Annotated in this window: 47 protein-coding genes and 3 pseudogenes (1 of these 50 running past the window's edge); 23 read left to right on the forward strand and 27 right to left on the reverse strand. The window is 68.0% G+C overall.

What is annotated here, in order from left to right:
- On the forward strand, positions 1-104 hold a 104-nt coding region (locus A5787_RS28430), incomplete at its 5' end, for a hypothetical protein (protein WP_231994161.1).
- A gap of 147 nt (positions 105-251) precedes the next feature.
- On the opposite strand, the gene A5787_RS25970 is transcribed toward A5787_RS28430, so the two are convergent.
- From A5787_RS25970 to A5787_RS25985, 4 genes are all read right to left on the reverse strand, one after another.
- Positions 252-1,454: a cytochrome P450 gene (locus tag A5787_RS25970; RefSeq protein WP_066972586.1), complete on the reverse strand. Its 1,203-nt coding sequence runs from the start codon at positions 1,452-1,454 to the stop codon at positions 252-254.
- A complete protein-coding gene (locus tag A5787_RS25975; protein WP_066972588.1) occupies positions 1,451-2,443 on the reverse strand; it encodes an LLM class flavin-dependent oxidoreductase in 993 nt (330 codons plus the stop codon). The genes A5787_RS25970 and A5787_RS25975 overlap by 4 nt, the downstream gene beginning before the upstream one ends.
- A gap of 68 nt (positions 2,444-2,511) precedes the next feature.
- Positions 2,512-3,576 carry a dihydrodipicolinate reductase gene (locus tag A5787_RS25980; RefSeq protein ID WP_066972591.1) on the reverse strand — a complete coding sequence of 355 codons (1,065 nt, stop codon included), beginning with the start codon at positions 3,574-3,576 and terminating at the stop codon, positions 2,512-2,514.
- Positions 3,577-3,587: 11 nt separating this feature from the next.
- Positions 3,588-4,562, reverse strand: coding sequence for an LLM class flavin-dependent oxidoreductase (locus A5787_RS25985; protein ID WP_066972740.1), 975 nt, complete (start codon positions 4,560-4,562; stop codon positions 3,588-3,590).
- A 146-nt stretch (positions 4,563-4,708) separates the two neighbouring features.
- On the opposite strand from A5787_RS25985, the gene A5787_RS25990 reads away from it, so the two are divergent.
- Both A5787_RS25990 and A5787_RS25995 read left to right on the forward strand, forming a co-directional pair.
- Positions 4,709-5,803: a dihydrodipicolinate reductase gene (locus A5787_RS25990; protein WP_066972593.1), complete on the forward strand. Its 1,095-nt coding sequence runs from the start codon at positions 4,709-4,711 to the stop codon at positions 5,801-5,803.
- Between the two features lie 66 nt (positions 5,804-5,869).
- Positions 5,870-7,012 (forward strand): MalY/PatB family protein, encoded by a 1,143-nt coding sequence (locus A5787_RS25995; RefSeq protein ID WP_369829164.1) that lies wholly within the window; start codon positions 5,870-5,872, stop codon positions 7,010-7,012.
- 31 nt (positions 7,013-7,043) lie between these two features.
- On the opposite strand, the gene A5787_RS26000 is transcribed toward A5787_RS25995, so the two are convergent.
- Positions 7,044-7,769: a DUF2652 domain-containing protein gene (locus A5787_RS26000; RefSeq protein ID WP_066972597.1), complete on the reverse strand. Its 726-nt coding sequence runs from the start codon at positions 7,767-7,769 to the stop codon at positions 7,044-7,046.
- 109 nt (positions 7,770-7,878) lie between these two features.
- On the opposite strand from A5787_RS26000, the gene A5787_RS26005 reads away from it, so the two are divergent.
- Positions 7,879-8,784 (forward strand): haloalkane dehalogenase, encoded by a 906-nt coding sequence (locus A5787_RS26005; protein ID WP_066972599.1) that lies wholly within the window; start codon positions 7,879-7,881, stop codon positions 8,782-8,784.
- 6 nt (positions 8,785-8,790) lie between these two features.
- Here A5787_RS26005 and A5787_RS26010 read toward each other — a convergent pair whose 3' ends face one another.
- Complete coding sequence (locus A5787_RS26010) at positions 8,791-9,822, reverse strand: amidohydrolase family protein (protein WP_066972604.1); 1,032 nt, start codon at positions 9,820-9,822, stop codon at positions 8,791-8,793.
- A 16-nt stretch (positions 9,823-9,838) separates the two neighbouring features.
- Positions 9,839-10,721, reverse strand: a pseudogene (locus A5787_RS26015) (VOC family protein).
- Between the two features lie 46 nt (positions 10,722-10,767).
- On the opposite strand from A5787_RS26015, the pseudogene A5787_RS26020 reads away from it, so the two are divergent.
- Both A5787_RS26020 and A5787_RS26025 read left to right on the forward strand, forming a co-directional pair.
- Positions 10,768-11,055, forward strand: a pseudogene (locus tag A5787_RS26020) (4-hydroxy-2-oxovalerate aldolase); the annotation flags it as partial.
- 48 nt (positions 11,056-11,103) lie between these two features.
- Complete coding sequence (locus tag A5787_RS26025; protein WP_066972610.1) at positions 11,104-11,550, forward strand: hypothetical protein; 447 nt, start codon at positions 11,104-11,106, stop codon at positions 11,548-11,550.
- 43 nt (positions 11,551-11,593) lie between these two features.
- Here A5787_RS26025 and A5787_RS26030 read toward each other — a convergent pair whose 3' ends face one another.
- Complete coding sequence (locus A5787_RS26030; RefSeq protein WP_066972612.1) at positions 11,594-12,337, reverse strand: 3'(2'),5'-bisphosphate nucleotidase CysQ; 744 nt, start codon at positions 12,335-12,337, stop codon at positions 11,594-11,596.
- Between the two features lie 179 nt (positions 12,338-12,516).
- Here A5787_RS26030 and A5787_RS26035 point away from each other — a divergent pair, with 179 nt between their 5' ends.
- Positions 12,517-13,071 carry a hypothetical protein gene (locus A5787_RS26035; RefSeq protein ID WP_066972615.1) on the forward strand — a complete coding sequence of 185 codons (555 nt, stop codon included), beginning with the start codon at positions 12,517-12,519 and terminating at the stop codon, positions 13,069-13,071.
- Between the two features lie 6 nt (positions 13,072-13,077).
- Here A5787_RS26035 and A5787_RS26040 read toward each other — a convergent pair whose 3' ends face one another.
- Entirely contained in the window at positions 13,078-14,253 is a 1,176-nt protein-coding gene (locus A5787_RS26040; protein ID WP_066972617.1) for a thiolase family protein, read from the reverse strand.
- A gap of 99 nt (positions 14,254-14,352) precedes the next feature.
- Here A5787_RS26040 and A5787_RS26045 point away from each other — a divergent pair, with 99 nt between their 5' ends.
- Both A5787_RS26045 and A5787_RS26050 read left to right on the forward strand, forming a co-directional pair.
- Positions 14,353-14,745 carry a DoxX-like family protein gene (locus A5787_RS26045; RefSeq protein WP_066972619.1) on the forward strand — a complete coding sequence of 131 codons (393 nt, stop codon included), beginning with the start codon at positions 14,353-14,355 and terminating at the stop codon, positions 14,743-14,745.
- A gap of 110 nt (positions 14,746-14,855) precedes the next feature.
- Positions 14,856-15,743: a DMT family transporter gene (locus A5787_RS26050; protein WP_197507416.1), complete on the forward strand. Its 888-nt coding sequence runs from the start codon at positions 14,856-14,858 to the stop codon at positions 15,741-15,743.
- Here A5787_RS26050 and A5787_RS26055 read toward each other — a convergent pair.
- Positions 15,714-16,073, reverse strand: a complete 360-nt coding sequence (locus tag A5787_RS26055) for a VOC family protein (RefSeq protein ID WP_082977460.1) — start codon at positions 16,071-16,073, stop codon at positions 15,714-15,716. The genes A5787_RS26050 and A5787_RS26055 overlap by 30 nt on opposite strands.
- Before the next feature lie 129 nt (positions 16,074-16,202).
- On the opposite strand from A5787_RS26055, the gene A5787_RS26060 reads away from it, so the two are divergent.
- From A5787_RS26060 to A5787_RS27120, 4 genes and pseudogenes are all read left to right on the forward strand, one after another.
- Positions 16,203-16,952: a sensor domain-containing protein gene (locus tag A5787_RS26060; RefSeq protein WP_066972625.1), complete on the forward strand. Its 750-nt coding sequence runs from the start codon at positions 16,203-16,205 to the stop codon at positions 16,950-16,952.
- A 215-nt stretch (positions 16,953-17,167) separates the two neighbouring features.
- The gene (locus tag A5787_RS26065; protein ID WP_066972633.1) at positions 17,168-18,499 is read left to right on the forward strand and encodes a magnesium transporter MgtE N-terminal domain-containing protein; all 1,332 of its coding nucleotides are present in this window, start codon (positions 17,168-17,170) and stop codon (positions 18,497-18,499) included.
- A 47-nt stretch (positions 18,500-18,546) separates the two neighbouring features.
- Positions 18,547-20,142 carry an NRAMP family divalent metal transporter gene (locus tag A5787_RS26070; protein WP_197507419.1) on the forward strand — a complete coding sequence of 532 codons (1,596 nt, stop codon included), beginning with the start codon at positions 18,547-18,549 and terminating at the stop codon, positions 20,140-20,142.
- A gap of 143 nt (positions 20,143-20,285) precedes the next feature.
- Positions 20,286-20,438 (forward strand): annotated as a pseudogene (locus tag A5787_RS27120) (excalibur calcium-binding domain-containing protein); the annotation flags it as partial.
- Positions 20,439-20,572: 134 nt separating this feature from the next.
- On the opposite strand, the gene A5787_RS26075 reads toward A5787_RS27120, so the two are convergent.
- Positions 20,573-20,800: a hypothetical protein gene (locus A5787_RS26075; protein WP_066972645.1), complete on the reverse strand. Its 228-nt coding sequence runs from the start codon at positions 20,798-20,800 to the stop codon at positions 20,573-20,575.
- 88 nt (positions 20,801-20,888) lie between these two features.
- Positions 20,889-22,832 carry a molecular chaperone HtpG gene (htpG, locus tag A5787_RS26080; RefSeq protein WP_066972648.1) on the reverse strand — a complete coding sequence of 648 codons (1,944 nt, stop codon included), beginning with the start codon at positions 22,830-22,832 and terminating at the stop codon, positions 20,889-20,891.
- A gap of 92 nt (positions 22,833-22,924) precedes the next feature.
- Here htpG and A5787_RS26085 point away from each other — a divergent pair, with 92 nt between their 5' ends.
- Complete coding sequence (locus A5787_RS26085) at positions 22,925-23,557, forward strand: TIGR03085 family metal-binding protein (RefSeq protein ID WP_066972651.1); 633 nt, start codon at positions 22,925-22,927, stop codon at positions 23,555-23,557.
- A gap of 177 nt (positions 23,558-23,734) precedes the next feature.
- Positions 23,735-24,646 (forward strand): NAD(P)H-binding protein, encoded by a 912-nt coding sequence (locus A5787_RS26090; RefSeq protein WP_066972652.1) that lies wholly within the window; start codon positions 23,735-23,737, stop codon positions 24,644-24,646.
- A gap of 16 nt (positions 24,647-24,662) precedes the next feature.
- Here the strand turns inward: A5787_RS26090 and A5787_RS26095 are convergent, their stop codons facing one another.
- The 3 genes from A5787_RS26095 to A5787_RS26105 all read right to left on the reverse strand — a co-directional run bounded on the left by A5787_RS26095 (position 24,663) and on the right by A5787_RS26105 (position 27,853).
- Entirely contained in the window at positions 24,663-26,213 is a 1,551-nt protein-coding gene (locus A5787_RS26095) for a class I adenylate-forming enzyme family protein (RefSeq protein ID WP_066972655.1), read from the reverse strand.
- On the reverse strand, positions 26,210-27,004 hold the full coding sequence (locus A5787_RS26100) for an acyl-CoA thioesterase domain-containing protein (RefSeq protein WP_066972744.1): 795 nt from the start codon (positions 27,002-27,004) through the stop codon (positions 26,210-26,212). Before A5787_RS26100 ends, A5787_RS26095 begins: the two co-directional genes overlap by 4 nt.
- A gap of 135 nt (positions 27,005-27,139) precedes the next feature.
- Positions 27,140-27,853: a VIT family protein gene (locus A5787_RS26105; protein ID WP_066972657.1), complete on the reverse strand. Its 714-nt coding sequence runs from the start codon at positions 27,851-27,853 to the stop codon at positions 27,140-27,142.
- Positions 27,854-28,062: 209 nt separating this feature from the next.
- Between A5787_RS26105 and A5787_RS26110 the strand changes: the two genes are divergently transcribed.
- The gene (locus A5787_RS26110) at positions 28,063-28,674 is read left to right on the forward strand and encodes a chitin-binding protein (RefSeq protein WP_066972660.1); all 612 of its coding nucleotides are present in this window, start codon (positions 28,063-28,065) and stop codon (positions 28,672-28,674) included.
- Positions 28,675-28,740: 66 nt separating this feature from the next.
- Here the strand turns inward: A5787_RS26110 and A5787_RS26115 are convergent, their stop codons facing one another.
- The 4 genes from A5787_RS26115 to A5787_RS26130 all read right to left on the reverse strand — a co-directional run bounded on the left by A5787_RS26115 (position 28,741) and on the right by A5787_RS26130 (position 32,570).
- A complete protein-coding gene (locus A5787_RS26115) occupies positions 28,741-29,661 on the reverse strand; it encodes a TIGR03619 family F420-dependent LLM class oxidoreductase (RefSeq protein WP_066972662.1) in 921 nt (306 codons plus the stop codon).
- A 27-nt stretch (positions 29,662-29,688) separates the two neighbouring features.
- Positions 29,689-30,324 carry a class I SAM-dependent methyltransferase gene (locus tag A5787_RS26120; protein ID WP_066972664.1) on the reverse strand — a complete coding sequence of 212 codons (636 nt, stop codon included), beginning with the start codon at positions 30,322-30,324 and terminating at the stop codon, positions 29,689-29,691.
- Positions 30,321-31,253, reverse strand: coding sequence for an SAM-dependent methyltransferase (locus A5787_RS26125; RefSeq protein ID WP_066972668.1), 933 nt, complete (start codon positions 31,251-31,253; stop codon positions 30,321-30,323). Before A5787_RS26125 ends, A5787_RS26120 begins: the two co-directional genes overlap by 4 nt.
- 624 nt (positions 31,254-31,877) lie before the next feature.
- Positions 31,878-32,570 carry a type 1 glutamine amidotransferase domain-containing protein gene (locus tag A5787_RS26130; protein ID WP_066972671.1) on the reverse strand — a complete coding sequence of 231 codons (693 nt, stop codon included), beginning with the start codon at positions 32,568-32,570 and terminating at the stop codon, positions 31,878-31,880.
- Between the two features lie 172 nt (positions 32,571-32,742).
- On the opposite strand from A5787_RS26130, the gene A5787_RS26135 reads away from it, so the two are divergent.
- A complete protein-coding gene (locus A5787_RS26135; RefSeq protein ID WP_066972674.1) occupies positions 32,743-33,747 on the forward strand; it encodes a YihY/virulence factor BrkB family protein in 1,005 nt (334 codons plus the stop codon).
- On the opposite strand, the gene A5787_RS26140 is transcribed toward A5787_RS26135, so the two are convergent.
- The 5 genes from A5787_RS26140 to A5787_RS26160 are packed head-to-tail and all read right to left on the reverse strand — an operon-like array spanning position 33,744 to position 40,187.
- Positions 33,744-33,959, reverse strand: a complete 216-nt coding sequence (locus A5787_RS26140) for a DUF3072 domain-containing protein (RefSeq protein ID WP_066972677.1) — start codon at positions 33,957-33,959, stop codon at positions 33,744-33,746. The two genes, A5787_RS26135 and A5787_RS26140, sit on opposite strands and share 4 nt — an antisense overlap.
- Positions 33,960-34,010: 51 nt before the next feature.
- Positions 34,011-35,087, reverse strand: a complete 1,077-nt coding sequence (locus tag A5787_RS26145; RefSeq protein ID WP_066972680.1) for a PDR/VanB family oxidoreductase — start codon at positions 35,085-35,087, stop codon at positions 34,011-34,013.
- Positions 35,084-36,001 carry an alpha/beta fold hydrolase gene (locus A5787_RS26150; RefSeq protein ID WP_066972683.1) on the reverse strand — a complete coding sequence of 306 codons (918 nt, stop codon included), beginning with the start codon at positions 35,999-36,001 and terminating at the stop codon, positions 35,084-35,086. The genes A5787_RS26145 and A5787_RS26150 overlap by 4 nt, the downstream gene beginning before the upstream one ends.
- 9 nt (positions 36,002-36,010) lie before the next feature.
- A complete protein-coding gene (locus A5787_RS26155; RefSeq protein ID WP_066972685.1) occupies positions 36,011-36,919 on the reverse strand; it encodes a metal-dependent hydrolase in 909 nt (302 codons plus the stop codon).
- A 19-nt stretch (positions 36,920-36,938) separates the two neighbouring features.
- Positions 36,939-40,187: a thioester reductase domain-containing protein gene (locus A5787_RS26160; RefSeq protein WP_066972686.1), complete on the reverse strand. Its 3,249-nt coding sequence runs from the start codon at positions 40,185-40,187 to the stop codon at positions 36,939-36,941.
- A gap of 591 nt (positions 40,188-40,778) precedes the next feature.
- On the opposite strand from A5787_RS26160, the gene A5787_RS26165 reads away from it, so the two are divergent.
- The gene (locus A5787_RS26165) at positions 40,779-41,072 is read left to right on the forward strand and encodes a hypothetical protein (protein ID WP_066972690.1); all 294 of its coding nucleotides are present in this window, start codon (positions 40,779-40,781) and stop codon (positions 41,070-41,072) included.
- A 10-nt stretch (positions 41,073-41,082) separates the two neighbouring features.
- Here A5787_RS26165 and A5787_RS26170 read toward each other — a convergent pair whose 3' ends face one another.
- On the reverse strand, positions 41,083-42,078 hold the full coding sequence (locus tag A5787_RS26170) for a diacylglycerol kinase family protein (RefSeq protein ID WP_066972693.1): 996 nt from the start codon (positions 42,076-42,078) through the stop codon (positions 41,083-41,085).
- Between the two features lie 133 nt (positions 42,079-42,211).
- Between A5787_RS26170 and A5787_RS26175 the strand changes: the two genes are divergently transcribed.
- The 3 genes from A5787_RS26175 to A5787_RS26185 all read left to right on the forward strand — a co-directional run bounded on the left by A5787_RS26175 (position 42,212) and on the right by A5787_RS26185 (position 45,337).
- Positions 42,212-43,081, forward strand: coding sequence for an oxidoreductase (locus A5787_RS26175; RefSeq protein WP_066972697.1), 870 nt, complete (start codon positions 42,212-42,214; stop codon positions 43,079-43,081).
- A gap of 135 nt (positions 43,082-43,216) precedes the next feature.
- Positions 43,217-44,134 carry a DMT family transporter gene (locus A5787_RS26180; RefSeq protein WP_066972700.1) on the forward strand — a complete coding sequence of 306 codons (918 nt, stop codon included), beginning with the start codon at positions 43,217-43,219 and terminating at the stop codon, positions 44,132-44,134.
- 438 nt (positions 44,135-44,572) lie between these two features.
- On the forward strand, positions 44,573-45,337 hold the full coding sequence (locus A5787_RS26185; RefSeq protein ID WP_197507417.1) for a sensor domain-containing protein: 765 nt from the start codon (positions 44,573-44,575) through the stop codon (positions 45,335-45,337).
- A gap of 2 nt (positions 45,338-45,339) precedes the next feature.
- Here A5787_RS26185 and A5787_RS26190 read toward each other — a convergent pair whose 3' ends face one another.
- Complete coding sequence (locus A5787_RS26190; RefSeq protein WP_066972706.1) at positions 45,340-48,201, reverse strand: DUF4349 domain-containing protein; 2,862 nt, start codon at positions 48,199-48,201, stop codon at positions 45,340-45,342.
- On the reverse strand, positions 48,198-48,818 hold the full coding sequence (locus A5787_RS26195) for a helix-turn-helix domain-containing protein (RefSeq protein WP_066972709.1): 621 nt from the start codon (positions 48,816-48,818) through the stop codon (positions 48,198-48,200). The genes A5787_RS26190 and A5787_RS26195 overlap by 4 nt, the downstream gene beginning before the upstream one ends.
- 103 nt (positions 48,819-48,921) lie before the next feature.
- On the opposite strand from A5787_RS26195, the gene A5787_RS27920 reads away from it, so the two are divergent.
- Positions 48,922-49,932 carry a PE family protein gene (locus tag A5787_RS27920; protein ID WP_066972713.1) on the forward strand — a complete coding sequence of 337 codons (1,011 nt, stop codon included), beginning with the start codon at positions 48,922-48,924 and terminating at the stop codon, positions 49,930-49,932.
- A gap of 148 nt (positions 49,933-50,080) precedes the next feature.
- Positions 50,081-57,671 carry the 5' portion of a BTAD domain-containing putative transcriptional regulator gene (locus A5787_RS26205; RefSeq protein WP_066972719.1) on the forward strand. It continues 2,765 nt past the right edge of the window, so the window shows 7,591 of its 10,356 coding nt (coding positions 1-7,591); the start codon lies at positions 50,081-50,083; the stop codon falls past the right edge of the window.

The following is a 57,671-nucleotide window of genomic DNA, read 5'->3' on the forward strand; positions in this document are numbered from 1 at the left end:
ACCCCGGACCGATCGGCGAACGCGCCGACTGGTGGTGGTACGACCCCTTCCAACCCCAGCCACCGCCCACCAAACTAGGCTGGCCCAAACAGGTTGGGGCATAGCCAATTTCGTTGGCGCCACCCGCTGCTAGGTTGACACGCGGCCATCATGTCTTCGGGGGGGCACGGCGAACGGCTGTGACGCACGATGGTCAAAGCGTTCATCGCGATGTTCACCTGGTGGATGGCGCCGAAGCCGCGTGAACCGTCCTACCGAGAATCGGTGAAGACGGGCAGCTTCGACCAGCCCCGCACGCTGGACGTGTGCGCCTTGGTCGCGTTGGCATAGTCGACTTCCCAGTCCGGCCAGCGCTTGATGACTTCCTCGAGCGCCACCCGCGCCTGCATGCGCGCCAACGCCGAGCCCATGCAGAAGTGCAGCCCGTGACCGAAACTCAGATGGGTGGCGCCGCGGTGGATGTCGAATTCTTCGGCATCGGGGAACCGGCGTTCGTCGCGGTTGGCGGATCCGTTGATCAGCAACATGATCGATCCCTCGGGGACCGTCGTGCCACGCAGTTCGACGTCGCGGGCGACGTAGCGCGCCTGCACCGGCGAGGGCGCCTCGAAGCGCAAGACCTCCTCGATGGCCATGGGAATCAGCGACGGGTCGGCCACGATCTGCCGACGCTGATCGGGGTGCTCGGCCAGCAGCTGGCCGATGAAACCGATGAGGCGCGTGGTTGTTTCGTTGCCCGCGCCGGCGATCATGCTGGTGTACAGCAGCACCTCGGACCGCGTCAGCCGCCGGGTGCCGTCGTCGTCCTCGACCTCGGCGTTGATCAACTGCGTCATCAGGTCGTCGGAGGGGTGGTCCACCCGCCAGTCGATGTAGTTCGCGAACATCTCGTGGCTGTGCTCGAGGAAGTCCTGCGGAACCGCCCTAAACGTGCCCTTTTTCAGGGTGAGCTGGCTGCCGCCCTTGTCGCGGATGGACTCCTGATCGGCTTCGGGGATGCCCAGCAGGTAGCCGATCGTGCGCATTGGAACCATCGCGCCCAGATTCTCGACGAAGTCGAACCTGCCCGAGCCCACCAGCGGGTCGAGCGCGCGCTCGCAGAACGCCCGCGTGAGCGGCTCGATCGCCTCCATCCGGCGCGGCGTGAAAACCTTTGAGAGCACATGGCGATGGACGTCGTGAATCGGCGGATCCTCGAAGAGGATGACACCCGGCGGCAGCTCGATGCCGCTCATGATGATGTCCATCGTGGTGCCGCGACCCGATCGGAAGACGTCGAAGTTCATCAGCTCGCGGGAGACGTCGTCGTAGCGGCTCAGCGCGTAGAAGTTGTACTTCTCGTTGCGATACAGCGGGGCCTCGTCGCGCAGCCTCTTCCAGATCGGGTACGGATCGTCGTCGATGTCGAAATCGAACGGGTCGTAATAAACCTCGGCGGTGCCTGCTCCGGTCATGGTGCAGTCGTTCTCTCGGCCAGCGCCTCCGGCAGCACGAGCTCCCCCACCCGCTTGAGATACGGCCACGCGACCTCCGGCGGCAGCCCGCCGCACAGCGGCGACAGGTTGAGTATCTGGCCGGCGCGTACCCGCGAAATCGCTTCCGGCACCGAGATAATCACGTGCGATCCCGGCGCGGCGCGAAGCTCGTCGACGGTGTCCACATGCGAGAAGCCGGCGGTCGTCTCGTCGCCGGGGTTCCACGCGGCATAGGTTCGCACGTCATGCAACATGTGCTCGCCGAGTTCCTCCCACGCCTGGTCCACGTCGTCGGCGACGAACACGACTGACGGGGTGTCGCGGCTGGGAAACATCGTCGGGCCGGGCGTATGACCGTGCTCCCGGCAGGCTTCCTCGTAGGCCTCCCGCATGCCGGGCACATTGGCGTTGCCCAGCATGCCCAGGCCATACCTGCCGGCCCGGCGGGCCGCCGCCACGCTGCCGCCGCCCCACATCAGGCCCGGACCGCCGGCGGTCTCCGGGCGCGGCGTCACCATGATCCGTCGTCCGTCCCGGCTGACCTTTTCGTCGGAGAGCAGCGAACGCAGCAGCTCGAGCTTCTCGTCGGCGAGGCACCCGCGGCCCTTCAGCGCCACACCGAAGTGCTCGAACTCCTCGGGTCGATACCCCAGGGCCAAGATGTACGACGCCCGCCCGTTGCTGATGATGTCGAGCACCGCCATGTCCTCGGCGAGGCGGACGGGATCGTAGAACGGGAGAATCAGGATCAGGCTCAGCGCCAGGCGCTGCGTTCTCCCGGCCACGGACGATGCCAACAACAGGGGGGACGGCAGATAGCCGTCCTCGGATCCGTGATGCTCACAGAACACCGCGGCCAGGCCGCCATGATCCTCGGCCCACGCGCACATTTCGGGCACGGCGGCATACAGCGCCACTCGCGGCGCTCCCCACGATGGGGCGCGCATGTCGAAGCGCAGTGTGAACACACCCAACTCCTAGACAACCTAATATTTGTCCACGTACGCTACGGTGCCGCCGAGAGCCGCGTCAACGCCTAGGCAAACACGTGCCGCGGCAAAGTCGTCGGGATATCCAGCGAGCTGAGCAGCCCGGGCGGCGCGTCGACCACGTACGGAATCGCGTTGACCACCCGCATGGCCGTCGCCGCCATGGCGGCGCGCCCGGCGCCGTGACCCTCGGCCGCCCCGAGCGTCAGCACGCAATGAATATCCGGATCGCCTTCGATGTCGACGCGGTAGGTCGCGTCGCAGTCCGAAATCGGCCACCCGGGCGCGACGTCGCGGGCCATCCGGATGATGTGCTCGATCACGATCGCCTCCCGGCCGTTGACCACCCCCGCGGCCCGGGTGCGCACCGCGCCGCAGGTGCCCGCCTTGACGGTGCCGAACGCCACCTCGATGTCGCGATCGGTCAGCTGCCGGTCGAGGGAACCGTTGATGCGCTCGACCTCAACCCCCAGCCCCCCGGCGATCAGGGATATCGGTGCCTTCCAAGCCATTTCGATGAAGCCCGGTGTGGACAGCATGGGTTCGAAATCCAGCGGGCGGCCAAAACCCATCCCGTCCATCATCACGTCGGCCACCGGGTAATGGTCGTTGAGAGCGACCTCGCTGGCCGTGATGGTGCGGATGTTCTTCGACTGCGTCGTCATGAGCAACGCCAGCTGATCGGAGGCGAAACCGGGAAAGATGCCCGAGGCGTAGAACGAGACGCCGCCCGACTTGGCCGCCGCCTCGAGCTGATCGCGCCAGTCCGGGGCGAAGTACGACGGCGGGTAGACCAGACTCGTCGATGACGTCGACACGACGTTGATGCCCGCCTCCAGCAGCCGAAGGTAGTCCGGCACGGCGGCGCCGTCGCGGTCGGGGCCGCTCGCGGCGTACACCACGGCGTCGGGCGCCAGGGCGATCAGCGCGTCGGCGTCGTGGGTGGCCGTCACCCCCAGCGGCTCGATGCCGGCCAGCTCGCCGGCATCCTTGCCGACCTTGTCGGGCGAATGCACCCATACCCCAACGAGTTCCAGATCCGGCCGGCGGCGGACCGCGTCGATCGCGATCGACCCCACCCCGCCGGTGGACCACACCACGACTCGTGTCACGCGCGCTCTCCTTACTCGTGGGCCCGGGCGGCCGCGGTCGCGGCGCGTTCGAGGTAGGGCCACGCCGCCTCGGGTAGCACGCCGCCGCACAGCGGGTGCAGCGGCAGGGGCCGCCCGCTGCGCACGTACTCGGTCGCCTCGTCGGGCGTGAAGATGCGGTAGGGGCCGCGCTCCGCACGAAGTGCGGCCACGCTGTCGGCGCGGGTGATGCTGGCCACCGAGTCGTCGTGGGGCCGGTACGACGCCGCCATTGCCGCGTCGTGCAACAGATACGGGCCCAGCGTGTCCCAGGCCTCGTCGACGTCGTCGGCGACGAAAACCGCTGTGGGAGCGCCCCGGACGGGAAATTGAATCATTCCGGGCTCGTGTCCGTGGGCGCGGCACTGTTCTTCGTAGAACTCCTTGAGGCCCGGCAGGTCGGTCTGGGAGACGAATCCGAGGCCCAGACTGCCGGCGCGCCGGGCCGCGGCCTTGCTGCCGCCGGCGATCAACATCATCGGCCCATCGGGGGACCCGCACCGCGGCGTGACGCGGACCGTGCGCCCCCGGTATCCGACGGGCTCGCCCCGCACCAGCGGGCCCAGCACCGCCAAGATCTCGTCGGCCACCCGGCCGCGGGTGGCCATGCCGATGCCGAAGTGGTCGTAGTCCGCACTCCGGTGCCCGACACCGAACGCGTAGGACACCCTGCCCCGGCTGATCAGGTCGAGCACGCTCATCTCTTCGGCAAGCCGGACGGGGTCCCACAGCGGAATCGGCACCGCGGCAAGCAGGATCGCCAACGTGTGCGTCCGTGCCGCAATCGCCGAAGCCAACGTGAGGGGCGCGGGCAGGTGACCGTCGTCGGCCCCGTGATGCTCGGAGAGAACCGCCAGGAGGGCGCCGCGGGTTTCCGCCCACGCGCACATGTCGATCGCCGCGGCGTAGAGGTCGGCGGCAGGCGCGGCCCAGCCGGGGGCGCGCATGTCGAACCTGAGCGTGAACACTAGCAGCACCATAACCTAACATTTGTTCGTTAAGATAGTGCCTGCTTTCTTAAATCCTTGACCCCGCGGACCCGCGGCTGTAGCTTGCGACGTAAGAGCAACGGCCGCCTCGGCTTTCATCGCGTCCGCACCTGAGGAGAAACAAGATGACGGCTCATCGCGTGGTGGTGTGGGCGACCGGCGGCATCGGATCGATCGCCATTCGCGCTATTCAGCGTCGCCCGAACCTGGACCTGGTCGGGGTATGGGTGCACTCGCCGGACAAGGACGGCAGGGACGCCGGCGAACTCGCCAACGGCGAACCGATCGGCCTGGCCGCCACCACCGACGCGGACGCGCTGATCGCGCTCAAGCCCGACTGCGTGATCTACGCGGCCAGCGGTCCCGAGCGCGACGCGCTGGCCATCCCCGATTACGTCAGGCTGCTCGAGGCCGGCATCAACGTCGTCACGACCAGCACCACACGCCTGGTCAACCCGCACGCCTACGAGCCCGCGGAGTGGCGCGACCAGGTGGCCGCCGCGGCCAAGCGGGGCCAGGTGTCGCTGTACGCGTCGGGAATCGAACCGGGCTTCGCGGCCGACTACCTGCCGTTGGTGCTGTCCACCCAGTCGTCGTCGATCGAAAAGATCCATGCGTTCGAGATCGGCCTGTACGACGATTACGGCGTCCCCGACATCATGAGCGACGTGCTGGGTTTCGGCCGGCCGCTCGACTACCAGCCCTGGATCGGGTTCCCGGGGGCGATCGCCGGCGAATGGCAGGGCCAGATCCGGTTGGTCGCCGACGCGCTGGGCGTCGAAGTGCAGGAAGTCCGCGAATATTTCGACCGCGCGGTCACCAACCGGACGCTGGAAGTCGCGATGGGCACCGTCGAGGCCGGGACGTGCGGCGCGCTGCGCATGCGGGCGATCGGCGTGGTGGACGGCCGCGAGGCCATCGTCATCGAGCACGTCACCCGGCTCGCCCACGACGTCGCCCCGGACTGGCCGACCGGGATCGGCGATTTGTCCTACCGCATCACGATCTCCGGTGACCCCGACATCGACTGCACGCTGGCCGCCACGCTGAAGGACCCCCGCAAGGCCGGAGTCGCGGGCATGACCTCCGGGGCGGGCGCGATGGTCGCCACCGCGATGCGCGTCGTCAACGCGGTCCCGTATGTGGTTGCCGCGGAACCGGGGCTGCTGAGTTCGGTCGACCTGCCGCTGACGATTCCAAAGCACGCATTCCCCACCTAGTCTGCCGGGGTGAGCTTTAACCCGCTCGAGGAAGTTACGCTGGCCCAACTGCGGCTGCGCACCAGCATGAAGTGGCGCGCGTACCCCGGCGACGTGTTGCCGCTGTGGGTCGCGGAGATGGACGTCAACCTGGCGCCGGCGGTGGCCGACGCGCTGCGCCACGCCATCGACATCGGCGACACCGGATACCCTTGCGGCACCGCGTTTGCCGAGGCCGTCAGCGAATTCGCCTCGCGGCGTTGGCAATGGCACGACCTGGAGGTCGGGCGCACCGCGATCGTTCCCGACGTCATGCTCGGCGTCGTCGAATTACTGCGATTGGTCACCGACCGCGGTGACGCCGTCGTCGTCAACCCGCCGGTCTACGCCCCGTTCTACGCGTTCGTCGCGCACGACGGCCGCCGCGTGATCGAGGCGCCGCTGGACGTCGACGGCCGAATCGACTTGGGCTCCTTGGCGGACGCGTTCGCGCGCGCCGGCGCTTCGGGCGGCAGGGTCGCGTATTTGTTGTGCAACCCGCACAACCCGACCGGGTCGGTGCACACCGCCGAGGAGCTGCGCCAGGTCGCCGAGCTTGCCCGCCACTTCGGTGTCCGGGTCGTGTCCGACGAGATCCACGCGCCGGTCATCTTGCCGGGAGCGCGCTTCGTTCCGTATCTGACCGTGCCCGGGGCGGAGGACGCCCTGGCCGTGACGTCCGCCTCCAAGGCGTGGAACCTGTCCGGCCTGAAGGCCGCGTTGGCCATCGCCGGGCCGGAGGCCGCCGCGGACCTGCGCCGCATGCCGGAGGAGGTCAGCCACGGCCCGAGCCACTTCGGGATCATCGCCCACGCGGAAGCGTTCCGCAGCGGCGGCGATTGGCTCGACGCGCTGCTGGCCGGCCTCGACGCGAACCGGACGTTGCTGGGCGAGCTGGTCGCCGAACACCTTCCCGGCGTGAAATATCAATGGCCGCAAGGCACTTACCTCGCCTGGCTCGATTGCCGCGAGCTCGGGTTTGCCGAGGAGGCCGCCGACGGGCTGGCGGTGGTCGCCGATCTGGCCGGGCCGGCCCGCTGGTTCCTCGACCACGCCCGCGTCGCGCTCAGCTCCGGCCACGTCTTCGGAACCGGTGGCGCCGGGCACGTGCGGCTGAACTTCGCCACCTCGAAAGCCATTCTCGGCGAGGCACTCTCGCGAATGGGCCGGGCGCTTGAGCAGGCGCGGTAGCTCAACGACGCCCTAATGCTTAGCCTTTCGGCTATGCGGGAATGTCCTCGGCGCGGTCGAGGTTGCGGAAGCCTTCGGCGGGCTTCTTGATGCCCAGCAAAAACGGCAGCGAGATCAACTCGAACTTGGCCGTCTTCCCGAACCGGCCGAGACGTCCGGGCCGGGGCGGTGCGTCCGGCACTTCGGACGTGGCGAGGTCGATGTAATGCGTGGAGGTGTCGCCGATGCCTTCGAAGTGGTGAACCAGCGGCTTGCACAGCCCGCGCATGGGGTCGTCGAGGCACGCGGCAACTGGATCGGTCATCAGCACGTATTCGACCACTGGCACCGAGTTTTTCAGCATCCGGTGTACCAGGATGACGTCGACGCCGGCGAGTTCGACGTGGCGCTTCACCTTTTGCTCCGCGACCTCGCCCTGATGCACGACGAACTTCAGCGACAGGTTGTCCAGCTGCCCACAGCTCGCGCACTCGCAGGCGATGTCCGCCTTGAACCGTTCGCGCTGAGCGAGGAATGCCTGGCGCATCCGTGACAGCCGCTCGCACACGAGCATTTTGGCGTTGCCGTCCGGCGCCCAGAAGAAGGCCGCGTCGCCCTCCAGCTTCGCGAGCTTCAGACCCTTGCCTGCGTCGATCACGGCTTCCAACAACCCGGCCACCGTTAGCTGAGCGTGCGCCAGGTGTGTCCGGTTCCAACTCATGTAATGCGTGTACCCGCCGATGTCGGCAATGAGGAGGACAGCGCGCCGGATGGCCATGATGTGCGCAGTTTAGTGGTTGCCGGCCGGTGGCTCAATGAATCTGGCACTGGACGAAATCGCCCCGCCGCGAGAGGCTTGCAGGGGTCCCACCCCGGAGGAGCCGAGTATGCGAGTGCTGCGAACCCCAGACTCCCGATTCGAAAACCTGGAGGGCTATCCGTTCGTAGCGAACTACCTCGACGTGGCGGCGAGCGACACCCAGCCGCTGCGCATGCACTTCCTCGATGAGGGGCCGGCCGATGGCCCGCCGATCGTGCTGCTGCACGGCGAGCCCACGTGGAGCTACCTGTACCGCACGATGATTCCGCCGCTGGCCGACGCCGGGAACCGCGTGCTGGCGCCCGACCTGATCGGCTTCGGCCGCTCCGACAAGCCCAGCCAACCGGAGGATTACACCTACCAGCGGCACGTCGAGTGGGTGACCGCCTGGTTCGAACGCCTCAACCTGAAGGACGTCACGCTGTTCGTCCAGGACTGGGGTTCGCTCATCGGCCTGCGCATCGCCGCCGAGCAGGGCGACCGGATCGCGCGGCTGGTGGTGGCGAACGGCTTCCTGCCCACCGCGGAGCGACCCACGCCGCCGGCCTTCTACCTGTGGCGGGCCTTCGCGCGCTACTCCCCCGTGCTCCCCGCCGGTCGCATCGTCGCCGTCGGAACCGTCCGGCACGTGCCCTCCAAGGTGCGGGCCGGCTACAACGCCCCGTTTCCGGACAAGACGTACCAGGCGGGGGCGCGCGCGTTCCCTCAGCTCGTGCCGACCTCGCCGTATGACCCGGCGATCCCGGCCAACCGGGCGGCGTGGAAGGCCCTGAGCCGCTGGGAAAAGCCGTGCCTGGCCATCTTCGGCTCCCGCGACCCCATCCTCGGGCACGCGGACCGGCCCCTGATCAAGCACATCCCCGGCGCGGCGGGCCAGCCGCACGCGCGCATCAACGCCAGCCACTTCATCCAGGAAGACGCCGGACCGGAACTGGCCGACCGCATCGTGTCCTGGCAGCAGGCCCTGCGCTGAGCGCCCTTACGGGGTGCTGATCAGTCGCGAGACGCCGCGCATCACCGCCCGGCCGGCCGCGTGGCGCACCCGATCGAGCGCGGTGCCCGCATCCGGCGGGCGCGCGGACCCCAGGCGCGGGAACAGCGCCAGCGCGTTGGTGCGCTCGATCGCCGCCCGGGCCCCGGCGTCGAGCCCGCGGTAGGTTTCCAGGCCGGCGGCGAACAGCTTGCCGGCCGCGACGGGCGCGAAGGGCCAGTCGGAGCCGAAGGTGACGTGCCCGGGCTTGGCGAAGGCGAGCAGGCTCGGCAGCGCCGCCGCGCTCGACGACAGCGCGGTGTCGAAGTAGAAGCTCGCGAAGTCATCCAGGCTATCGGCCGGGCTGCGTCCCGTGTCGCCCGTGATGGCGACCGCCATGCGGTGCGAGGCGTAGGGGACGAACCCGCCGGCGTGGCTGAGGATGAACGTGATGTTGGGGTAGCTGCGGCGGATGCCGTTGCGGACGAGCAGATAGGCCGCGCGGGTGGTGTCGAGCAGGAAGTCGGCGGCGAACGGCGCCACGCCGTCAACCGCGGGACCAGGCAGGTTGGCGGGATGGATGAACACCACCGCGGACCGCGCGTTCAGCGCGGCGAACAGCTCGTCCTGGCCGGGCTGGCCGAGGTAGGTGCCCGCGTTGTTGGCAAGCAGCACCACGCCGTCCGCGCCCAGTTCGTCGAGCGATCGGGTCACCTCGGCGACAGATTCGCGCAGGTGCGGCATCGGGATGGTCGCGAAGAAGCCGAACCGGTCGGGCTGTGCCCGGGCGAGTTCGGCGAGGTAATCGTTGATGTCGCGGGCGAGCGCGGCGGCGTCGGTGGCGGCGGGCAGGAACGCGGTGCCCGGGGTCGACACGGACAGGATCGCGGTGGCGACGTTCAGCTCGCCCATGGTGTGCAGCGATCCCTCGGGGCTCCACTGCGGCAACTCGCGACCGCTCGCCTCGTCGATCCCCGCCTTGCGCAACAGGTCTCGATAGAACGACGGGATGGCGTGGTGGTGGGTGTCGATCCGCAACATCGCTGCTCCCTGTCGATCAGTGGTCTGGAATGCCCGCGCCCGTCAGTGCGGGCACCACGTCCTCGTTGTGTAGCAGCGACGCGGCTGAGGCTTTTAAGGTCCTGAACTGGCCCAGTTTCTCGATGATCGTCTGTCCCTCTGGAGTGTGGCCCCAGATGCTGATGCCCGGTAGGTGGTGGTCTCCCAGGTGGCCTCGTGCTGGCCCACGCCGAGCGCCATCCGGAAGCCGAGTTGCTTGACGCGCTGGTAGGCGGCCGTCATGTCATCGAGGTCGGCAACCTGGACGTTGACGTGCTGGACCCGGGTGCGGATCGGGTTGAGCCTCAGCCGGTTGCCCGCCGCGATCGCCACGGTGTGGTGCCGCTCGTTGACCCGCAAAAAGCGGATCTTGAACTTCAGGAGGCTGATCGTCTCGTCGATGTAATCGGACAGCCGAGCGTCCAACACCGCGGCATAGTAGCCGTGCAGCTGATCGGGTTTGGTGGTGGTGACGGCTACGTGCCCCAAACCCGCTGCGCCGGTGACGAACCCGCCGACCGCGGCGAGGCGTAGCGGGTCCGCGGCGGGCCGGGCGCGCGTGAAGACCTCCTGGGTCAGCCCGTTGGGCCCGGGGAAGCGGACCAGCCGTTCCACCCCGCGCAACGCGGCCTGTTCGTCGGTGCCATCGGTCACCGGCACCCCATGACGCTTGACGCGGGCGAGGACCGTGTCGAACGCGTCGTGGTCGTCAGCAGGAAACGGCATTCGTTGTCGTCGAGGCGAAACCGCATCGCGTCGCTCGCCGCGTCGTCGAGGTGCATGCCGATGGCGTCGCGGCCGAATCGCCGCCAGTCGCCCAACTTTTCGGTCTCGATCACCACGTAACCGAGCTGGGCCCTGCCGAACACCGAGGCGGTCATCACCAGATCCGCGCTCGGCAGCAGGTTCAGCAGCATCGGGCCGCCCGCCTCCCGGCTTGGCTGGGCCCACGGCTGCGACCTGCACCGGCTGCAGGACGCCGCCGACGACCTGGTCCGGCCGCTGCAGGACCGGCCGGTGCGGGTCGACCGCGAAACGCTGACGCTTGGCTATGCGGGCGTGTACTCCAGCTTTTTGCGGCACGCGGAGGCCGCCGCGGCCCAATTCGACATCGACGCGCGCACGCTGCTGGAAGAGGCCGGTCGGCGCGGCATGGTGGGCGGCCAGGAGGACATGCTCGTCGACATCGCCCTCGACCTGACCGGATCGCGCTGAATCCGTCGTCCCCTGGTCGCCGCCGCCCAGGGATGCAACGATCAGCGCATGGACATGATGACGATGGGCCTCGTCGGGACTGTCGTGGGCGCGTCGGCCATGGGCATCGCGGGAGTCGCGAGGTCCGCGGCCGATAACTTGCTCCCCGGGATGGTGGGGAACCACAACAACAAGCATCAGATGAACATGCACCTGCACGGGCAGCGCTGTGACGCGGTCCGACGCTGGCGGAGCGGTTTGGCGGATGCGCGGGACGCCTATCGGCAGTGGGCCTGCGGCCCGCGCGATGGCGATCCGCCCAACGTCGTCGGCGACGAGTGGTTCGAGGGCCTGCGGCCGTACCTGCCGACCACAGGCGAAGCGGCGGAATTCCGCACCGCGCACGAAGTCCATTGCGACAACCCAACTCTCACGCTGCTCTCGCTCGAGATCGGCCGGATCGAGAAGGAGTGGACCGAGGAGGCGAAGGGGCGCCGGCGCCGCCATCGCATTTAGCCGAGCGTCGAGTTATGGCGTGTTTGGGGCCGGATCGGCGCAACTACTCGACGTTCGGCGCCGTTACGGCGAGGACCGCTGCGGCGAGTTCGGGACGGCACACCACCACGTCCGGCAGTTTGGGGTCGGGTTGGTTGTAGATCAGCGGTGACCCGTCGATGCGCGACGTGTGCAGGCCGGCGGCCCGCGCCACCGCGACGGGGGCGGCCGAGTCCCATTCGAACTGGCCGCCGGCGTGCACGTACACGTCGGACAGGCCCTGGACGATCGACGCCACTTTGGCTCCGGCGGAACCCATTTCCACCAGGACGCCGCCCAGCGCGTCGCGCACGGAGAGCGCGATAGCGGGCGGCCGGGTGCGGGAGACGACGATGCGTGGCTGGTCGGGCGCGACGGGCGGCGCGTCGACGTACGGGGTCGCGAGCGTGATGCCCTGGGCGGGCAGCGCCACCGCACCGGCGACGAGCTCGCCGGCCTGCCAGAGCGCGACGTGCACCGCCCAGTCGTCGCGCCCGAGCTCGGAGAATTCCCGTGTCCCGTCGAGCGGATCGACGATCCATACCCGCTCCGAACGCAATCGCACCGGGTCGTCGGCGCCCTCCTCCGACAGCACCGCGTCGTCGGGCCGCTCGCCGGAGAGCGCCTCCATCAGGAAGTCGTGGGATCGCTTGTCCCCCGCCGCTTTCCGTTCGCCGGCGGCGGCGTCGGCGAACTCCTCCCGAACCGAAAGCAGCAGCCGCCCCGCCTCGGTGGCCAGCCGCGCGGCCAGCGCGTGATCGTCGTTCATCCGTTCTCCAAAATCGGCGGTAACCTGAATAAGTTGGTAGTGTTGACCAACTTTACCGTGCCATGAAATCTTTGCCGCAGTCGCCACGCAAGCCCGCATTTCTGCCATAACCTGGAGGGGTGAGCGGGGGCAACGTCTCATCATCGAACAGGGTGCGGTTTCCGGGGGGACACCTGGGGATGGCTGGTGTCGTGCTGGCTGTTGTGCTGATCGGTGTGCTGGGCTTCGGCGCGGTGAAGCTGATCGGCGGCCACCAAAGCGCGTCGCCGCAGCCCACCACCCCACCGTCGCCGACGTACTTCGCCATCCCGGGCTGCTACAACCCGTCGGTTCCGCCGGTTGAGCGACCGCGGAAGCTCAACGTCCTGGGATGCGCGAGCGTAGCCGTTGCGCTGCAAGACATGTCGTGGACCTCCTGGGGCCCGCAGGGTGCCGACGGGACCGGTACCGCCGTCTTCAAGATCTGCGACCCGAACTGTGCGTCCGGGTATCAGCTCACCGACCCGGTCGTCGTGCATGCGTGGAACGCCCAGCCGCCGCGGTCCGATGCGATCTGCCAGGCCGGTCTGAAAATCTTTTCCGACCTGGTGCTGGCCTTCCCCAAGGCGACCCCGCCGCCCACCGCGCAGAAAATGAACACGCAGTACAACGGGATGCCCGCCGTGCATTTCGCCAACTATTCGGCCACCAGCAACCGCGACGCCCAATTCATCGGCTACACGTTCTGCAACTAGCGCTGGCTAGACCTCGATGACGACCGCGCCGCCCTGCCCGCCGCCCGCGCACATCGCCGCGACGCCGATGCCGCCGCCACGGCGGGCCAGCTCATAGGTCAGGGTGGTGATCATGCGCGCGCCCGAGGCCGCGATGGGGTGGCCGAGGCTGCAGCCGCTACCGGAGAAATTCACCTTCTCTTCGTCGATGCCGTACTGGCGGCACGCCGCGATCGGCACGGAGGCGAACGCCTCGTTGATCTCCCACAGCGCCACGTCGTCGACCGAGATCCCGGCCCGCTGCAGCACCTTGCCGATCACCTTGACCGCGCCCAGACCGCAGTCCCGCGGTGGCACGCCCACGGCAGCCCACGCCCGGACCGTGCCCATCACGTTCAGCTTCTCCGCGAGGGCGTAGTCGCGGTCGACCAGCGCGACCGCGGCCGCGGCGTCGTTGGTGCCGCTGCTGTTGCCCGCGGTGATCGAGAAGCCCTCGATCTCCGGGTGCAGCACCTTGAGCGCGGCGAGCTTCTCGATGGTGGTGTCACGCCGGGGATGCTCGTCGACCGAGAAGTCGGTCACCGAACCGTCGATCTGGGTGATCTTCAGCGGAACGATCTCGTCGAGGAACTTCCCCGCGTCCATGGCGGCGATGGCACGCTCATGCGACCGGGCCGCCCAGGCGTCCATCTCCTCGCGGGTGATGCCGACCGTCTGCGCGGTGTTCCACCCGACCGTGATCGACATGTCCTTGGTCGGCGCGTCCGGCGTCTCGACGTGGGTGGGCGGCAGCCAGCGCTCCTCGAACTTCAGCTCGGGGCCGGGAATCCGCTGATTCATCAACGGCGTCATCGACAGCGACTGCACGCCGCCGGCGATGAGCACCCGCTCCATCCCCGAGCCGATCTGCGCCGCGGCGTTGCCGATGGCGGTGAGGCTGCCCGCGCAGTGCCGGTTCACGGCCTGGCCGGGGATGTCCTCCATGCCCGTCGCGGCGGCCGCATAACGCGCCAAATCCCCACCGCCGTAGTGCGATTCGGCGAAGATGATGTCGTCGATGACCGACGGGTCGATGCCGGACCTGCGCACCACCTCGGGCAGCACCGTGGTGATCAGGGTCTCGGGCGGCGTGTTGACGAGCGCGCCCTTGAAGGAGCGGCCGATCGCCGTCCTGGTGGCTCCGACGATCACGGGTGTGGCCATGTTTTACCTCGAACTGTTGGGTGCCAAGTTTACGGGAATCGCCTCAAGTGTAACGCCACGGCCTGACCCGGAATCCCCCGGTGCCGCTAGGCTCGCGCAATGACCACCACCCCCCTCATTGAAGGTGACACCACCCGCACGGCCGCATACCGCGTTGCGGCCATGCTGATGGGCATCGGCACCGTCCACTTCCTGGCGCCGAAGCCATTCGACGACATCGTTCCCGCCGAGCTGCCCGGGGACGCGCGGTTCTATACCTACGCATCGGGCGTCGCCGAGATCGCCGTCGGCGCGCTGCTGGTGCCGCGCCGCACCCGGCGGTTGGCTGCGCTGGCGGCCGTCCTGCTGTTCGTCGGCGTGTTCCCGGCCAACGTCAACATGTGCCGGTTGTGGTGGGACAAGCCGTGGCCGATGCGCATCGCCGCGCTGGCCCGGCTGCCGCTGCAGATCCCGATGATCACCACCGCGCTCAAAATCCGGCGCAACAGCTGACGCACCGGTTGTCTGGCCCGATTCACCGAGCGTGAACTCACGGCCGATTTCCCGCTGATTTCTCGCCGTGGCTACACGCTCGGCGCGAGCGATGCCACAGGAGGTTCCCCTTGAGCACGACGGGCATCGCGGTTGCGCTCGCGATCGCAGCCGCGTTCATGATCGGCATCGGGGACGTCCTCGAACAGCGATCCGCCCAGCAGGTGACCGACAAGCCGGTCGGTACCTTCACCCTGTTCCGGCGGCTCCTGCGCGATCGGCGCTGGTGGACCGGCAGCCTGGTGGCCGCCGCCGGATTCGGTCTGCAGGCCGCGGCTCTCGGCCTGGGTTCGGTGGTGCTCGTGCAGGCGCTCTCGGTCACCTCCTTGCTGTTCGCGTTGCTCATCAGCGCGAGGGTCAACCACCGCAAGATCACGCGCCGGCAAGGGATTTGGGCCATGCTGCTCGTCGCGGCCGTTGCGGTGGTGGTCACGGTCGGCGACCCGCAAGCGGGAACGCCGCGGGGATCGGTTGAGACGTGGATCGTGGTGGGCCTGATCATGGGGCCGGCGCTGATCCTGTGCGTGATCGGCTCTCGCGTGTTCTCCGCGTCGGTCGGCGCGCTGTTGCTTGGCCTGATGTCCGGCTCGCTGTGGGGCCTGTTCTCGGTGCTGACGAAGGGTGTGGTCGACCAACTCGACCGTGGCATCCCGGCCTTGCTGCGCCTCCCCGAGCTGTACGTGTGGGCGGTGCTGGCCATCGTCGCCACGGCCTGGGAGCAGTCGGCGTTTCGGGCCGGGCCGCTGACCGCGTCGCTGCCCGCGGTGACCGTCGCCGAGCCCGTCGTGGGATCGGTGCTCGGCGTCATCGTGCTGGGTGAGACGCTCAGCACCGCCCGCACCAGCCTGATCGCGCTCGGACTGTCGGTCGCGGTCATGGCCGCCGCGACGGTCGCGCTGGCGCACAGCCAGGCCGCCGGGGCGCCGCAGTCAGACCATTCGCGAGCCGACGCGGTGTAGCGTTCCGTCCGGATCGACATAGGCGAATTCCCTTAAACCGTAGGGCGTCTCGTGCGGGTCGATCAGGCGACCGGCGAGATTTTCCAGCGCCGCCCATTCCGCGTGGAGGGCGTCGGCGTCACTCACATAGAGGTACACACTGGCGGCCGTGCGCAGCGGATCGTGTTCGGCCCATTCGGTGAGGTGAATCGACACGTCCCCGCGGTCGACGAACCCGTAGCGTTCGGGACCCTGGTAGGCGCGGGCGTCGAATCCGAGTTTGCGGTAGCGGTCGAGGGCGATGTCGAGGTCTCGGACCGGCACGATCGGCGACACGGAGTGGAACACGATTTCGGGCACACCACAGGGTGTCACGCGGCGCTGCCGTATGCTCCATCCGCAAACCACCTCCGAACAGCTGACGCGTGGGGGTACGCGGACCGCCTGACGAGCCAACTCAAGCACGAAGGGCACTCACCCATGCGCAAGCTGACAGCCGCGGTCGCCGTTGCCGCTATCGGGATACTGGTCGCGGGCTGCGACAGTGGCAACGGGGGCGGCACCGCCTCGTCGTCGACGACCACCACGACCCCCTCGAAGCCGCCGCTGGCACAGGCCGCGTTGGTGACTCTGATGCTCACTCCGCCCGAGATCGACGGCGCGGTGGGCGGCACCGGAACGACGGTCGCCGACAAGTCCGACACGCTGCCGGACGACAGCAACTCGCCCTATCCCCAGGGGTACAAGTTTCCGGCCGAATGCCTTTACATCCAGCACCCCGGGGAGGCCACCGTCTACGCCGGCAGCGGGAACACCGCGGCTCACGGGGAACGCAGCAACACGCCCCTGCCGGCCAACTCGAACGACTCGGACCCGGAGGTGACCCAGGTGGTGGTGTTGTTCCCCTCCGCCAAGGAGGCGAGCGCCTTCTACGCCACCTCCGCGCAGCGCTGGCCCGCCTGCGCCAACCGCCAGGGCACCATCCCCGGCGACGCGGACGCCCCTGAAATTCAGTGGAAATCGGGAGCGGTCACCAACGCCAACGGCGTGTTGAGCACCACTGCCGCCGTGACCGCGACGAGGAACGGCGCCACCCTTTCCCAGAACTGCCAGCGGGCGCTGACCGTGCGCAACAACGTGGTCATCGACGTCGACGCGTGCCGCGCGGACCCCGCGGGCCTTGCCGTCACCATCGCCAATCAGATCGCCGGCAAGGTGGACAAGCAATAACCTGTCGCGCAAGCGATTTAGGTAGCCGTCGCCGTATGCCCGATGGCCACCCGACGTTTACCCGTCCGGTGTGGTCATCGGCCGCGGCGCACGCGTACGCTCTGGCGGCCGAGCCAGTCAAGCCACCATACTTGCGCCATCACCGAACCTGGTTGTAAGCCGTACCCGCACATGGCATCCTGCGGGCGACTGACGCACAGCGTTGAGGAGGACAAGTGAGCACATCCGAGACCGCGGAGCCCCGCGGTGCGCTGCCCGTAATCCATCTCTCCGAGCTGCTGCGCGCCCCGGTCCTGGCCCGCTCCGGCGAGGCCGTGGGCCGCGTCGAGGACGTCATCGTGCGGCTGCGGGACGCCGACGACTATCCGCCCATCACCGGGATCGTCGCCGGGGTCGGCGGGCGGCGGGTGTTCGTCGGCACCAAATCCATCGACGAGTTCGGGCCGGAACGAATCGTCTTGACGAAGAACAAGGTTGACCTCCGCGGCTTCGAACGCCGCGACGGGGAGGTACTGCTGCGCGCCGACGTGTTGGGCCACCGGCTGATCGATGTGGCCGCGGTGGATCTGGTGCGCGCCTACGACGTCGAGCTCGAAGACACCGGCTCCGGATGGGTGCTCGCGCGCCTGGACACCCGACGCCCGCCCCGGTTGTTCGGCCTGATCAAGCAGTCCGGCGGGCACGCCGCCCGGGATTGGAAGGCGTTCGAGCCGCTCATCGGCCACGCCCGCTCGGATGCCGTGCGGCGCCTGTCGGACCGGTTTGGAGAGTTCAAAGCCGCCGAGATCGCCGATCTCCTCGAGGAAGCGGACAAGGCCGAAGGCGGCGAAATTCTCGACCGCGTGCACGACGACCCCGAATTGGAAGCCGACGTGTTCGAGGAGCTGGACCCCGACAAGGCCAGCCGCCTGCTTGACGGCATGCCCGACGATGAGGTCGCGGCCCTGCTGGGCCGGATGCGCGCCGACGATGCCGCCGACGCGATCGCCGACCTGCGCCAGTCACGCCGCCGGCGCGTGCTCGACCTGATGCCGGCCCCCCAGCGCACCAAGGTGATCACGCTGATGGGGTTCAACCCCGAAAGCGCCGGCGGATTGATGAACGTCGACTTCGTCTCGTGTGCCGCCACCGCGACGGTGGGCTCGGCGCTGGCGCTCATCGCCGCCGCTCGCACCATCCAGCCGGAGGCGTTGGTCAAGGTGCACATACTCGGTGAGGGCGACCGCCTCGCCGGTGTGGTGTCGGTGATCACCCTGCTGCAGGCCGATCCCGGCGAAAGCGTTGGGGCACTAATGGATTCCGATCCCGTGTGCGTCAGCGCCGATGCGGACCTGACCGACATCGCGCTGTTGATGGCGGACTTCAACCTCTACTCCATCCCTGTCGTGGACGAGCAGGACCGCGTGCTCGGGGTGGTCACCGTCGACGACGTCCTCGAAGCGACCATCCCCGAGGACTGGCGCCGGCGCGAACCCGCCCCCCGCCCGTTCCGCGAAATCACCCACGCCGACGGCCACGGCCCCGTATCCGGAGGCGAGGGACCGTGACCTCGAGCCCCGACAAGCCCACCCCACCCGCGACCGCGGCCAGCGCCGTGCTCGACTCCGCGCACCTGGGTGACATCGAGGGCGCGTTCGGGCGCATCAAGCTCAGCGAGGTCGACCACCCGCGGACGTGGAAGACCCGGCTGCTGACACTGCTGGCCATCGTGGGCCCGGGCATCATCGTGATGGTCGGTGACAACGACGCGGGCGGGGTGGCCACCTACGCCCAGGCCGGCCAGAACTACGGCTACTCGCTGCTGTGGGTGCTGCTGCTGCTGATCCCGGTGCTCATCGTCAACCAGGAGATGGTGGTCCGGCTCGGCGCCGTCACCGGCGTCGGGCACGCCCGGTTGATCAACGAACGCTTCGGCCGCGGCTGGGGCTGGTTTTCGGTCGGTGACCTGTTTCTGCTCAATTTCTTGACGATCGTCACCGAGTTCATCGGCATCAGCCTGGCGGCCGCCTACATCGGCGTCTCCAAGTACGTCGTGGTGCCGATCTCGGCGGTCGCACTGGTCGCCATCATGGCGAGTGGCAGCTTCCGGCGTTGGGAGCGGGCCATGTTCGTCTTCATCGCCGTCACCCTGCTGCAGATCCCGATGCTGCTGATGTCGCATCCGCAATGGGCTAACGCGGCGAAATCGTTTGTAGTGCCCAGCATCTCGGGCGGCATGAGCTCGGACGCGGTGCTGCTGATCATCGCCATCGTGGGCACCACCGTGGCGCCCTGGCAGCTGTTCTTCCAGCAGTCCAACGTCGTCGACAAACGCATCACGCCGCGATTCATGGCATACGAGCGCGCCGACACCGTCATCGGGGCCTTCGTCGTGATCGTCGGCGCGGCCGCGCTGGTGATCACCGGCGAATGGGCGGGGCGCTCCACCGACACCGTGGGCGGCTTCACCGACGCCGGCGCCGTCGCCCACCTGCTCGGCCGGCACAGCGACGTGCTCGGATCGATTTTCGCCATCGTGCTGATGGACGCGTCGATCATCGGCGCGGCGGCGGTGACGCTGGCCACCAGCTACGCCTTCGGCGACGTGTTCGGACTCAAGCACTCGCTGCACCGCGGTTTCGCCGACGCCAAGCAGTTCTACCTGTCCTACACCGCGATGGTGGTGCTGGCCGCGGCCATCGTGCTGATCCCCGGCGCCCCCCTCGGCTTGATCACCACCGCGGTGCAGGCCCTGGCGGGCCTGCTGTTGCCCAGCGCCAGCGTGTTCCTCCTGCTGTTGTGCAACGACCGGGAAGTTTTGGGGCCCTGGATCAATCGGGCCTGGCTCAACTGGATCGCCGGCCTGATCGTCGGCACCCTGCTGCTGCTGTCGGGGATCCTGATGGCCACCACGTTGTTCCCCCACATCGACGTCGTCGCCGTCGCCGGTTACCTGACGCTGGCGCTGATTGCGCTCGCGGCGGCCGCGGTCCCGGCGCTGCGCTGGATGGCCCGCCGCCAGCCCGCGCCGCCGGCCGCGCCACCGCCGGCGCGTCCCGTCGACCGCGATACCTGGCGGATGCCGCCCCTGACGCTGCTGGAGCCGGTGACCTGGTCCCCCGGCACCCGGCTCGGCATGATCGCGCTGCGCAGCTACCTGGTCGTCGGCGCGCTGTTGCTGGTGGTCAAGGCCGTCCAGCTGGGCCGCTAACCTCCGCCAGTATTTGCCTCGCGACCGCAGCGGCGTGTTAGCTGAGTACTCATCAGCAAAGCGACGTGTGCGGCAAGTAGGAGGTTCGCAACGTGCTACGAGGAGTGCTCATCGCGGGAGCAATGGTTATCGGGGTAGCCGTCGCGCCCGTCGCCACGGCCGGCTCAAGCGTCTACTACCCGAATTGCCGGGCGGCGTGCGCCGCCGGTGTGGCTCCGATCTACGCAGGGCAGCCGGGTTACCGGGCCGGTCTGGACCGCAACGGCGACGGCATCGCCTGCGAAGTGTGCCACTGACTGCCCGACGCGACGTGGCACGGGCGCAATCGCTGGTCAGCAGGCACCTACTCGATACCGGAGAGTCGCTCTATCGCGTTCTTAACGAGGATGCGAATATTCATGTGCCATAAGGCTTTTAGCGCGTCGGTCGCTTAACGCGGATTTCGCGGCCGGACAACCGCAGGGCGGCTCGCCACGGCGGTAAACCCCTCGGTGTCGTCGAAGAACGCCCATTGGCCGTCGTCGTCGACCTCCATGCGCCAGCCCAGCTCGGAACTGCCGATGGAGCCGGTGAACCACGCGTGGGCGTCCTCCGCGCGGTCGAAATTCTTTGTCGCCACGACCTCGCCATGTGGATCGACAATTCGAAACGTGGCCATGAGAGGTGATTATCCCTCGCGCCGCGTTTTCAATCACGTGTGCGTTTGCTGTGACCCTTGTGCAATTTTGGACGACGCAGATCAGGACTCACATCGTGCGGGCCAGGCGGTCGGCGAGCAGCTCGGCGAAGCGCGCCGGATCCTCCAGCGCGCCGCCTTCCGCGAGAAGCGCCGTGCCGTAGAGCAGCTCGGCGGTCTCGGCGGCCACCGTGCGGGCCGCGTCGTCGTCCGCCTTCCGATGGGCGTCCCGCAGCCCGGTGACCAGCGGATGGTTCGGGTTGAGTTCGAGGGTCCGCTTGCCGATCGGAACATCCTGCCCGGTGGCGCGGTAGAGGCGCGCGAGTGTCGGGGTGATCCCGAAGGCGTCGGTGATCAGGCAGGCCGGCGACTCGGTCAGGCGGGTCGACAGCCGCACGTCCTTGACGTGATCGCTCAACGTCTCCTTCAGCCAGGCCAGCAGGTCGGCGAACTCCTTCTCCTGCTCCTCACGCTCGGCCTCGCTCTTGCCCTCCTCCGAGTCAAGGTCCACCTCGCCCCTGGCCACCGACTGCAGCGGTTTGCCGTCGAACTCGTCGACCACTCCGACCCATACCTCGTCGACCGGGTCGGTGAGCAGCAGCACCTCATAGCCCTTGGCCTTGAACGCCTCCAGATGCGGTGACTTCGTCAGCTGCTGGCGTGACTCGCCGGTGGCATAGAAGATCTGCTGCTGACCTTCCTTCATGCGCTCCACGTACTCGGCCAGTGTGGTGGGCTCCTCCTCGTTGTGGGTGGAGGCGAACGAGGAGATCTGCAGCAACATCTCCTTGTTGTCGGCGTCGGACAGCAGGCCCTCCTTGATGGCCCTGCCGAACTGGATCCACACGGTGCGGTAGTCGTCCGGCCGCTCGGACTGCAGCTCCTTGATCGTGGCGAGCACCTTCTTGGTCAGCCGGCGGCGGATCGCCTTGATCTGCCGGTCCTGCTGCAGGATTTCGCGAGACACGTTGAGCGACAGGTCCTGTGCGTCGACGACACCCTTGACGAAGCGCAGGTATTTCGGCAGCAGCTGGTCGCAATCGCCCATGATGAATACGCGCTTGACGTACAACTGGATCCCAACGTGGGAGTCCCGGTCGAACAGGTCGAACGGCGCGTGCGACGGGATAAACAGCAACGCCTGGTACTCGAAGGTGCCCTCGGCTTTCATGGCGATCACTTCGAGCGGGTCGTCCCACGCGTGCGCGATGTGCTTGTAGAACTCCTTGTACTCCTCGTCGGAGACCTCGTCCTTTGGCCTGGCCCACAGCGCCTTCATCGAGTTGAGGGTCTCGGTCTCGACGGTGACGGTCTCCTCGCCACCGGCCCCTTCTTCTTCCAAGGCGGGGGTACGTGTCTCGACCTCCATCCGGATGGGCCAGGCGATGAAGTCGGAGTACCTCTTGACCAGGTGCCTGATCTTCCACTCCGCGGTGTAGTCGTGCAGGTCGTCCTCGGCGTCTTCGGGCTTGAGGTGCAGGGTGACAGCGGTGCCCTGGGGGGCGCCCTCGACCGATTCGATGGTGTAGGTGCCCTCGCCGCTCGACTCCCATCGGGTGGCTTCGCTCTCGCCGGCCTTCTTCGTCAGCAGCTCGACCTTGTCGGCGACCATGAAGCTCGAGTAGAAGCCGATGCCGAACTGGCCGATCAGTTCCTCGGAGGCCGCCGCGTTCTTGGCCTCCCGGAGCTGCTGGCGCAGCTCGGCGGTGCCGGACTTGGCCAGCGTGCCGATCAGGTCCACCACCTCGTCGCGCGTCATCCCGATGCCGTTGTCGCGAATGGTCAGCGTCCGGGCGCTCTTGTCGACGTCGATCTCGATGTGCAGGTCGGAGGTGTCGACGTCGAGGTCCTTGTTGCGAAACGCTTCCAGCCGCAGCTTGTCCAGCGCGTCGGAGGCGTTCGAGATCAACTCCCGCAGAAACGAATCCTTATTGGAGTAGACCGAGTGAACCATCAGATCCAGCAGCTGGCGGGCCTCGGCCTGAAACTCCAACTGCTCGACACGTGCGCTCATGACATTCCCTACATTCCCGTCCCAGCAATGACGTTTCAAACTTACCGAGATGCGCATGGCCGACGCACAGGGGCTGGCCCTACCCTGAACCCATGACCGTTGCTCAACGCGAACGTGCCGCCCTCGTGGACACCATGCGCGCCGTCGGGCCGGATGCCCCCACCCTGTGCGAAGGCTGGACGACCCGAGACCTGGCCGCGCACCTGGTGATTCGGGAGTACCGTCCCGACGCCGCACCGGGGATCATGATCCCGTTCTTCGCCGCCCATACCGCCAAGGTGCAGGACGAGGTGGCCGGGAAGAACGATTGGGACGAGCTGTTGGGCAAGGTCGCGTCCGGTCCGCCGGTCTACTCGCCGTTCAAGCTGGTCGACCCGGTGGCCAACGTCGCCGAGATGTTCATCCACCACGAGGACGTGCGCCGCGCGCAGCCGGACTGGGAGCCGCGGGTGCTCGAACAAGGGCTGTGCCGGTCGCTGCGCCGCACGCTGTCGCTGATGGCCCGGCTGACGCTGGCGAAGGTACCCGGGCGGGTGGCACTGCGCATCCCGGAGGGCAAGACGGTGCTGACCGCCGGCTCCGGCAAGTTTCATGGCACCACGGTCGTGGTGACCGGTGCGCCCGAGGAGCTGCTGCTGTTCTCCGTCGGGCGGCAGGCGCGCGTCGAGTTCGACGGCGATGCCGCCGCGGTGCAGGCGGTGCGCGATGCACCGAAGGGGTTGTAGGCGCCGGTCTCAGCCCCCGCAGCCCCATCTAGCAGGTGCCACCCGAATCGAAAACTTGATAGCGCATGCGGTATCAAATCTGTCGCTGACATCCCCGGCGCCTACACTGTGCGCACTGGGCAGGCGGGAGCCGCGGATGAATCGCTGGGGTGATCAACTCATCGTTGCTGGTCAGTCATGAGCGGGGCGCTGTATCTGATCACTGGCGCCGGTGGCGGCACCGGTGGGGTGAGCCGGCTGGTGATCGAGCAGCTGCGTGGGCAGGGCGAACGGGTGCGCGCACTGGTTCACCGCGACGATGCGCGGGCCGACCCCTTGCGCGACCTCGGCGCCGAGGTGGTGGTCGGCGATCTGACCGATCCGCAGAACGTCGTCGACGCCATGAGCGGAGTCGACCGGATGTTCTTCTCCATGAGCGTCTCTCCGGACTACCTGCAGGCCACCGTGGTGGTGTGCGATGCGGCATTGGATTCGGGTCGGCTTGAGGTCCTCGTGAATATGTCGCAGATGACGGTTTCGCAGATGACACTGACCAGCACCGGGGAATCGCGTCAGCACCGGTTGCACTACCTCGCCGAGCACGTCCTGAACTGGTCGGCGGTCCCGGTCGTTCATGTCAGACCGACTGCGTTCCTTGACAATCCGATCTTCACGCTGTTAGCGGTTCCGTCGTTGCGAGAGCGAAACGTTTTGACGCTGCCTTTTGGCCGTGGCCGGACGTCGCCGATCGCCGCCACTGACGTAGCGCGCGTCGTCGCAACCGTACTGGCGGATCCGGCGGAGCGCATCGGCCACGTCTACGAATTGACTGGGCCGGAAAGCCTGGACATCGCGGGACTCGCCGCGCAGTATGCCCGCGGACTGTGCCGACCCATCACCGGAACTGATGTCGCGCATGACGTGTGGGTCGAGGACGTCCTCAAGCCGCTGGGCTTACCCGCCCACCTCCAGCAGCACCTCGCCACGATGGCGCAACTGCATCGCGCGGGCCGGTATGACCGCGCGACCGACGATGTGGAGAAGATAACGGGGACGCCGGCTTTGACTGTCGGGCAATATATCGCCGAGAACCCGCAGCTCTTTTCGTGAGGCGGCGTGCCGATGTTCAGCCGAAGGTCGCGCGCAGGTCCTTCTTGATCACCTTCCCGAATTGGTTGCGCGGCAGCGCACCGACGATCACCAGGCGCTCGGGGTGTTTGTAGCGGCTCATTCCCTGCGAACGGCAGTGCTGCACTAGGGCTTCCAGCGAGACATTCGCACCCGGCGCGGGCACCACTACCGCGCACACCCGCTCGCCGGTGCGCGGGTCGGGTACTCCGATGACCGCGACGTCGGCGACACCGGGATGGGTGGCCAGGGCGTTCTCCACTTCGAGGGCCGAGACGTTTTCGGCGTTGCGGATGATGGCGTCCTTGATCCGGCCCGTGACGCGGACGTTGCCGTCGGCGTCGATCGTTCCGAGATCGCCGGTGCGCAGCCAGCCGTCCGCGTCGAACGCGGCGGCGTCGAGGGCGGGGTCGGCGTACCCGAGGAAGCATTGCGGTCCCTTGAGCCGCAGCTCGCCCTCCTGCCCCGCCGGCAGTTCCCTTTCCCCGTTGCCGACCACTCGGACGCTGACGCCGGGTCCCGGCGTGCCCACGGTGTGATCGAGCACCTCCGGCGCGGCGGTGAGCGACGGCGAGGTGGCCACCGGGAATTCGGTGAGTCCCCACGCGTTGGCGATCCCGGGTACGCCGAAGGTTTCGCGAACCTGATGTCCCAATTCGGCGGTGATCGGTGCCCCGCCGGCCAGGCCGCCCCGCACGGACGGGAACAGCGACTCATCCCCGTGGCGCCGTTGGGCCTCGAGGAACGCCAGGAAGAAGGGCGTCGCCATGCCCAGGAAGGTCGGGTTGTGCGCCGCGATCGACAGCGGCGTGGTGGCCGGGTCGAATACCTCGAACAGCGCCAACCGCATCCCGGTCAACAGGGCCGCGGCCAGCATCACCGCGCCACCGATGTGGGCGATGGGAAAGGCGACGGGATCCACATCGCTGCCGGCGATTCCCATCTTGTCCACCAGGCCGGCCGCGGGGGCCATCACCGACGCGTCGGTATGGCGAATCCCTTTGGGAGACGCGGTGGTCCCCGACGAGTAGTAGATCCACCGCGTGTCCCTGGTGGGCCCCGGCGCCGCCCCGAGGGCATCGGCACCGGCGCGCGGTAGCCGAATCTCACCGCCCGCCGGCGGCGTCGCCAGGTCGACGGCGATGACCTCGAAGCCCCGCTGCGCGGCCAGCGCGCGCGCCAGCCCACCGTAATCGAATCCGTGCCAAAACTCAGGCACCACAAGGAATTCCGACGACAGCTGGGCGGTGATGAACCCTACCTCGTGCTCGCGCAGTATCGGGATGATCGGGTTTTGGACCGCGCCGAGTCGCGCCAGCGCCGCCATGACGACAGCGGCTTCGATCGTGGTCGGCAGCTGCCACGACACGAGGGTTCCGGCGCCTATCCCCCGCTGGGCGAACGCTGCGGCCGTCGCGCACGCCGCGTCGTGAAATTGGCGCGCCGTCAGGCTGCGTCCATGCTCGTCGGCGAGCAGCGGCTGGTCCGACCCGCGCTGCGCCGCTTCGACAATCAGACCCCAATAGGCGGCGTCGCCCCCAACCGTCATCCGGCCGGCGGCTTGGAGATCGGACGGAATCCGGAGTGCGCGATCGCGACGGACACGGAGCTGCCGATGGGGCCCGTCCGGTCGACCAGAACGGCCGAGCCCGTGGCCACCCCGTCGTGGCTGTAATGGGTGAGCGAGGACAGCCCGATGTATGGCCCGTGCGGCAACCGGGTCAGCGTGAGGGTGTAGTCGACATTGATGAACTGCAAACCGTTTGTGCCCCAATTGGCGAGCGAGGCCGTGATGTCGGCACCCATCGCCGCGCGGGTGAACGCGCTGAGCGGTTCGCCGTCGATCAGCGAGCGCGTCTCATACAACCAGGTGTGTTTCGGCCCGAAGGTACCCGCCCAGTCGGGGTCGGGATTCTGAATGTCGGTGCCCCAGCCGTAGGTCCGCATGAAAAGCGACGGTTGGGCCTCGTCGTCGATGGGAAGCGGCGGCATCTGGACCGCCGGCGACCACACGTCCCCCTCGGGTTGCGGCCCGCGCCGCAGAAACAGCGCGCTGCCCCGTGCGACGGGGGCGCCGCGCTGGGTGAGAACGGCCTCGACGAGCCGCAATCGCCGGCGGTCGTGGTGCACCTGCGTGTGCACCTCGATCGGTTCCAGCGCGGTGGGTGCGGGCAGGTCAACGGTCAGGCGTGCGGGTTGCAGTTCCGGGTCGTCGACGGCGCGTTCGACCGCCCAACCCAGCAGGCCGCCCACCACGTGCCCGCTGAGCGACGGGCCCCAGCCGCCGCGCGCGATTTCGTTTGGCACGAAACGGCTTTCGTCGCGCAGAAAGTAGGGCATCTGCGCGGCCGCAGCCACGGCATCCGGCACGGTCTTTGTCTCGGTCAATGCACGACTCTTTCGGGTGGGGATGGCAACGGTAGATATTACAGTTTCCGTTCCAGTCCCGGTTCCCGGCGGCGGTCGCCGAGACGATCAGGCGATCGCCGCGCCCACCAGATGACCGATCGCGTAGGTCACCGCCAACGCGAGCACGCCGCCGATGACATTGCGAAGCACCGCCCGGCCTGGCGGTGCACCACCCAATCCCGCCGACACGGCCCCGGTGAGCACCAGGGCCAGGAGGACGGCCACGACGGTGGCCGGGATCCGCCACGCCACAGGCGGCGCCAGGATCACGATCAACGGCAACAACGCGCCGACCGTGAACGACAGCGCCGAGGATATCGCCGCCTGCCACGGATTGGTCAGCTCGTCGGGATCGATACCCAGCTCGACCTCGGCATGGGCGAGGAAGGGATTGTGGTCGGTGAGCTCTTCGGCCACGGTGCGCGCGGTCGCCGGCGACAGGCCCTTGCCTTCGTACAGCGTGGCGAGCTCGTCCAATTCCGCGGCCGGGTCGTCGCGCAACTCCTGAAGTTCCTTGGTCAACAGCGCCTGCTCGGTGTCGCGCTGGGTGCTGACCGAGACGTATTCGCCCAGGGCCATCGACACGGCGCCGGCCGCCAGCCCGGCGATTCCGGCGGTCAGGATCGGTCCCCGGGCCACCGTCGCCGCCGCGACACCCACGACGATGCCCGCCGTCGAGACGATGCCGTCGTTGGCACCGAGCACTCCAGCGCGCAGCCAGTTGAGCTTCGAGGAGACCGATCCCACATGGGGTTCGGCCGGATGGGAGGTTTCGGCCACGACCGCCAGGATATACGGTGAAATGGCTTCCGACCAGCAAATATAGGCTTGCCAAAGCGAGAGCAGGCTTGCCTTATCCAGGGTGTTCGGTGGCCTGCCGCCGGCCAAAAGTTGCGCATGGGCCTGTCACAGCTGCTCCATAGACGCGCTATCTAGCGTGAGGGTTGTTGGGGGGTTCTAGGAACTCACTTATGGACAGGTGAAGGACTATGAAATTAAAGCAATTGATCGCGGGGGGAACCATCGCCGGCGCCCTGGGTGCCGCGGCATTGGGCATGGGCGCCGGTTCGGCGTTCGCCGCTCCAGGACCGCCACCGGCTCCCGGTAACCACGGCGCCCCGGCGCCCGGGGATCACCACCCGGCCGGGCCGAATGACCCGGGCGGACCGGGCGGCCCAGGCGGCCCGGGCAATCCTGGTGGGCCTCCGGGTGGCCCCGGCGGACCCGGTCATCCCGGTGGACAGGACGGTCCCGGCGGGCCCGGCGGCCCGGGTGGACCCCCGCCCGACCATCCCGGCGGTCCCGGTGGCCCCGGCGGTCCCGATCATCCCGGCGGTCCTGGTGGCCCCGGCGGACCGGGCGGGCCATGGCACGGCGATCCGCAGCGCGGCTACTTCCACGGCGCCCCGTGGGGCGACGGGCCCGGCCCGTGGGGCTACGGTGCACCGCCGCGGCCGGCGTGGGATCGGCCACTTCCCCCGCCCGGCGTGCCGTGGGGGTATGGCCCCATCAACTACTACGGATACAACGAGACCCCCGTGTGGGATCCCGGATTCAACCAGTGGGGCTTCTGGTTCTTCGGGGTCTGGATCCCGCTGTAAGAAGCCAACCCGCTCGATGCCCGCCTCACCGGCAGGTGAGGCGGGTGTCGGCGGGATCGGGTGTGCCTAGGCCACTTTGGGCTTGATCTCCTCGATCACCCACTGGGCGTAGTCGAGATATTCGTCGACGCCGCGCACGGCGGGAACCGGCACCGCACTGAAGGTCACCCCCTGCTCGGCGAGCCCATTCAGGCGATCGATGATCTCCTGGGCGCTCATGCCGGGGCGTGCGTGCGGATCCTTGACCACGCGATGCCCCTCGCCGACACGGTTGGTGCCCAGCCCGTGCATGACCTCGAATGGGCGCCCGTCGTAGGTGGGTTGGCTCTTGATGAACTCGACACGCTCGGCGATCTTGTCCGGCGGGGTCAAAAGCGGCCACCAGCCCGAGGCGAATCGCGCCGCGCGCCGGAGGGCGGCGTCGGCGTCGCCTCCGACCCAGACCGGCAGATGGGGCTTCTGAATGGGTTTGGGCTCGAAGACCATGTCGCGGAACGAGACGTAGCGGCCCTCGAAACGAGGTGATTCGCTGGTCCACAGTTCGATGATCGCCTCGAGATACTCGTCGGCGATGCCACCGCGCTCGCGGAACGGCACGCCGAGGAAGTCGAATTCGCGTTCCAGCCAACCGACTCCGAAGGTGACCATCATGCGCCCGCCGCTCATCCAGTCGGCCGTCGCCAGCGCCTTGGCGAGCACGATCGGATGCTGCAGCGGCAGCACCGTGACACACGAATTCAGCCGGATCTTCTCGGTGGCGCCGGCGATGTAGGCCTGCGCAACGGTCGACTGTAGGTAATGCGGACCGGACAGTTCCACGTGGTCGGTGGGGATGACGAAATGCTCGGGGATCGCGATCATGTCGTAGCCCATCGCGTCGGCGCGCTTGACCATTCGGGTTTGGTCAGCGCCGGTGACGCCCGCTTCCCAGGGCTGAGTGATTGCCTTGAGACGCAGCATGTGCGGTAGGGGGAAGGCGAATTTCACGTGGTTTCCTCGCCTCCTCAGGACGGGCTAGCTTTTGGTGCCGACGGTGATCAGGTCCGACACGATCCGGGTCCAGATCGGCCGCGGAATGCGGTGCTGATCGCTGACCGTGAACCCGGCGCCTTCGAACAGGCTCCGCATCTCGGCCGGCGACGCGTTGTGCTGCGGCTTCCACCGGTTGCTCGCGGGCGCCTGCAGCATCGATTGCCGGGTGCTCAGAGCGGCGACGGCGGCCAGCCCGCCCGGCGCCAGCACGCGGTGAAACTCCCGCAAGGCCGCTGGCTGGTCGAAGAAATGGAAGGCCGAGGTCGTCACGACGGCGTCGAGCGCCCCGTCGTCGAACGGCAGCTGCTCGGCCGGGCCGCGCAACCACTGCACCCGGTCGGACCTGGCACGAGCCTGGGCGAGCATGCCGTCGGACATGTCGACGCCGCAGATCTCGTCGGGATCCAGTTCGCGCTCGATCCGATCGCTGAGAATTCCGGTGCCGCAAGCGATGTCAGCGATCTTGCGTGCGCCGTGGGCGCGCAGCTGCGCGATCACCTCGTCGTGCGGCGGGCGGTACACCCACTGCTGAAGAAACGGGAGGTCATAGGCCGGTGCGAGGAAGCTCCACATCCGGGTGACCGCGTCGTTGAGACCGCGGCGTTGCGCTGCCGTCATCCGCCCAGTATGGACGCGTAATAGATCGTGTCCGCCACCGACACCGAGTCGTTGGTCTGTGGGATCGCCGCGAGACCGATCTCGACCAGCAACTGGCTCATCGGGGTGCCGGTGGTGCGCCACCCCAGACCTTGCAGGTAGACCTCAACGTCGTTGCGCTCGCCCTCAAAGCCCAGATCTGCAAACTCCATGTCGAGCCCGTGCTCGCGCCATTTGGCGGCGGCAATGCGCATCATCTCTCGCGCGCGTTCGCGGTCCCGATCCGGCGTTTCCGGGACAGCCTCACAGGCCAGTCGGCTGCCGGCGGCGCTGAGCGCGGTGACGTTGTCGAGCAACCGGTCTTGAGCTTCCGGCGGCAGGTAGCCGAAGAGTCCCTCCGCGATCCACGCTGTGGGCCGGCTCGGGTCAAAACCGGCTTCCTGCAATGCCTTCGGCCAATCGTTGCGCAAATCTATTGCGACGGTCCGTAAGTCGGCCCTCGGGGTTACGCCCAGCCCGGCCAGGGTCGCGGCCTTGAACTCGATGACCTCCGGTTGGTCGATTTCGAAGAGGGTCAGGTCCGCCGGCCACGCCAGCCGGTAGGCACGCGCGTCGAGGCCCGACGCCAGGATCACGGCCTGGCGGATTCCGGCGTCAATTGAGTCCCGGAAGAACGAGTCGAAGAAGCGGGTGCGTGCGGCCATCGCGTCGGGCATGTGCTCGAGCTTCCAGGTCGACTCCTCATGATCGACATCGGCGGCGTTCAGGTCGCCGTTGACCCATCGCGTGAAGAACTCCACGCCGACCGCGCGGACCAGCGGTTCGGCGAACCGATCCTCGATCGGCGGGTTGTCGGCGTTGGTGGCGATCGCCCGGGCCGCCGCGACCATCGTGGCCGTCACTCCCACGCTGGTGGCCAGGTCCCAGGTGTCGTTTTCTGTGCGTGGCATGCGCCTGCTCTCCATGTCGAAATCAGCTTTATTTAGCTAGTATAACGACTGCTGGGTGGCGGCGCCGTTGCGCGCGTTCCGGGCACGTCAGAGTGCGCTGACGGCTTCGAGTGTGAGCCCGGGGCGCAATTTCGGCGGTCTATCCGCCCAGGCCTCACACGGGAAGCCCGGGACGCACACTCGTCAGGCGATTAGTGACGGCCGGGGCCGCCCGGGCCACCAGGTCCCCCCGGGCCGCCCGGCCCGGCGGGGCCTCCAGGGCCCCCCGGTCCCCCGGGGCCGCCGGGCCCATTTGCGGCGGGAAGCACGAACACGCATTGATTCAAGTCGACGCTCCACGCCCAACCGGGGGCGCACGGCGGAGGATCGTCCGCCCCGCTGACAGCTGGTTCGGCGATGGCGATGGCCGGCAATCCCGCCAACGCGAGCGCGAAAGCCCCTACCGCGCAACGTGTTCGACTACGCCTCGATCGGCTCGGTCTCGTTTTGTCCGCGCCCGCCGCGACTGCCTCGGTCATGTCGGTCCTCCTGCCGTACGCCTCGATGCCCGCTTAGTACTGATTTAAGCGCTGCGAGGGCCCGTTGACCGGCGTTTTTCCGATTTCGCCATCCAGCGGCGGTCCGTTACATGAGTACTTTGAGCAACTCCTGGGCGAGCGGGGCGGCCGAGGCGGGATTCTGGCCGGTGTAGAGGTTTCGGTCCACGACCGTGAACGGCTTCCAGATTTCGCCGCGAACGAAGTCGACGCCCAGCTTGACCAATTCGTCCTCGGCGGTCCATGGGGCCTTCTCGCGCAGGCCGACCGCGTCCTCCTCGTCGTTGGTGTAGGCGGTGACCCGATAGCCGGCGAAGGGTGAGACGCCGTTGCGCCGGGTGGCCAGCATGGCGACCGGCGCATGGCACACGATGGCCAGCGGCTTGCCGGACGCGAGCGCGACGGTGAGCAGTCGACCCGAGTCGGCGTCCTGCCACAGGTCCTCCATGGGGCCGTGCCCGCCGGGGTAATAGACGGCGTCGTAATCGTCCAGGCGCGCGGCGGCCAGTTCGATTGGCCTGCGCAACTCTTCGGCGGATCGCAGGGTCTCCTCGAGCTGCCGGGCGATCTCTTCGCTGCCGGCCATCGAGGGACGCAGGCTCATCACGTCCACGTAGGGCACCACACCGCCCGGAGTTGCCACGACGACCTCGTGGCCGGCTCCGCTCAGCGCGCCGTACGGGGCGGCGAACTCTTCGGCCCAATATCCGGTCGGATGCCTGGTCCCGTCCTTGAGCGTCCAGTAACTCGTTGCGGTCATGACGAACAGGACTTTGGCCATCGACCAAGGCTATGTGGGTGCGCGGCCGTCGGCAATCGGTCGCGACACGCGCCTAACAGCGCAGGGCCGGGCGAAGCGAATCAAACCAGCGCGGTTGACCATTCACAAATCTGGGTATGACCTGGTCATTGCATCGGTTGGGTGTCGGCTTTGAGAAATGAAGTGAGCACGGATGGTCGGCTGGCTGGACAGGCTGCAGAGACGGAACCGCCCCGTCGGCGTGGTGATCGCCGTCATCTACAAATACCTCGACGATCAAGGCGGCTATCTGTCCGCCTTGATCACCTACTACGGGTTCGTGTCGCTGTTCCCGCTGCTGCTCCTGATGACGACCGGGCTGGGGGTGATCCTGGCCGGACGACCCGACCTGCAAGAGCAGGTGCTGCACAGCACCCTGAGCCAATTCCCCGTCATCGGAAGCCAATTGCATCAGCCCGAGGGCCTCAGCGGCGGGACCGTCGCCGTGGTCGTCGGCATCGTGGGAGCACTCTACGGCGGCCTGGGCGTCGGCCAGGCGGTGCAGAACGCGATGGACTCGGTGTGGGCCGTGCCAAGAAACAAGCGCCCCAACCCAATATGGTCACGCGTGCGCAGCGCGCTGTTGTTGTTGATCCTCGGGTCGGCCGCCGTGGCTTCCACTGTCCTGTCCGCGATCGGCCAGGCCACCGGCTCCCTGGGCGTCGTCGGGAAGTTCGGCCTCACGCTCGCCGCCATCGCCATCAACGGGCTGATCTGCTTGGTGGCGTTTCGCGTGACCACCGCGCGTCAACTCAGCTACCGTCAGGTGTGGCCGGGAGCGCTTGCGGCGGCGATCATTTGGCAGATCCTGCAGCGGTTCGGCGCCGGTTACGTTGCGCACACGGTCAAGACGGCCAGCGCGACGAACAGCGTCTTCGCTCTGGTGCTGGGGCTGCTCGCCTTTCTTTACCTCCTGTCGACGACGCTGGTCCTGTGCGCCGAGATCAACGTGATTCTTGTGGAGCACCTTTACCCGCGCGCATTGCTCACCCCCTTCGTCGACGATGCGGATCTCACCGAGGCCGACCGCAAGACCTATGCCAAGAGAGCAAAAGCCGAGCGCGTCAAGGGATTCCAGCGTGTCAGCGTGAGGTTCCGCGACCTCACCCCCAAGCCCGATCCGCAGACGCCGACGGTCCGCAGCGGGCCCGCCGGCTAATGGGCGCCACGTCCCGTTTGTTGTTGTAACTCATCGATGAGCGCCGACGCTTGCGCCTTCGTCAGACCCTCGGGTAGGTCGCGTCCGGCTTCCAGCGCCAGCGTATTCAGGTAGCTGCGCTGCGGTCCGGTCATCGGCTCATCACCGGTCACCCAGTCGGACCGGTCCTTCTCGGGATTTTCGCGCGGCGCCTGTTCCGTGTCGTCAGTCATGTCTTGGGGGATAACCATCGCACACCCGTTCGAAACCTGCCGCCTCCGGTATCAGGCGTCGATGACTACGCGATCACTTTTCGCCCGCGAGACGCAGACCAGCATTTCGTCGTCGCCCTCCACGGTGCGTCCCCGCCGATCGACCTCGCCGGCCAGCACCTTGACCTTGCACGTCCCGCAGAACCCTTGCTGGCAGGAGTACGCGGTCGCCGGTTCGCGGTCGAGCATGACGGCCAGCGCCGACCGGTTGGCCGGCACGCTGAGCACCCGCTGCGAACGCGCGAGTTCCAGCTCGAAGGGGATGCCATCGACGACCGGCGGCGGGCTGAACCGCTCGTAATGCAGTGGCGCATCGACGTGTTGGTCGCGAGCCGTGCGGACCGCCTCCAGCATGGCGGTCGGCGCGCACACGTAGACGGCAGTCTTCGTACCCGCGCCGGCCAGCAGCTCCTCGGTGGTGGGGAAGCGGCCCCGCTCGTCGTCGGCCCACACGGTGACCCGCTCGGCGTCCACCGCCAGCACCTCGTCCAGCAGCGGCATGTAATCGCGGGAGCGGCCCGCATAGATTGCCCGCCAATTGATTCCGTGCTGTTGGGCCACCCGGATCATCGGCAGGATGGGCGTCACCCCGATGCCGCCGATGACAAACAACACCTCCTGCTCGTCGGTCACGAGGTAGAAGGCGTTGCGGGGGCCTTCGAACACGAGGGTGTCTCCCACGTCGAAGGCGTCATGCATTTCCTTCGAACCGCCGCCGCCGTCGGCGATCCGGCGCACGGCGATGCGGTAGTCGGTGCGCCGCCCGGGCGGCCCGCACAGCGAATACTGCCGGCGGCGGCCCGAGGCCAACCGGACGTCGATGTGCGCCCCGGGGGTCCACGACGGCAGCAATCCGCCGTCGGGATCGGCCAGCGTCAATGCCACCACGTCGGGCGTGAGTAGTTCGCGCTTGGTGATCACCGCGGTGGTGGTCCGCTGCACCGGCAGGACCCGCGACGGCGTCCACCGCGACGCCGTCGCGAAGGCGCCGAACACCGTGCCCACACCCCACAACGCGGTGTAAAGTCGGTCGCGCTTGCGGCGGCCGTAGAGGTCGGCGGGTCTGGATCTCCAAATGGCATGTGTCACAGCGAGTTCCTAGGACTGTCGAATGCGACCACCGAGTTGACCCAGTCGCTGGTGAGCTCCGCGATGACGTCGGGATGTGAGGCCACCACCCAGTGTCCGCCCTCGATCGGGACGATCCTGCTGTCGGGCGGTATGGAACCGGTGAACCGCTGCAGGGCGGGCGACACGAAGTAGTCCTGGCGGGCCACCAGCACCTGCACCGGGACTCGCGTCTCCGGCAGTTGCGCCGGCGGCGCCAGGATCGGTCCGGGCATGTTGGCACGGTACAGGTTGAGGCCGTTCAGGTAATCATCGATCGACCGGGTCGTGGCCGCACGTTGCGCACCGGCGCCGCGTGGCCGACCGATGCGTTCAACGGCCGCAAAGACTTTCATCGTCGCCCCAGTTCGGATCGCGACCTCCGGCGCACCCGGGCACAGGAAGAACCAGATGTATCCGGAGGCCAGGAACTGCCTGACCACGTCGGCCGCGGCGCGTGGCGTGCGCGCTGACCGCAGAAACCTGCCCGCATAGTTCAGGTGCGGCCCCGAGATCGACGTGAACGAGGCGATCTTGCCCATCACCGACTCGTCGGTGACCGCCGCCCAGCCCTGGATGGACCCCCAGTCGTGGCCGAGCAGGTGCACCTCGCCGACGCCCAGGCTGTCGATCACGGCGCCGATATCACCGACCAGATGGGTAAATCGATACCCCGACCGCGTTGCCGGCCTTGAGGATTCGCCGACGCCTCGCACGTCGTAGGCGACGAAGTTGTATCGGTCGCCAAGCTCCTCGGCGACGCCGTCCCACACGTGGTGGTTATCGGGGTAGCCGTGGATGGCCAGGACGGTCGGGCGCCGCGGGTCGATGCCGGTGTAGCTGTGCACCGCCAGCACCACGCCGTCCGACGCGGTCACGCTGGTCAACTGAGTCATCCGGCAACCTCAGTAAGACGCCCGCGCGGCGGGCGAGCGGGCCAAGTAGTCGACCGCGCGTCCCACCCCGCCCAGCTTGGACGGATGGAAGCTCGGCGTGTAGTACGCACCAATGACTCCCAAGAATTGGAACGGTCCGGGCACCAAACCCCGGCGCGCCGCGCGGAAGTAGTCCCGCCAGCGCGGCTTGCTCCCCGGCGGCATGTTCGGGTCGACCGAGTACATGAACCGCACGCCGCGGATGAACAACCACAGCAACGACGGCGTCACCAGCAGCTGGGTGCGCACCTGCCGCCAGTACCCGGCGCGCAGGTGCTTCATGGTGTCGAACGCGACGGCCTTGTGTTCGACTTCTTCCGCCCCGTGCCAGCGCAGCAGGTCCAGCATCACCGGGTCGGTGCCCATGGCGTCGTGTTGCGGGGTGTCGAGCACCCATTCGCCCAGGATGGCGGTGTAGTGCTCCAACGCAGCAACCATCGACACGCGCTCCAGCAACCAACTCGCCCGTCGTCGCGGACTCCACCCGGGCCGATCGCCGATCAGCTTGTGGAACAGCCACGCCATCTGGTCGGTGAACGGCGTCACGTCGATGCCGTTGGCCTCGAAGTGCGCGAGCACCCCCGAGTGCGCCTGGGAATGCATGGCCTCCTGGCTGATGAAGCCCTGCACGTCCAGCCGCAGCTGATCGTCCCTGATCAGCGGCAAGGTGTTCTTGAACGCGTCGACGATGAACTCCTCGCCCGCCGGCAGCAGCAGGTGCAGCACGTTGCAGAAATGTGTGGTGAAGGGCTCGTTGGGCACGTAGTAGAACGGCAGCTTGGCCCAGTCGAACTCGACGTCACGCGCCTGCAGGACGATCCGCTCGTGATCGAGCGACGCGTCGTGCGGACCCGTCGCCGCGTCGTCGACCGTGAACATCGTGGACCCCCTGCTGCTATCAGGCACTGCGTTGCGCCTCCGCCTCAGCCTCGGTGATCAACCGCTCGCGCCGCAAGAACCGGACCAGATTGTCGACCGTGTCGGTCAGGGCCGGCTCCCGCAGGTGGACCTTGGCCAGCGCGCGCGCGTGCCGGTACTGGGTGTTGTCGTAGCGCTTGTCCCGCATCGCGGCGATTTTGTCCGCCGAACGGACGAGGAAATCGACCAGCGGGTAGAGCTGATCGCGCGGCGTGCACCGGCGGTTCAGCTGCTCCACGAACGACGGGATGTTGTGGTAGTCGAAGCGGTAGCCGTGGCGTTCGGACAAGACCTTGGTGATGTCCGTCAGGTTGTAGTAATCGTCCGCGGTCATGTTATAGACGTGCCCGCCGCTGGAGGCATCCGTCGGCAGGCCCATCAGCGCGACGACGTGATCGGCGATCAGGTCCGCCGGCAGCAGGCTGATCTGGTTGAGCGCGTCGACGGCCAGCCCGTGCTCGATCATGAACGCCGTGAGCCGAACCAGGATGTCGTCCTGGCTGCCGAAGCCCGCCCTCGTGGGCGAGATCAGCGAAGGCCGGTAGATGCGCACGTCGAGGCCCCGCCGTTGGGCGGCCAGCACCAACTGCTCGGCGACCCACTTGGTCTGCGAGTAGCCGAAGTCCAGGCCGCTCATCTTCGTGTTGGCGTCCCACTCCCCGACCACCGGCTCGGTGCTCCAGCCATAAATGAACGTGCTGGAGACCAGGTGGAAGGTCTTGCGGTGGTCGGTCATGGCCAGCCGCAACAGCTCCTGCGTGCCCAGCACATTGGCGGGGCGCAGGGCGTCGTACGTCCGGACGTAGTTGACCAGGGCGCCGTTGTGGACGATGGCGTCGACGCTGTCGGCCAGCCGTCCGAACTCTGCCTCGCCGACGCCCAGGTGGGGCTCGGCAAGATCACCGCAGACCACGCGCACCCGCGCACGGACCTCGTCCTCCAGGGCCGGGGACCAGAGCTGGGCCCGGCGCAGCGACGCGACGATCCGGTCCAGGCCGTGCGCCGGGTCCGTGGCGCGGACCAGCGCATGGATGGTGTGCGACGTCTGCCCGAGCAGGCTGTTCACCAGGAACGGCCCCAGGAAGCCGGTCGCGCCCGTCAGCAGGATGTCGCGTACCGGGCCCGATCGCGCCGGCGGTAGGGCCGGCAGGGGCAGCCGCGCATCGGCGCGCATCTGCTCGGTCTCCTGCACCTCGTACTCGGCCGAGATCTGATCCAGCGCCCGCCGCAGGGCGTCCAGCGGCTGCCCGGACCGATCGCCGAACTGCCGCATGAGCCGGAAGAATTCGGCGACCGTCAGGCGCTGGAGCAACCGGGTGTTGACGTCCTCGGCCAGCTCCCCCGCGCCGTGCTCTTCCAGCAGGGCCTGCAGGTCCGCGCGGAGCTCGGCCAGGGCCAGCGAGTCGATCCCGAGATCCGCGAAGGAGCACTCTTCGTACCCGGTGAGGTCGTAGCTCTCGATGAGGTGGCGGAAACGGCCGAGGGGGCCCGTGCTGGCGTCCGGCCCTGTGTGGGTTTTCTGGATCCAGGTCGCCAGCACGGGCAGCTTGCCGTCCAGCCATAGCTGGCGGGTCTCCGAGCGCCTGATCTTCCCCGAGGTGGTCTTGGGGATGCTGCGCGGCGGCACGAACAGGATGGTGTGCGGATCGATATGCCCGTGCCGGCGGATTGCGCGCGCCAGGGCCTTGGCGTCGGGGAGGTCGCGCTCGCCGCGCACCTCGGCGACGACGACCAATGCTTCCCCGTCCTCGCGCTCGACCGAGAAGGCGGCAACGCAGCCGTGGCGGATCTGCCCGGCCGACCGCTCCACGACGGCCTCGATGTCCGACGGGTAGCAGTTGACGCCGCGGACGATGATCAGGTCCTTGGTCCGGCCGCAGACGAACAGTTCCCCCTCGTAGAGGAAGCCGAGGTCGCCCGTCCGCAGGTAGGTGTGCTCGTCGTCGCCGTGGATACGGGCCTCGAACATCTCCGCGGTGACGTCCGGGCGATGCCAGTAGCCGCCGCCCTTGGACGCGCCCGCCAGCCAGACCTCGCCGACCCGGCCCTCGCCCAGCGCCTCCCTGGATTCGGGGTCGACGATGCGGACGACGGTCCCGGCCGCGGGTTTGCCGCTGCTCACCAGCGGGGTCTGGTTGTTGTTCTCGGGCAGGGCCTTCTCCACCCGCACGACGTTCTGCTGCAGGGCCCGCTTGTTGACGGACAGGGTCTGGCGGCCGTGCATCGACACGATCAGGGTGTTCTCGGCCAGGCCGTAAGCGCCGGTCAGCGCGTCGGGCCGCAGGCCGCAGGGGGCGAAGCGCTCCCGGAAGCGGGCGAAAGTCTTGGCCCGCAAGGGTTCCGCGCCGATGAGCATGGACTGGAGGCTGCTCAGATCGATGCCCTCGAGCTCCGACGCGGGCAGCTTGTCCTCGCGCAGGCAGTACTCGAGCGCGAAGTTCGGTGCGGGCGTGCGGGTGGCGCGCACGTCGCTGATGAGGCGCAGCCACGACGACGGTCGCTTGAGGAAGTCCTCCGGCGACATGCCGTGGGTGGTTCCGCCGAGCACCATGATGAACAGGTAGGCCGAGATTAGGCCCATGTCGTGGTGCTGCGGCAGCCAGCTGACCGCCACCTCGCTGTCCGTCAGCGCCGAAGCATTGGCGATGACGTTGGCGTGCGTCACGACCACGCCCTTGGGATCGCTGGTGGAGCCGGACGTGTACTGCAGGAAGAGCACCCGGCCGGGCGTATCGGCCACGGGTTCGCCGCCGAAGTCTCGCGTGGCGTCGGTCGCCACCCAGGGCAGCTCCGGGAGCCGCTCGACGTCCGGCCAGGGCAGCGCGCCCTGTCGGTGGTCCAGCAGCTCGCGGAAGGTGCGCTCGAGTTCCTTGGTCGACAGCACCGCCTTGGCCTGGGAGTCACGCGCGATGAAGCTGAGCTTGGCCAGGCCGGCTTCGAACGACATGGGCAGCGGCGGGCTGACCGGTACGGCGATCACCCCGATGCGGGCGCAGGCGTAGAACGCGGCCACCATCTCCAGGCCCGGCGGGTATACCAGCAGCGCTCGATCACCCGGCTTCAGCCCGGCCTGCGTGGACAGGTAGGCGGCCAACGCGCGCGTCCGCTTGTCGAAGCTGTCGTAGGTGTAGCGGTCGAGCTCCCGGCCCTCGGCGTCGACGAACCGGAAGAGGGTCTGGTGTGGTCGGCGCGCTTGCCACATCCGCAGGTAGTCGATCAGCGTCTGCATCGAGGAGTCCCTTCCAGGTCGGTGATGGGTTGAGCCGAAATCAGAAAAACATGTGCCTAGATCGCAATTCGTAATTCCACGGTAAGGGTCAATCAAACCCGAGAAAAGACCATTTTAGGCCTGCACATTGACTTCACAGGCTCGACCCGACCGCAGGCGTGACGCAGCTCATAGTCGCGCAATTGTTCCAGCGCCGGAAAAGCGTCTTTGCAAATACTGCGATCAGTATCTCCGCACCCACTCGGCGAAGGTAAACCCAGCTCGTTCGGTAATGACGTAGATACTGAGTTACGGAATTGCGGCTTTAAGTATGCAATGATCGGCTTTCGGTCAGGACGATTCCGAAAGGGCTCGTGGGGTTGTTATTGCCCGCAATAGAAACGGTTAGCCCGGTGCCGCGCCGGCACCGCCTTTCAACCCCGCGCTTATGCCAACAATTGTTCGCGTCCGGTACGACGCCAAACCGTCGTACGGGACGCAAACCGGGCGGGGAGCCGGTCCCGCGCCCGGCGGCGGGGCTCAGAATCTCCGCATATACTGAGATGACTTACTGATCGCCGGACCTACTGTTGCCAGAGAAGGTCGCCCAGGATGAGTACTTCGGACCCCGCCTACCGCCCCGGCGCCGCATTGACTCCCGCGGTCGCCGCCGCACCCACGGAACCCTTCGCCGTCGGACGAACGCGCAACCCCAAGACCCGCCGCACGGTCGACCTCGCGCCCGCCCAGCATCGAGCCCTCGACATCTGGCAGCGTGAGGCGGCCGATCGCCTCGGCGTCGCCCGTGTCACCGGCCAAGAAGTGCTCGCCACGCTGGTCGACCAGCTGCTGAACGACCCCAGGCTTTCCGCCCAGATCACGCGCACCATCCAGGCGCGGCGCTGATCGCTGTGAGCTACCGCCCGGCCACCTGGGCAACGCGGATGCGCGGCCCGGCGCGGGCCACCAGCCGGGTGATGCCGAGGAAACGCTCGCCGTCAATGATCGGCGACAGCGGCTCGCCGTCGGCCTCGATGATCATCTCGCGGCCGTTGACGTCGCGTACCCGCTCGCCGCGCATCGTTCCGTTGGTGAGCGCCGCGGGAAGCTGCGCGACGATCTTCGACGGCCTCACTTCCCCGGCCTGGAAGTGCAGCGCACCGGGTTGGGCCGCCTTCGGGAACAGCCGGAACGGGCCCCCGATGCGGAGGTCGATGGCGCCGGCGTGCAGCAAGCGGTGTGTCCGCGTGGGCACCTCCTCGCCGTCGATCACGACGCGGGCGCGGGTCGGGGTGAACAAGACGGACGCGTAGTTCGGCGTCTTGACCCGGCTGGGCGCGATTTTCGAGGTCAGGTAGTCGCCGAACGAGCGGGCGATCACCCGGGCGACGGCCAGGCGGTCGTGATTCGGCGAGTCGTAATACCTTTCGTAGAACCGGTTTCCGACGCCGCCGGCGGCCAGCCCGAAGCACAGGCGATGAAACGCTGCCCCGTCCTCGGTTTCACCGTCGAGTTCCAGGGTGTCCAGGCGAATCTCGGGCGGGGGCCGGTCGGCCTCCGCGGCGGCTGCCAAGGCGCGGATGATCCCGTCGGCGCGACCGCGCACCCGCGCCTTGCGCGCGACGGCGTTGACGCTGCCGCCGTTGCTGGGCACGAAGGTTGGCCAGCGGTCGGGATCGGCGATGCACTGCTCGATTTCGTTGACCAGCCAATGCAGCGCGCCGTCGCCGCCATCACCGACGAGGTGGCTGGTCCGGGGATTGAGCTCTTTGATGGTCCTGCGGAGATCCTCGACGGACGCGGTCTCGTGCACCTCACCCCACGGGCCGACGATCCGGCGCAAGTCGGCGGCGCGATCCGGCGCGGCGCGGTTTTTGCGCGCGAGCGGGTTGACGATGACGCCGAGGTACATCCCCCGCACGATACCCGCGGAGGCTGGATGGGGGCGAGATCGCGCCGCACGGCGGCGGGGTCGTATTGGGCTGTTGTGCAGCGGTTTTGCGCCCTGCGGAAGCCGGCCCGATTTCGCAGCTAGGGTGGCTGCCATGCCTGCTTGGACCGCCGCAGACCTGCCCTCGTTCGCCGGACGCACCGCGATCGTCACCGGCGCCAACGCCGGGCTGGGCGAGGTGACCGCCCGCGAGTTGGCCCGCGTCGGTGCCCACGTCGTCCTCGCGGTGCGCGACACCGAGAAGGGCACGGCTGCGGCCGCGCGCATGACCGGCGACATCGAGGTGCGCCGGCTCGACCTGCAGGACCTGACCTCGGTGCGTCGCTTCGCCGACGACACCGAGCACGTCGATGTCCTCGTCAACAACGCCGGGATCATGGCGACCAAACACGCCGTCACCGCCGACGGCTTCGAGGGTCAGATCGGCACCAACCACCTCGGGCACTTCGCGCTGACCAACCTGTTGTTGCCCAAGCTCACCGACCGCGTCGTCACGGTGTCCTCGCTGTTGCACCACATCGGATTCATCAGCCTCAAGGACCTCAACTGGCGGTCCCGCCGGTATTCGGCCTGGCTCGCATACGGCCAGTCGAAGCTGGCCAACCTGTTGTTCACCAGCGAGCTGCAGCGCCGCTCGCATGCCGCCGGTTCTTCGCTGCGCGCGCTGGCCGCCCATCCCGGCTGGTCGCACACCAACCTGCAAGGCAACTCGGGCCGGAAATTGGGCGACGCGGCGGTGTTGGCCGCAGACCGGCTGGTGTCGACCGATGCGGACTTCGGTGCCCGGCAGACGTTGTACGCGGCATCGCAGGACCTACCGGGCGACACGTTCATCGGTCCCCGCTTCGGCCTGTACGGCCGCACCCAGCCGACCTGGCGAAATTGGCCGGCCAAGCGCGAGGCCACCGCCGCCGCGCTCTGGGACCTTTCCGAACAGCTCACCGGCACGAAATTCCCGCTCTGAGCCGCCGCCGATCCGGCTCGACGGGCCGGGTCCGCCAGTCGCGGTTAGATTGGATGAATAGGCAGTCGCTGGGCCCACCCAGCTAACAGTGCAACGCGACGCCGCAAACAGGCGCGTGAGCGAGGAGGTCATCCCATGTCGAGCACGGATGTGGCGGTGCTGCTCGCTCTGTTGGCCGCGCTGGCATCCGCGGTCGGCAACGTGATCCGGCAGCGGTCCGCGCAGGAGGTCACCGACAAACCGGTCGGCCACCTGACGCTGTTCGGCATGTTGTTGCGCGACACCCGCTGGTGGCTGGGCGGTTTGGGAGACATCTCCAGCTACTGCCTACTCGCCCTTGCCCTCGACAAGGGCTCGGTGTTGTTGGTCATGTCGCTGCAGGTGACCGCGCTGCTGTTCGCCTTACCGATCTACGCGCGAGTGACGCGGCATCGGGTGACCCGCGCAGAGTGGCTGTGGGCGCTGTTGCTGGCCGTGGCATTGGCGATCGTCATCGCGGTCGGGCAGCCGGCGGGCGGCCAGGAGCAGGGGTCGCTGGCAGCATGGCTGGTGGTGGCCGTGGTGATGGGTCCGCCGTTGTTGCTGGGTCTGTTGGGCGCCCGGATCTGGGCGGACCGGCCGGCCGCGGCGCTGTTGCTGGCGGCGGTGGCGGGTTCGTTGCTGGCGGTGTTCTCGGTGCTGATGAAGGGCGTGGTCGACGTGATCGAACACACCCCGGGCCAGCTGTGGCACACACCCGAGTTGTATGCCTGGGTGGCCGCCGGCGTGGCCGGGATGATCTTCCACCAGTCGGCCTATCGCGCCGGCGCGCTGACCGCCTCGCTGCCGACGATCATCGTCGCGAAGCCGGTGGTGGCGGGCGTACTCGGAGTCGCGGTGCTCGGCGAGACCTTGAACGCGGACGGCACGCAATGGTTGGTGCTCGCGGTGGCGGCCGTGGTGGTGATCGCCGCGACGGTGGGCCTGGCTCGCGGGGAGGCGGCCACCATGGCCGCCGGCGCCGGGCGCGACCTGAAGATCCCCGACCAGCCCAAGGCGGCGTCGCAAGCCTGATCGGGTGGGCGGCGTCGTCAGCTTTCGCGGATCTCGAAGGTGAATTCCCCGGCGGCCAACACGTTCATCACCTTGCTCGGGCCGACCGTCAATGGCGGCAGCGTGACTCAGGCGATCGTGTTCCCGGTCCGGAAGTAGACAGGCCAACTTCACACAAAGTCGCCCTTGGAATTCATGCCATAGGCACATAGGTGTTTCGCAAAAGGCATTTCACAAGCGGTTTTGCTCGCCCTAGCGTCATAACCGGGCTTAGAAGCCCCTATGAGAACAGCCGCCCACCGACGCCCCGCGGCACGACATGCCGACAATGTGCTTGCGCACCGAACCCGCCGCGGGGCGTTAACTTCAACGCATCTAGCTGGGCTCGTAGCCGATACGGCGAATACCGGGCGCGGTCGCGGTGTTGTGTCGGTTATGGTCCGGACAGGAGACCCTGAGATGACAACACCGTCAGCGCGCCCACCAAGGCCCGTCGACGCCGGGCGCCGGCGCCGAATCCTGGGCGGCGCGCGCTACGTCATCCTCGCGGCGATGGCCATGTGCCTGCTGGTGAGCGGTTGCACCGTGTCCGCCGCCGGACGCCCGGTGGCGGCCCCGAACCTGGGGCACTGGCAGCCCCCGCGGATTCTCAACGCGCGCCTGGACCACCTGCTGTTGACCGCCGGTGACGTCGACGCCGTGGGGCAAACCACGAATATGGTGTTGCGCAGGCCGATTTCGGAGATGTCGCACAGCGAGGACCAGGTCTCGGATCGCAACTGCCTGGACGCCTATTCGCCGGTCGAGGCCGCCGTCTACCGCGACAGCAGCTGGGTTGCGTTGGAGGGACAGTTGCTCGATAACGCCCGCGCGGCGGCCCAGCGCAAGCACGCCCTGCTGCAGGCGGTGGTCAGGTTCCGCGACGCCGACGTGGCGCAGCAATTCTTCACCCAGGCCAAACCGCGGTGGTCCGCCTGCGCCAACCGGCCGCTGACCTTCAGCCAGCCCGGCGACCCGTCGGTCAAGTGGACTTTCGGCGAGCTGACGGCGACCGGCACCTCGCTCAGCCTGGTGCAGACCCTCGACAACGGCCATGGCTTCGCCTGCCAACGCGCGCTGGGGGTGCGGAACAACATCATCATCGACACGCTGTGGTGCGGGTTCGACACCGCCAACCAGGCGGGCGATGTCGTCAGCAAGATCGCGTCCGCCGTTGAAGTGTGATGTCAGGACTCGCTGGTCGATGACCGCCGAAAAGGCTTGCGGCGCACCACCACGAAGATAACCAGCGCCAGCACGGCCAGCACAGGTATCCAGGGGATGAGGAATCCGACGGTCAGCACGACGGCGTGGACGGCGGAGAGCAGCGACTGCCACCCGTTTTGCAGCGCGCCGAGGAAGCCGCCGTGGGTGACCGTGGGCTCGGCCGCGATGTGGACGTTGATCGTCGCGTAGGCAACCTGGTCGCCGAGCGCGGCGCGCTGCGCCCGCAGCGAGTCCAGCTCGGCCTGTCGTTGAGTCAGCGACGATTCCGCGGCGAGCAGATCTGCAACGTTGCCCGCCCGGCCCATCAGCTGGAGCAGCCGATTGACCGAGGTCTGCAGCGCCTCGATGCGGGCGTCGAGGTCGACGCGCTGCGACGTGACGTCGGTGTGGCCGATGGACATCGACTCGACGGCCCCGAGTTTCTTGGCGTCGGACACAACCCCGTCGAGTTTGTCCGCGGGAATGCGCAACACGAGATCCACCGTCGGCGAAGACGATCCGGATCTTTCCGATCGCGAGTCCACCCGCCCGCCGGCGTCGGTGGCGGCGGAGACGAGCCGGTCGGCGGCCTGGGCGGGTGCGGCGACGACCATCTGCAGGGACCCCGTGGTGACGATGTCGCGTTTGAAGGTGCTGTCCTGGGGGACCGGGGGCGATGGTGGTGCCTCCGGGGCCACGACGGTGTTCTCGGGAACGCCGGCCCTGATCCCGGAAGCCGCGTCGCTTGATTCGGTTGTCTTGCCGCTGACGATGCCGTCGCGCGTCGGGGCGGAGACTCCAGGCCGGCCGAGCGACCAAGCCCAGCCGCCGCCGAGGAGCAGGGCGACCGTCAGCGCGACACCAATGGCGTTGCGCAGCTTGATCGTTCGCGGCTTCGGCGCCGCCGATGACGCCGGGGTGGCCGGCGCGCCGCCCGCAAACACGGGTTGGTCCGGTGCCGGGCTCCGTTCCCATCCGGCGGGCGCCTCCACAGGCTGCATCACCCGGTGCCGCACCGCACCCTCGGCGACGATTCGGTTGTCGATCGCGACGTAAACGGTGAACCTGCACAACACGCCAAAGCGCAATGACGTCTTGATGATTCGCGTCTCCAAGTCCTTCGTGGCCACCGAGACGTAACGGTCCTCGAGGTCGCGAAGGTGGGCCCGCGCCCACTGAGCGGTCACTGCGGGCGCCTCGCGGCGCCGTGCGCGGACGGTCCGCGACCACTCCCCGCCGTCGGGGGTGCTGCCGTGCAGCGCGAGCGAGCCGGTCGCGCTGCCCCGATACCGTCCCGTCAGCACCAGCGGCACCCCCGGAAACAGGTCGGGTATCCGGGCGGGGCTCGCGGTGTCCTCGACGATCGCCAGCCCCTCGGCGCGCAGTTGCAGCGAGTGGGCGAGCGGCGCGCCGATGCGGCGGTGCATGGCGTCCATCGCCTCGTCGAGGCGGTCCTCGCTTTCCACCAGCTCGCAACGCCCGCCGCCGACGGTGGCGAGGCGGCCCAGGAATCCGGCGTTGACGGCCTGGTCAATGCCCACCGTATGCACCCGCACCCGCTGCAGGTCTTTCGACAGCTCGCGCAGTAGCTGGTCCTCGTTACCGACCTGGCCGTCGGTGACCAGGACGAGGACGGCGTCGCGGGCCTCGCCGTTGCGTGACGCACCCAACCAGGCGAGCGCCTGCCGTAAGGGCGCCGCCATCTCGGTGCCGCCGCCCGCCTCGACACGGGCGAGGTGCTCCACGGCGCGGTACCGGTTTCGGTCGCTGGCGCGGACCAGCCCGCGGGGCAGGCCGGCGGGGCGGTCGATCGCGTCGTCTAACGTCAGCACGGCGAACCGGTCCGCTGTGGTGAGCGTGTCGACGATGCGGGCCGCGGCGCGGCGCGCGGCCACCATCTTCCACCCCCGCATGCTGCCGGAGCGGTCGAGCAGCAGCACCAGGTCGCGCGGGCGCGGCGGCGCACTCGACACCGGCGGCAACACGGTGAGTCGATAGGTCCCCTCGTCGCCGCCCTCCGAATCCTGCACCAGCACAAGAGAATCGGTGAGGTCGTCGGCGCCGTAACGCAACCGCAGCACGAAATCCCGGTCAGCCCGTTCCGCGGGTTGCACCCGAATCCGGCCGTCATCGGTGGAGACGATGTCCAGGCTGGACCGCACCTCCGACAGCGCCAGACCGGCTGGGTCGATGCCGACCTCGATGGCCAGCGGAACCGGGTGGGGGAAACCGGGCAGCAGCACGGGCGGCGTGATGCGCGACGCGTCCGGGACCGCGCCGGTGTCGTCGGCGTAGCCGTCGCCGACTGCGGCATCGGCGAGGGCGTCGCCCGGGATGTACCGGGGCGCAACCACAAGCGGGAAGCGGAACGTCGCCTCGCCGTCCTCGTAGGCCAGGGCGCCAACGAGCGTGAGCGCGATGCTGACCCGCTCGCCGGGCAGGATGTTGCCGACCCGGATGGTGAACACGTCCGGCCGCTCCTCCTCGGCGATGGATGCCCGACGGCCCGAGGCGATCGCCTCCTCGTAGGCCTCGCGGGCGGCTTGGCGATCGCGCAGCTCTGCTTCGACGACTCGCCCGTCGGCCGTCATCCGCATTCCGGTCACCCCGCCCCGATCCGGCAGCGGGAACACGTAAGTGGCTTCCAGGGGTGCGTCGAAGGCGTTGACGAAGTCCTGCCTCAGCTCCACCCGGCTGGTGAGCCCGGTGATCTGTGCCCGCACGTCGATGCACGCGAGCGGCAGGTTGCCCCGTGCGGTGCGCAGAGCACCGAGGCCCGCCTCGCCATCCGGGGCCGCACTCGTCGTCTCTGCGTCGGTCATCGACGTGATGGGGACGGTCATGATGGGCTCCGATCATCGTGGGACAGCGGACCTGCCAGCAAGCCGCGTTCGGCGAGCAGTTCGAGCAGCGGCGCGGCGGCCGCGCGGATCGCCTGGACGTCGTCTTCGCCGGGGCGGGCGGGCAGCACCAGCAGCGCGCCGCCGGGCAGGCTCACCGCGGCCAGCTTCGTGGCACCGTTATCGCCGCCGCCATTGGCCGTCGGCTCGGCGGCGGCGGGCGGATCCGCCCAGAAGCGCCGCCGGCGATCGGGGCGTGCTGCCGCCTCATCGGCCGGCGCCTGCGCAACGAGCAGCTCGTCGGAAACGGCGGCCACTTTGCGCAGCGTCTCGTCGGTAGCTCCGGCCAGTTCGGCCTGGATGTCGGCGAGCGAACGGCCTTCGGCCTGGCGGCGTTTGACCGCGACGACCTGCAGCAGCTGGCGCGGGCCGTAGAGCGCGATGCGTCCCTGCATGGCGGGCCGGTCGACGAGCCCGGTCGTCGTGTACCAGCGCACCACCCGCCGATCGGGCAGCTCCCGAACCCGCCCGTTGGGCGCTCCCGGGTACGCGGGGTCGGCCAGTCCGACGGCCACCCGCCGCACCAGCTCGTCCAGCGTCCACGACGCCCCGTCGCTCACGACTTCGATACTGACACTGTCATAGTGACACTGTCAATGTTTTGTCCCGCCGACACCCGCCGGAAAACGCACCTGCGCCACAAGCCGCGCATACGCTTCACGCGTGTCGCTTCTGGTGGTGGCTCCCGAGTGGTTGACCTCGGCCGCGGTGGAGGTGCAGAGCATCGGTTCGTCGCTGACCGCGGCGCATCTGGCGGCCGCTCTTCCGACCGGTGGGATCGCGGCTGCCGCCGCCGATGAGGTGTCACAGGCCGTGGCGGCGCTCTTCACCTCCTACGGCCGGGAGTATCAGGTGCTCAGCACCCGGGCCAGCGCGTTCGGCCAACAGTTCGTGCAGGCGCTGAACTCGGCCGCCGGCTCGTATGCGGCCGCGGACGCGACGAGCGCCCTGCTGTTGCAGCCCGTGCAGCAGAATTTGCTAGGCGCGGTTAACGCGGCCACCGAGGCGGTGGTGGGGCGTCCGTTGATCGGCACCGGAAGTGCCGTCGGGACGGGCGTGGCCGACGCGGCGATCTACGACGCGAACCTGCTCATCCAGCGCGAGTTCGGCATCTACAACTTCGGCGACTGGCGCGGCTGGGCGGCCTTTTTGCTCGACTACACCTGGGGAGCCCCGGGCACGGCGCTGGGCTACGGCGTGCAAGTCATCAACGCGTTCTATCCCAACTCCAACTACGACCCCGCGCTCAGCGCGCTCGCGGGTTCCCACGTCTACCGTGGCGGCATCGGCCTGCCGGGCTTTGCCACCACGATGGGCAACGTCACCACGCACCTCGGGACCGGCCCGGGCGCCACCGACGTCATGCTCAATCACGAAGAGGTGCACGTCTGGCAGAACCGGCTCTTCGGCCCGCTGTTCTCGACCAGTTATGCCGGCTGGCTGGTCGGTGGCTACGTCGTCGGGACGGGCTACTGGTTGCTCCACCCGAACGAGGACTGGTTCAGCCTGGTCGAGACGGCCGCGTACTACGACAATCCGTGGGAAGTGTGGGCGTACGCCAACGACAACAACTGGCCGCCGCCGGGTGCCAACCCGGCGCTGCTGTGGCCGGCGTGGACGGACCCGGTGCTGCTCTATCCGGCCCGGGCGGACCTGCTGGCGCCGTTCATGTGAGACCGGGTTGTTGCTGGCCGCGCAGTGACTCCGGTTCGACCCTGGCCGGCGGCCGCGCAGAATTGCTGGGTAAGGCGGCTTTTACTCGACCTTGACCGGTTGTTGAATCCCCTCCCCCACGATTGCGGACGTGACTACGCTTCATCTGGTGGAACTGGGGGTTTTGGGACCTCTGCAGGTCCGGCAGGCTGGCCTGCCGGTCGCGATTCCGGGCGCCAAGCCTCGCGCGATCCTCACGATGCTCGGGCTGCACGACGGTTCGGTGGTGTCGGCCGACTCGTTCGTCGAGCTGCTCTGGGGTGACGATCCGCCGCGCACGGCGGCCAAGGCCCTGCAAACCCACATCTCTTTGCTGCGTCGCACCCTGGGCGACGGCTTCGTTTTGACGCAAGGATCCGGCTGGACCCTGGCCGAGACCGCGGTCGACGCCGCGCGCTACACAGCGGCCGCACGGTCGGGCCGCGACGCCGCCGCCGCCGGCGACGACAGCCGAGCGGTGGTCTGCTTCGACGAGGCGCTTGCGCTGTGGCGCGGGATCCCCGAACTGCCGGATGGCCGGCGGGGAACGCCGGAGAAGACCCGGTGGATCGAGGCCCATGCCGCGCTGGTGGAGGATCGGGCCGATGCGCTGCTCGCGACGGGCCGCGCCGCCGAGGTCGTCGGCGAGCTCGAGGCCGCGGTGGCCGACGCGCCGCTGCGCGAAAGGCGTTGGGGTCAGCTAATGCTCGCGCTCTATCGGGCGGGCAGGCAGGGCGAGGCCCTCGGCGCCTATCAACGGGTGCGCGCGTTGCTCGCCGACGAACTGGGGGTTGACCCCGGGCCGAATCTTCGCCGGCTCGAGGCCCTGATCGTCGCACAGGACGCCGCATTGGAAGTCCCTGCAACACAACGGTCTTCGTCAGTGACCCGCGCCGTGACCTTCCTGCTCACCGACATCGAAGGGTCGACGGCCGCGTGGGAGGCGGAAGCAGGCGCCATGGCCGTGGCGCTCGCGCGCCACGACGAGCTCGTCGAACAAGTCGTCACGTCGCGTGGCGGGCGCCTGATCAAGACCCGCGGCGAGGGCGACGCCACGTTTTCCGTCTTCGAACGGCCGTCGGCGGCGGCGGCCGCGGCCATCGAGCTGCAAGACGCGATTGTCCATGAGCCGTGGGCCCTTTCGGAGCCGATGCGCGTTCGGGTGGCGTTGCACACCGGGGAGGCCGAACTTCGCGACGGCGATTACTTCGGCCGGTCGGTCAATCGCGCCGCGCGCCTGCGATCGCTGGCCGTGGGCGGCCAGATCCTGTGCTCGGGCGCGACCGCCGAACTCGTCATCGACTCGCTGCCGGATCACGTTGCGCTCGCCGACCTGGGAAGGCGCGAGCTGCGCAACCTCGCGCGCCCGGAGCACGTCTTCGAGCTCCGACTGTCCACCGCCGGGGACCATCCGGAGCCCGTCTCCCCCGATGTGCCCATGGAACGCCCGACCCTGCCCGCCGTGCTGGCGGGGCCCGGGCCGTTCGTCGGACGCGGGAACGAGCTGCAGCGGCTCTTTTCCGTGTGGCAGAAGGCGCTTGCCGGCGGTACCAACGCGGCGTTGATCGCCGGTGAACCGGGAGTCGGCAAGACACGTCTGGCCGGCGAATGGTCCCGGCAGGCCTACGACCAAGGCGCCCTTGTGATTTACGGCCGCTGCGACGAGGACCTCGGCGCGCCGTACCAGCCGTTCGCGGAAGCGCTGCGGGCGCTGCTGCCCTGCCTCGGTGCAGGCGGGCTTCGCGGGCTGCGGGGCGTCGAAGCACTGCTCGCCCTGGTGCCCGGGCTGACCGACATCCTGCCCGATCTGGCCGCTCCGACCCGCGCCGACCCGGACACCGAACGCTACGCACTGTTCGACGCCGTCGTTGCCGTGCTGGGAGTCGCCTCGGCGAACGCGCCCGTCGTGTTGATCCTCGACGACCTGCACTGGGCCGCCAAGCCGACGCTGTTGTTGCTCCGGCATCTGTTGCGCTTCGGCGAGCAGGCGCGCGTGCAGATCATCGGCACCTACCGCAGCACCGATCTGGACCGCTCCCATCCGCTCGCGGCGATGCTCGCCGACCTGCACCGCGACGGCAGCGGTAACCGAATACAGCTCAGCGGTTTAGACGAGGACGACGTGACCGCCTACGTCGCCGAGGCGGGTTACCACGACGAAGAGCTGGCCCGCGCGCTGGCCTCAGTCACCGGTGGCAACCCGTTCTTCCTCATCGAGGCCCTGCGCCACGTCGATGAGAGCGGCGGCCGCTGGGACCAGAGCACCCTGCCGCAGGGGGTCCGCGAGGCCGTAAGCCGCCGCCTCACAAGGCTTTCGCCCGAGACAAACAAAGCCCTGGCCGCGGCTGCAGTGGCCGGCAGCCGGTTCGACCTGGAACTGGTCGAGCGCGTGGTCGGCGACGACCTGGTCGACGCGTTCGACGAGGCATGCAAGGCCGGAATTGTCATCGAGGAGCCCGGCGGCCGCTACCGGTTCAACCACGCCCTGGTCCGACAGTCGCTGCTCGCCGAGCTGCCGTCGGTGCGGCGCATGCGGCTGCATCAGCGCATCGCCGCGACGCTGGAGAGCCAGCCCGGCGCCGATGACGAGCTGCTTGCCGAATTGGCGCACCACTACTTCGAATGCGCGTGGGCGGGTAACGCGGCCAAGGCCGTCGAGTACTGTCGGCGCGCCGCCGACCAGGCGATGGCACGACTCGCCTATGAGGGCGCGGCCGACCTCTACGACCACGCCCTGCACGCGCTGGAGGAGATCGACGACGAGCTGCCGGACCGCGACGACCAGGCCGCCGAGTTGCTGGTGGCACGTTGCGAGGCCCTTCTCGCCGCAGGTGATGTGGTCTCGGCGGCGGGCGCGGTCTCACAGTTGCAAGGAACGACGGTCGATTCCGCGCGGCTCGCCGCGTGGGCGACGTGCTTCGACGGGCAGCTGTCGATGCTGGCCCATCCCGAGCGGCTGGACGAGATCGAGGCCGCGTTGAGCGCGGCCGCCGCGAAGCTGGCCGAATTGGACGATGCCGCAGGGGAAGCCAAGGCGCACACGATTCGGGCGGGGTGTCTCGCCCGCCTCGGGCGGATCGGTGACTGCGAAATCGCGCTCGATGACGCCCTGACCGCGGCGCGGCGCGCACGCGAGCACCGCCGGGTGAATTCGGTGTTGGCGAACGCTCCGCTCGCGGCGCTGTGGGGACCCAATCCGGTCCCGCGCGCGGGGGGACGGTGTCTGGACGTGGTGCGGCTGCTGCGAATAACGACCGACTCCCCCGCCGTGGAGGCGACGTCGACGCGGTGCCAGGCCGTGCTGGAGGCGTTCCGCGGCCGCGCCGCCGCGGCCCGTCGGATGATTGACTCGGCCCGCCGCACAGTCACTGAGCTCGGCCTGCGCCATGCCCTTCTCGAGGTCGAGCAGTTCGCCGGCATCGTCGAGCTGGTCGTGGATGAGCCCGCCGCGGCCGAGCCCCATCTATTGAAGGCTTACAACGGTTTTCGTCGCATGGGCCTCGACGCCGACACCGCTGAGACCGCCGCGCTGCTTGGTCGTACCTGTCTGGCGCTCGACCGTGATTCCGAGGCCGCCGAATTGTGCGCCGAGAGTGAGCGTCTGGCCGGTCACGCGCTGAAGCCATCGATCGCCTGGCGCACACTTCGGGCGCAGCTGCTGGCGCGCTCCGGCGACCACGGCGAGGCTCGCCGGGTCGCCGAAGCCGCGGTCAGCCTGGCCGAGCGCACGGACGCGTTGGTCGATCACGGAGACGCGTGCCTGACGCTGGCAATGGTTTTGGGCGCTGCCGGTGATGTCTCCGGTGCGCGGGCCGCGGCCGAGCGGGCGGTCAGCTTGTACGAGCGGAAAGGCGCCGCGGCGCTTGCGGAAAAGGCGCGCGGCATTGTTGGAAAGCGCCCTGGGCCACCAGCGCCGCCCCAAGCGCCAAGCCTCGAAGTTACCAACGCCTGCGTGCAAGCGGGCAACAGGTTGATCGATGCCGTCAACCGCGAAGCATGGGACGAAGTAGCCCAGTCACTTGCCCCGTACGTAGCAACCGAGAGCCGCCGGAAGATCGTCGGCTTTTCGCGTATCGACGTCCCGTCGAGTCAGTGGCCTCAGGACATGAGGCGGTACTTGGAGACGGGCATGGTGCGCTATCACCACACGGCTCTCGCCGTGCGTGGCGAACGTCTCGCCCTCAGCCGACTGGAGGTCGGGACCGACGATCAGAGTTCGGGTGCGCCACAGGACGAGATGCTCCAGGTCGTCGGCCTTGATGCGGAAGGTCGAATAGCGCTGCAGGTGAAGTTCGACGTCGAAGATATCGACGCCGCACTCGCCGAACTCGACGCCACGCATGCTCGGTTCGAGAACGAGCGCCGACCCGCACGGCGGCTGGAGAACCGGGCAGCGCGCGTATTCGAGCACGTCTGGTCGCACTTCGCTGCGCAAGACTGGGACGCCCTGGCTGAAGCCGTAGCCGACAACTATGCCGGCGTCGATCATCGCCGGGTCGTGAGTGCCGAGACTCAACATAGTCGTGATGACGTGGTAAGAGACTTGCAGGCAGCGGCCGGTGTCGGTTTCACGATATCGATGTTGAGCGCCATGGCGATCCGCGGCGAGCGTCTCGTCCTCGCACGTGTTCGCGCCTCCGGCCGCGACCCCGAAGCGATTCAAAACGACGCCCTCAACGTTGTCCAGATCGACGGTGACGAGCGGATTGCGCACGTCGTCACCTTCGACCCTGACGATTTCGACGCCGCCGTCGCCGAGCTCGACGCCCGTTACGCCGCCGGCGAAGCAGCCGAATACTCGCGCACGTGGGCGGTAATCTCGGGCGCTCTGGTTGCCCACAATGGGCGCAAAATGGCTTCGGCGACACAGGATGTGGTGACCATCGACCACCGCCGCGTCGCAGCATTCGCGCCCGGCGAGGGTATCGGCTACATCCGTGCTGGGTGGGATCTCGACCAAAAGCTCGACATCTACATCGAGACCGTGCATCGGGTAAGCGAGCTCGGCGCGGTTTTCAGTTGGGCAGGAAACGGAGCCTCACCCGAGGGCTTCGCCGCGGAGTGGCGTGGGGTCGACCTGATGATGGTCGATGGCGAATTGCTTAGCCGGGTGGAGGTCTTTGACGAGGCCGACATCGATGCCGCTATCGCGAAGTTTGATCAACTGAGCCGACCGACACGACGGTTGGAGAACGCGGCCTCCCGCACGTTCGAGCGGATGCAAGCGTGCTTCACGGCCCCGGACTGGGACGCTTTGGCGGACGCGCTGGTCGACGACGTTCACAACGAAGATCGCCGTCGGGTGGTGAATGCAGGCGTCCTGAGGGGCCGAGGCGCTGTGGTCGAAACGATGCGGTGGGCCGCCGACCTCGGGGTCACGCACGCGACCTCACACGTCATCGCCACCCGCGGAGAGCGCCTCGTCCTCGCGCATGCGGGATACTCGCAGGGCGACGAGGACCCCGAGACATTCCGCGCCGATGCCCTTCAGCTAGCTGAAGTCGACGCCGACGAACGGCTCACGGCGATCATCGTGTTCGATCTCGACGATTTCGACGCCGCCCTCGCGGAGCTCGACGCGCGCTACATAGCCGGCGAGGCGGCCGACTACTCGCAGACCTGGTCGGTCATCGCAGGCGCCTACGCCGCGCTCAACCGACATGAGATCGCCTCAACGACACCGAACTTCGCGAACATCGACCACCGGCGAGGAACGAGGTTCGCGCCCGGCGACCTGATCGCGTATGTCCGTGCCACATGGGATCTTGCACAAGACGGCAGTACCTACATCGAGGCTGTGCATCGGCTGAATAACCTCGGAGCGGTCGTCACCCATGTGACACATGGAAGCTCCCGACAAGGCTTCGACGCCGAGTGGCGCGAAGTCTTCTTGCTCACGGTCGAAGATGACTTACTCGGCCGTTGTGAGCTATTCGATGAGTCAGGCCTGAACGCGGCGATCACGAGGTTTGATCAGCTAAGCCGGCCGGAGCGGCTGGAAAATCAGGCAGCGCGCGTATTCGAGCACGTCTGGTCGCACTACGCGGCCCGCAAGTGGGACGCCATGGCTCAAAGCGTTGCCGAAAACTATTGCGGCGTTGATCACCGACTAGTCGTGATAGCCGACATCCAGCATGGCCGAGAAGACGTGGTCAGAGACCTGCAGGCGGCCGCAGAGGTCGGTTTCGCAATATCGATGGTGAGCGCCGTCGCGATCCGCGGAGAGCGTCTAGTCCTCGCACGTGTACGTGCCTCCGGCCACGATCCCCAAGCGATTTCAAACGATGCCCTCAACGTCGTCGAGATCGACGACGACGAGCGGATCGCGAAAGTCGCGACGTTCGATCTCGACGATTTGGATGCGGCTATCGCCGAACTCGACGCGCGCTACATCGTCGGCGAGGCGGTCCCGTACTCGCGCACGTGGTCGGTCATCACGCGGGCCTACGACGCGCTCAACCGGCGCGAACTGCCTCCTACGACGCCAGATTGGGTGAACATCGACCACCGCCGGGGAACATCGTTTGCGTCCGGTGAAATGCCCGCAATACTCGATGCGGCGTGGAACCTCACCATGGATCTCAGCCACACCATCACGACTGTGCATCGGCTGACTGATCTTGGATCGGTGCTGACCAACACGTCGCATGAGACATCGCAAGAGGGCTTCGATGCCGAATGGCGGGTCATCACCGTCGCGACGGTGGAAGGTGACCTGCTCAGCCGTTGCGAGATCTTCGACGAGGCGGACTTGGACGGGGCTCTCGCGCGCTTCGACGAATTGAGCTTGCCGACAAGGCGGTTAGAGAACGCGGCAAGCCAAGCCGGCGAGCGCTTCCTGACGCGCTTCGCATCGGGTGACTGGGACGCCATGACGCAGATGCTGGCCGACAACTTCTCCAACGACGATCGACGTCGGGTGGTAGGGGTAGGACTCCGATCTGGTCGAGGTGCGCAGATCGCGGACATGCGGACGATCGCCGACCTGTTTAGCACGAAGGTGACGTTGACGACGATCGCGACCCGAGGAAAGCGCGTTGCCCTCGTGCATCTCCGCTTCACCGCGCGCGACCATGGGTCTGAGGCATTTGTTCTCGAAACGGCCGGTGTCCTCGAGATCAATTCCGACGAGCAAATCGTCGCGGTCGTCTTTTTCGACGTCGATGGCATTGACGCCGCTTTGGAGGAGGTCGATGCGCGCTATCTAGCCGGCGATGCGGCCGCAAACTCACATGCCTGGTCCGTCGTTGCGGCTAGTTACGCCGCGCTCAACCGGCACGAGCTGCCGCTGACCACACCAGACTGTGTGAACATCGACCACCGACGGGAGACGGCGTTCGGTCCCGGCGACGTGACCGAATACATCGGCGCGGGTTGGGATCTCGAGCAGGAAGTCAATATTTACGTCGAGCAAGTGCACGGGTTGACCAGCTGCGGAGCAGTCATCACTTATGCAGCGCACGAGACGGCGCAAGGGGGCGTCGACGCCGAGTGGCGCGGACTCGCAGTGTTGCTGGTCGACGGCGATCTGGTCAACCGGGTTGAGGTCTTCGACGAGGCAGACCTCGCGGCCGCACTCGCACGGTTCGAGGAACTACGCCCCCGGACACCGCGCTTGGAGAATGCGGCGAGCCGCGTCTACGACCGCATGAATGCCCTCTTCTTGGCCCGCGACTGGGATGCGGTGAGCAAGAGCCTGGCGCAAGACGTTTCGACCGACG

The organism is Mycobacterium sp. 852002-50816_SCH5313054-b (genome assembly GCF_001667185.1).
Taxonomy (GTDB): domain Bacteria; phylum Actinomycetota; class Actinomycetes; order Mycobacteriales; family Mycobacteriaceae; genus Mycobacterium.

What these genes read in the sequence shown, in the direction of transcription:
- A5787_RS26035 (WP_066972615.1), top strand. Translation starts at nt 12,517, where the DNA reads ATGGCTGGTGTCGTGCTGGCTGTTGTGCTGATCGGTGTGCTGGGCTTC.
- A5787_RS26175 (WP_066972697.1), top strand. Translation starts at nt 42,212, where the DNA reads ATGCCTGCTTGGACCGCCGCAGACCTGCCCTCGTTCGCCGGACGCACC.
- A5787_RS26040 (WP_066972617.1), bottom strand. Translation starts at nt 14,253, where the DNA reads ATGGCCACACCCGTGATCGTCGGAGCCACCAGGACGGCGATCGGCCGC.
- A5787_RS25995 (WP_369829164.1), top strand. Translation starts at nt 5,870, where the DNA reads ATGAAGTGGCGCGCGTACCCCGGCGACGTGTTGCCGCTGTGGGTCGCG.
- A5787_RS26075 (WP_066972645.1), bottom strand. Translation starts at nt 20,800, where the DNA reads ATGGCCACGTTTCGAATTGTCGATCCACATGGCGAGGTCGTGGCGACA.
- htpG (WP_066972648.1), bottom strand. Translation starts at nt 22,832, where the DNA reads ATGAGCGCACGTGTCGAGCAGTTGGAGTTTCAGGCCGAGGCCCGCCAG.
- A5787_RS26120 (WP_066972664.1), bottom strand. Translation starts at nt 30,324, where the DNA reads ATGACGGCAGCGCAACGCCGCGGTCTCAACGACGCGGTCACCCGGATG.
- A5787_RS26180 (WP_066972700.1), top strand. Translation starts at nt 43,217, where the DNA reads ATGTCGAGCACGGATGTGGCGGTGCTGCTCGCTCTGTTGGCCGCGCTG.
- A5787_RS26030 (WP_066972612.1), bottom strand. Translation starts at nt 12,337, where the DNA reads ATGAACGACGATCACGCGCTGGCCGCGCGGCTGGCCACCGAGGCGGGG.
- A5787_RS25990 (WP_066972593.1), top strand. Translation starts at nt 4,709, where the DNA reads ATGACGGCTCATCGCGTGGTGGTGTGGGCGACCGGCGGCATCGGATCG.
- A5787_RS26085 (WP_066972651.1), top strand. Translation starts at nt 22,925, where the DNA reads ATGACCGTTGCTCAACGCGAACGTGCCGCCCTCGTGGACACCATGCGC.
- A5787_RS26135 (WP_066972674.1), top strand. Translation starts at nt 32,743, where the DNA reads ATGGTCGGCTGGCTGGACAGGCTGCAGAGACGGAACCGCCCCGTCGGC.
- A5787_RS26090 (WP_066972652.1), top strand. Translation starts at nt 23,735, where the DNA reads ATGAGCGGGGCGCTGTATCTGATCACTGGCGCCGGTGGCGGCACCGGT.
- A5787_RS26130 (WP_066972671.1), bottom strand. Translation starts at nt 32,570, where the DNA reads ATGGCCAAAGTCCTGTTCGTCATGACCGCAACGAGTTACTGGACGCTC.
- A5787_RS26025 (WP_066972610.1), top strand. Translation starts at nt 11,104, where the DNA reads ATGGACATGATGACGATGGGCCTCGTCGGGACTGTCGTGGGCGCGTCG.
- A5787_RS26165 (WP_066972690.1), top strand. Translation starts at nt 40,779, where the DNA reads ATGAGTACTTCGGACCCCGCCTACCGCCCCGGCGCCGCATTGACTCCC.
- A5787_RS26000 (WP_066972597.1), bottom strand. Translation starts at nt 7,769, where the DNA reads ATGGCCATCCGGCGCGCTGTCCTCCTCATTGCCGACATCGGCGGGTAC.
- A5787_RS25970 (WP_066972586.1), bottom strand. Translation starts at nt 1,454, where the DNA reads ATGACCGGAGCAGGCACCGCCGAGGTTTATTACGACCCGTTCGATTTC.
- A5787_RS26010 (WP_066972604.1), bottom strand. Translation starts at nt 9,822, where the DNA reads ATGTTGCGGATCGACACCCACCACCACGCCATCCCGTCGTTCTATCGA.
- A5787_RS26005 (WP_066972599.1), top strand. Translation starts at nt 7,879, where the DNA reads ATGCGAGTGCTGCGAACCCCAGACTCCCGATTCGAAAACCTGGAGGGC.
- A5787_RS26185 (WP_197507417.1), top strand. Translation starts at nt 44,573, where the DNA reads ATGACAACACCGTCAGCGCGCCCACCAAGGCCCGTCGACGCCGGGCGC.
- A5787_RS26045 (WP_066972619.1), top strand. Translation starts at nt 14,353, where the DNA reads ATGACCACCACCCCCCTCATTGAAGGTGACACCACCCGCACGGCCGCA.
- A5787_RS26190 (WP_066972706.1), bottom strand. Translation starts at nt 48,201, where the DNA reads ATGACCGTCCCCATCACGTCGATGACCGACGCAGAGACGACGAGTGCG.
- A5787_RS26125 (WP_066972668.1), bottom strand. Translation starts at nt 31,253, where the DNA reads ATGCCACGCACAGAAAACGACACCTGGGACCTGGCCACCAGCGTGGGA.
- A5787_RS26160 (WP_066972686.1), bottom strand. Translation starts at nt 40,187, where the DNA reads ATGCAGACGCTGATCGACTACCTGCGGATGTGGCAAGCGCGCCGACCA.
- A5787_RS26110 (WP_066972660.1), top strand. Translation starts at nt 28,063, where the DNA reads ATGAAATTAAAGCAATTGATCGCGGGGGGAACCATCGCCGGCGCCCTG.
- A5787_RS26140 (WP_066972677.1), bottom strand. Translation starts at nt 33,959, where the DNA reads ATGACTGACGACACGGAACAGGCGCCGCGCGAAAATCCCGAGAAGGAC.
- A5787_RS26150 (WP_066972683.1), bottom strand. Translation starts at nt 36,001, where the DNA reads ATGACTCAGTTGACCAGCGTGACCGCGTCGGACGGCGTGGTGCTGGCG.
- A5787_RS26170 (WP_066972693.1), bottom strand. Translation starts at nt 42,078, where the DNA reads ATGTACCTCGGCGTCATCGTCAACCCGCTCGCGCGCAAAAACCGCGCC.
- A5787_RS26155 (WP_066972685.1), bottom strand. Translation starts at nt 36,919, where the DNA reads ATGTTCACGGTCGACGACGCGGCGACGGGTCCGCACGACGCGTCGCTC.
- A5787_RS26060 (WP_066972625.1), top strand. Translation starts at nt 16,203, where the DNA reads ATGCGCAAGCTGACAGCCGCGGTCGCCGTTGCCGCTATCGGGATACTG.
- A5787_RS26100 (WP_066972744.1), bottom strand. Translation starts at nt 27,004, where the DNA reads ATGCCCTACTTTCTGCGCGACGAAAGCCGTTTCGTGCCAAACGAAATC.
- A5787_RS26095 (WP_066972655.1), bottom strand. Translation starts at nt 26,213, where the DNA reads ATGACGGTTGGGGGCGACGCCGCCTATTGGGGTCTGATTGTCGAAGCG.